63 protein-coding genes and 3 tRNA genes (2 of these 66 only partly in view) are annotated in these 57,481 nt (G+C 32.7%); 37 read left to right on the plus strand and 29 right to left on the minus strand.

All coding sequences use genetic code 11. From position 1 onward, the window contains the following. A protein-coding gene (locus tag H277_RS0114815) for a stage II sporulation protein M (RefSeq protein ID WP_019976400.1) crosses the window boundary here: on the minus strand, positions 1-246 show its beginning. Its footprint begins 750 nt before the window's first position; only the first 246 of its 996 coding nucleotides appear in the window; it begins with the start codon at positions 244-246; its stop codon lies off the left edge, out of view. A gap of 29 nt (positions 247-275) precedes the next feature. On the opposite strand from H277_RS0114815, the gene H277_RS0114820 reads away from it, so the two are divergent. Both H277_RS0114820 and H277_RS0114825 read left to right on the plus strand, forming a co-directional pair. After that, positions 276-998 (plus strand): RDD family protein, encoded by a 723-nt coding sequence (locus H277_RS0114820; protein WP_019976401.1) that lies wholly within the window; start codon positions 276-278, stop codon positions 996-998. A 29-nt stretch (positions 999-1,027) separates the two neighbouring features. Beyond that, entirely contained in the window at positions 1,028-1,399 is a 372-nt protein-coding gene (locus tag H277_RS0114825) for a YchJ family protein (protein ID WP_019976402.1), read from the plus strand. Positions 1,400-1,434: 35 nt separating this feature from the next. Here H277_RS0114825 and H277_RS0114830 read toward each other — a convergent pair whose 3' ends face one another. The 4 genes from H277_RS0114830 to H277_RS0114845 all read right to left on the minus strand — a co-directional run bounded on the left by H277_RS0114830 (position 1,435) and on the right by H277_RS0114845 (position 4,155). Then, positions 1,435-1,896 carry a PEGA domain-containing protein gene (locus tag H277_RS0114830; protein ID WP_019976403.1) on the minus strand — a complete coding sequence of 154 codons (462 nt, stop codon included), beginning with the start codon at positions 1,894-1,896 and terminating at the stop codon, positions 1,435-1,437. Between the two features lie 112 nt (positions 1,897-2,008). Further along, positions 2,009-2,722 carry a nucleotidyltransferase family protein gene (locus H277_RS0114835; protein ID WP_019976404.1) on the minus strand — a complete coding sequence of 238 codons (714 nt, stop codon included), beginning with the start codon at positions 2,720-2,722 and terminating at the stop codon, positions 2,009-2,011. Between the two features lies 1 nt (position 2,723). Beyond that, a complete protein-coding gene (locus H277_RS0114840; protein WP_019976405.1) occupies positions 2,724-3,146 on the minus strand; it encodes a RapZ C-terminal domain-containing protein in 423 nt (140 codons plus the stop codon). Continuing rightward, positions 3,139-4,155, minus strand: a complete 1,017-nt coding sequence (locus tag H277_RS0114845) for an aminoglycoside phosphotransferase family protein (RefSeq protein WP_019976406.1) — start codon at positions 4,153-4,155, stop codon at positions 3,139-3,141. The genes H277_RS0114840 and H277_RS0114845 overlap by 8 nt, the downstream gene beginning before the upstream one ends. 103 nt (positions 4,156-4,258) lie before the next feature. On the opposite strand from H277_RS0114845, the gene H277_RS0114850 reads away from it, so the two are divergent. The 3 genes from H277_RS0114850 to H277_RS19500 all read left to right on the plus strand — a co-directional run bounded on the left by H277_RS0114850 (position 4,259) and on the right by H277_RS19500 (position 5,436). Further along, entirely contained in the window at positions 4,259-4,723 is a 465-nt protein-coding gene (locus H277_RS0114850; protein WP_019976407.1) for a hypothetical protein, read from the plus strand. Positions 4,724-4,799: 76 nt separating this feature from the next. Next, on the plus strand, positions 4,800-4,997 hold the full coding sequence (locus H277_RS20605) for a nitroreductase family protein (RefSeq protein ID WP_307724003.1): 198 nt from the start codon (positions 4,800-4,802) through the stop codon (positions 4,995-4,997). A gap of 28 nt (positions 4,998-5,025) precedes the next feature. Continuing rightward, positions 5,026-5,436, plus strand: a complete 411-nt coding sequence (locus tag H277_RS19500; protein ID WP_307724002.1) for a nitroreductase family protein — start codon at positions 5,026-5,028, stop codon at positions 5,434-5,436. A 52-nt stretch (positions 5,437-5,488) separates the two neighbouring features. On the opposite strand, the gene H277_RS0114860 is transcribed toward H277_RS19500, so the two are convergent. Beyond that, the gene (locus H277_RS0114860; RefSeq protein ID WP_019976408.1) at positions 5,489-6,847 is read right to left on the minus strand and encodes an acyl-CoA dehydrogenase family protein; all 1,359 of its coding nucleotides are present in this window, start codon (positions 6,845-6,847) and stop codon (positions 5,489-5,491) included. 65 nt (positions 6,848-6,912) lie between these two features. Then, positions 6,913-7,869 carry an NAD-dependent epimerase/dehydratase family protein gene (locus tag H277_RS0114865; protein WP_033422745.1) on the minus strand — a complete coding sequence of 319 codons (957 nt, stop codon included), beginning with the start codon at positions 7,867-7,869 and terminating at the stop codon, positions 6,913-6,915. 131 nt (positions 7,870-8,000) lie between these two features. On the opposite strand from H277_RS0114865, the gene H277_RS0114870 reads away from it, so the two are divergent. The 7 genes from H277_RS0114870 to H277_RS0114900 all read left to right on the plus strand — a co-directional run bounded on the left by H277_RS0114870 (position 8,001) and on the right by H277_RS0114900 (position 15,054). Continuing rightward, positions 8,001-10,022 (plus strand): M13 family metallopeptidase, encoded by a 2,022-nt coding sequence (locus H277_RS0114870; RefSeq protein ID WP_019976410.1) that lies wholly within the window; start codon positions 8,001-8,003, stop codon positions 10,020-10,022. Between the two features lie 52 nt (positions 10,023-10,074). After that, positions 10,075-10,359 carry a rhodanese-like domain-containing protein gene (locus H277_RS0114875; RefSeq protein ID WP_026357634.1) on the plus strand — a complete coding sequence of 95 codons (285 nt, stop codon included), beginning with the start codon at positions 10,075-10,077 and terminating at the stop codon, positions 10,357-10,359. A gap of 177 nt (positions 10,360-10,536) precedes the next feature. Beyond that, entirely contained in the window at positions 10,537-11,103 is a 567-nt protein-coding gene (locus tag H277_RS0114880; protein ID WP_019976412.1) for an RNA polymerase sigma factor, read from the plus strand. 2 nt (positions 11,104-11,105) lie between these two features. Further along, positions 11,106-11,315, plus strand: coding sequence for a hypothetical protein (locus tag H277_RS0114885; RefSeq protein WP_019976413.1), 210 nt, complete (start codon positions 11,106-11,108; stop codon positions 11,313-11,315). A gap of 183 nt (positions 11,316-11,498) precedes the next feature. Beyond that, on the plus strand, positions 11,499-12,149 hold the full coding sequence (locus H277_RS0114890) for a mechanosensitive ion channel family protein (RefSeq protein WP_169337524.1): 651 nt from the start codon (positions 11,499-11,501) through the stop codon (positions 12,147-12,149). Positions 12,150-12,457: 308 nt separating this feature from the next. Then, the gene (rpsO, locus tag H277_RS0114895; protein ID WP_019976415.1) at positions 12,458-12,727 is read left to right on the plus strand and encodes a 30S ribosomal protein S15; all 270 of its coding nucleotides are present in this window, start codon (positions 12,458-12,460) and stop codon (positions 12,725-12,727) included. A 140-nt stretch (positions 12,728-12,867) separates the two neighbouring features. After that, on the plus strand, positions 12,868-15,054 hold the full coding sequence (locus tag H277_RS0114900) for a polyribonucleotide nucleotidyltransferase (RefSeq protein ID WP_019976416.1): 2,187 nt from the start codon (positions 12,868-12,870) through the stop codon (positions 15,052-15,054). 60 nt (positions 15,055-15,114) lie between these two features. Here the strand turns inward: H277_RS0114900 and H277_RS0114905 are convergent, their stop codons facing one another. From H277_RS0114905 to H277_RS0114925, 5 genes are all read right to left on the minus strand, one after another. Beyond that, entirely contained in the window at positions 15,115-16,161 is a 1,047-nt protein-coding gene (locus tag H277_RS0114905; protein ID WP_019976417.1) for a T9SS type A sorting domain-containing protein, read from the minus strand. A 100-nt stretch (positions 16,162-16,261) separates the two neighbouring features. Continuing rightward, a complete protein-coding gene (locus H277_RS0114910; protein WP_019976418.1) occupies positions 16,262-16,834 on the minus strand; it encodes a pentapeptide repeat-containing protein in 573 nt (190 codons plus the stop codon). Positions 16,835-16,837: 3 nt separating this feature from the next. Then, on the minus strand, positions 16,838-17,083 hold the full coding sequence (locus H277_RS20225; RefSeq protein WP_146810738.1) for a hypothetical protein: 246 nt from the start codon (positions 17,081-17,083) through the stop codon (positions 16,838-16,840). Positions 17,084-17,087: 4 nt separating this feature from the next. Then, positions 17,088-17,462 (minus strand): VOC family protein, encoded by a 375-nt coding sequence (locus tag H277_RS0114920; protein WP_019976420.1) that lies wholly within the window; start codon positions 17,460-17,462, stop codon positions 17,088-17,090. A gap of 164 nt (positions 17,463-17,626) precedes the next feature. Next, a complete protein-coding gene (locus H277_RS0114925; protein ID WP_019976421.1) occupies positions 17,627-18,541 on the minus strand; it encodes an N-acetylmuramoyl-L-alanine amidase in 915 nt (304 codons plus the stop codon). A 145-nt stretch (positions 18,542-18,686) separates the two neighbouring features. Between H277_RS0114925 and H277_RS0114930 the strand changes: the two genes are divergently transcribed. The 3 genes from H277_RS0114930 to H277_RS0114940 all read left to right on the plus strand — a co-directional run bounded on the left by H277_RS0114930 (position 18,687) and on the right by H277_RS0114940 (position 18,979). Further along, positions 18,687-18,770: transfer RNA gene (locus H277_RS0114930), tRNA-Ser, on the plus strand. A gap of 33 nt (positions 18,771-18,803) precedes the next feature. Continuing rightward, a tRNA-Pro gene (locus tag H277_RS0114935) sits at positions 18,804-18,878 on the plus strand. Between the two features lie 27 nt (positions 18,879-18,905). Next, positions 18,906-18,979, plus strand: a tRNA-Arg gene (locus H277_RS0114940). 438 nt (positions 18,980-19,417) lie between these two features. On the opposite strand, the gene H277_RS0114945 is transcribed toward H277_RS0114940, so the two are convergent. Further along, positions 19,418-19,669 carry a hypothetical protein gene (locus H277_RS0114945; protein ID WP_019976422.1) on the minus strand — a complete coding sequence of 84 codons (252 nt, stop codon included), beginning with the start codon at positions 19,667-19,669 and terminating at the stop codon, positions 19,418-19,420. 102 nt (positions 19,670-19,771) lie between these two features. Here H277_RS0114945 and H277_RS0114950 point away from each other — a divergent pair, with 102 nt between their 5' ends. From H277_RS0114950 to H277_RS0114975, 6 genes are all read left to right on the plus strand, one after another. Continuing rightward, positions 19,772-20,173, plus strand: coding sequence for an META domain-containing protein (locus tag H277_RS0114950; protein WP_019976423.1), 402 nt, complete (start codon positions 19,772-19,774; stop codon positions 20,171-20,173). A gap of 65 nt (positions 20,174-20,238) precedes the next feature. Next, positions 20,239-20,973, plus strand: a complete 735-nt coding sequence (locus H277_RS0114955; RefSeq protein ID WP_019976424.1) for a lysophospholipid acyltransferase family protein — start codon at positions 20,239-20,241, stop codon at positions 20,971-20,973. A 9-nt stretch (positions 20,974-20,982) separates the two neighbouring features. Beyond that, the gene (locus H277_RS0114960; protein WP_019976425.1) at positions 20,983-21,984 is read left to right on the plus strand and encodes an acyl-ACP desaturase; all 1,002 of its coding nucleotides are present in this window, start codon (positions 20,983-20,985) and stop codon (positions 21,982-21,984) included. A gap of 104 nt (positions 21,985-22,088) precedes the next feature. Next, positions 22,089-23,426 carry a cytochrome ubiquinol oxidase subunit I gene (locus H277_RS0114965; protein ID WP_019976426.1) on the plus strand — a complete coding sequence of 446 codons (1,338 nt, stop codon included), beginning with the start codon at positions 22,089-22,091 and terminating at the stop codon, positions 23,424-23,426. Between the two features lie 2 nt (positions 23,427-23,428). Continuing rightward, the gene (locus H277_RS0114970; protein WP_019976427.1) at positions 23,429-24,436 is read left to right on the plus strand and encodes a cytochrome d ubiquinol oxidase subunit II; all 1,008 of its coding nucleotides are present in this window, start codon (positions 23,429-23,431) and stop codon (positions 24,434-24,436) included. Between the two features lie 147 nt (positions 24,437-24,583). Continuing rightward, positions 24,584-25,606, plus strand: a complete 1,023-nt coding sequence (locus H277_RS0114975) for an alpha/beta fold hydrolase (protein WP_019976428.1) — start codon at positions 24,584-24,586, stop codon at positions 25,604-25,606. Between the two features lie 389 nt (positions 25,607-25,995). Here H277_RS0114975 and H277_RS0114980 read toward each other — a convergent pair whose 3' ends face one another. After that, positions 25,996-26,832 (minus strand): AraC family transcriptional regulator, encoded by an 837-nt coding sequence (locus H277_RS0114980; RefSeq protein ID WP_019976430.1) that lies wholly within the window; start codon positions 26,830-26,832, stop codon positions 25,996-25,998. Positions 26,833-26,919: 87 nt separating this feature from the next. On the opposite strand from H277_RS0114980, the gene H277_RS0114985 reads away from it, so the two are divergent. Genes H277_RS0114985 through H277_RS0114995 form a run of 3 tightly spaced genes read left to right on the plus strand, consistent with a single transcriptional unit; the run spans position 26,920 to position 29,422 of the window. Beyond that, complete coding sequence (locus H277_RS0114985) at positions 26,920-27,867, plus strand: NADP-dependent oxidoreductase (protein ID WP_026357635.1); 948 nt, start codon at positions 26,920-26,922, stop codon at positions 27,865-27,867. Positions 27,868-27,878: 11 nt separating this feature from the next. Continuing rightward, on the plus strand, positions 27,879-28,844 hold the full coding sequence (locus H277_RS0114990; RefSeq protein WP_019976432.1) for an alpha/beta hydrolase: 966 nt from the start codon (positions 27,879-27,881) through the stop codon (positions 28,842-28,844). After that, complete coding sequence (locus H277_RS0114995; protein WP_019976433.1) at positions 28,841-29,422, plus strand: NAD(P)H-dependent oxidoreductase; 582 nt, start codon at positions 28,841-28,843, stop codon at positions 29,420-29,422. The genes H277_RS0114990 and H277_RS0114995 overlap by 4 nt, the downstream gene beginning before the upstream one ends. 114 nt (positions 29,423-29,536) lie before the next feature. On the opposite strand, the gene H277_RS0115000 is transcribed toward H277_RS0114995, so the two are convergent. After that, positions 29,537-30,772 (minus strand): GTP-binding protein, encoded by a 1,236-nt coding sequence (locus H277_RS0115000; protein ID WP_019976434.1) that lies wholly within the window; start codon positions 30,770-30,772, stop codon positions 29,537-29,539. Positions 30,773-30,926: 154 nt separating this feature from the next. On the opposite strand from H277_RS0115000, the gene H277_RS0115005 reads away from it, so the two are divergent. Next, positions 30,927-32,159, plus strand: coding sequence for a metallophosphoesterase (locus tag H277_RS0115005; protein ID WP_019976435.1), 1,233 nt, complete (start codon positions 30,927-30,929; stop codon positions 32,157-32,159). Between the two features lie 110 nt (positions 32,160-32,269). Next, positions 32,270-32,587, plus strand: a complete 318-nt coding sequence (locus tag H277_RS0115010) for a GNAT family N-acetyltransferase (RefSeq protein ID WP_019976436.1) — start codon at positions 32,270-32,272, stop codon at positions 32,585-32,587. A 45-nt stretch (positions 32,588-32,632) separates the two neighbouring features. Here the strand turns inward: H277_RS0115010 and H277_RS0115015 are convergent, their stop codons facing one another. The 3 genes from H277_RS0115015 to kbl all read right to left on the minus strand — a co-directional run bounded on the left by H277_RS0115015 (position 32,633) and on the right by kbl (position 38,395). Continuing rightward, positions 32,633-33,898: a dicarboxylate/amino acid:cation symporter gene (locus tag H277_RS0115015; protein ID WP_019976437.1), complete on the minus strand. Its 1,266-nt coding sequence runs from the start codon at positions 33,896-33,898 to the stop codon at positions 32,633-32,635. A gap of 137 nt (positions 33,899-34,035) precedes the next feature. Beyond that, positions 34,036-36,723 (minus strand): PD-(D/E)XK nuclease family protein, encoded by a 2,688-nt coding sequence (locus H277_RS0115020; RefSeq protein ID WP_019976438.1) that lies wholly within the window; start codon positions 36,721-36,723, stop codon positions 34,036-34,038. A gap of 472 nt (positions 36,724-37,195) precedes the next feature. After that, positions 37,196-38,395 carry a glycine C-acetyltransferase gene (kbl, locus tag H277_RS0115030; RefSeq protein ID WP_019976440.1) on the minus strand — a complete coding sequence of 400 codons (1,200 nt, stop codon included), beginning with the start codon at positions 38,393-38,395 and terminating at the stop codon, positions 37,196-37,198. A gap of 93 nt (positions 38,396-38,488) precedes the next feature. On the opposite strand from kbl, the gene H277_RS0115035 reads away from it, so the two are divergent. Next, entirely contained in the window at positions 38,489-39,346 is an 858-nt protein-coding gene (locus H277_RS0115035; RefSeq protein ID WP_019976441.1) for a GNAT family N-acetyltransferase, read from the plus strand. Positions 39,347-39,401: 55 nt separating this feature from the next. On the opposite strand, the gene H277_RS0115040 is transcribed toward H277_RS0115035, so the two are convergent. The 4 genes from H277_RS0115040 to queA are packed head-to-tail and all read right to left on the minus strand — an operon-like array spanning position 39,402 to position 43,462. Beyond that, positions 39,402-40,334: a polyprenyl synthetase family protein gene (locus tag H277_RS0115040; protein ID WP_051094550.1), complete on the minus strand. Its 933-nt coding sequence runs from the start codon at positions 40,332-40,334 to the stop codon at positions 39,402-39,404. Positions 40,335-40,390: 56 nt separating this feature from the next. Beyond that, a complete protein-coding gene (locus tag H277_RS0115045; protein WP_019976443.1) occupies positions 40,391-41,344 on the minus strand; it encodes a hypothetical protein in 954 nt (317 codons plus the stop codon). Between the two features lie 11 nt (positions 41,345-41,355). Next, on the minus strand, positions 41,356-42,405 hold the full coding sequence (gene rlmN / locus H277_RS0115050) for a dual-specificity RNA methyltransferase RlmN (RefSeq protein ID WP_019976444.1): 1,050 nt from the start codon (positions 42,403-42,405) through the stop codon (positions 41,356-41,358). Positions 42,406-42,412: 7 nt separating this feature from the next. Next, positions 42,413-43,462 (minus strand): tRNA preQ1(34) S-adenosylmethionine ribosyltransferase-isomerase QueA, encoded by a 1,050-nt coding sequence (queA, locus tag H277_RS0115055; RefSeq protein ID WP_026357637.1) that lies wholly within the window; start codon positions 43,460-43,462, stop codon positions 42,413-42,415. Between the two features lie 129 nt (positions 43,463-43,591). On the opposite strand from queA, the gene H277_RS0115060 reads away from it, so the two are divergent. Continuing rightward, entirely contained in the window at positions 43,592-43,966 is a 375-nt protein-coding gene (locus H277_RS0115060; RefSeq protein WP_019976446.1) for a DUF2255 family protein, read from the plus strand. Further along, positions 43,963-44,547 carry a TlpA family protein disulfide reductase gene (locus tag H277_RS19235; protein WP_019976447.1) on the plus strand — a complete coding sequence of 195 codons (585 nt, stop codon included), beginning with the start codon at positions 43,963-43,965 and terminating at the stop codon, positions 44,545-44,547. The genes H277_RS0115060 and H277_RS19235 overlap by 4 nt, the downstream gene beginning before the upstream one ends. Positions 44,548-44,591: 44 nt before the next feature. Here the strand turns inward: H277_RS19235 and H277_RS0115070 are convergent, their stop codons facing one another. Genes H277_RS0115070 through H277_RS0115080 form a run of 3 tightly spaced genes read right to left on the minus strand, consistent with a single transcriptional unit; the run spans position 44,592 to position 46,915 of the window. Beyond that, positions 44,592-45,674, minus strand: coding sequence for a glucosaminidase domain-containing protein (locus H277_RS0115070; protein ID WP_019976448.1), 1,083 nt, complete (start codon positions 45,672-45,674; stop codon positions 44,592-44,594). Beyond that, the gene (locus H277_RS0115075) at positions 45,671-46,588 is read right to left on the minus strand and encodes a 1-aminocyclopropane-1-carboxylate deaminase/D-cysteine desulfhydrase (RefSeq protein ID WP_019976449.1); all 918 of its coding nucleotides are present in this window, start codon (positions 46,586-46,588) and stop codon (positions 45,671-45,673) included. The genes H277_RS0115070 and H277_RS0115075 overlap by 4 nt, the downstream gene beginning before the upstream one ends. Beyond that, positions 46,589-46,915, minus strand: a complete 327-nt coding sequence (locus tag H277_RS0115080) for a hypothetical protein (RefSeq protein ID WP_019976450.1) — start codon at positions 46,913-46,915, stop codon at positions 46,589-46,591. 157 nt (positions 46,916-47,072) lie between these two features. Between H277_RS0115080 and H277_RS20315 the strand changes: the two genes are divergently transcribed. After that, on the plus strand, positions 47,073-47,234 hold the full coding sequence (locus H277_RS20315) for a DUF5522 domain-containing protein (protein ID WP_159155417.1): 162 nt from the start codon (positions 47,073-47,075) through the stop codon (positions 47,232-47,234). A gap of 4 nt (positions 47,235-47,238) precedes the next feature. Further along, on the plus strand, positions 47,239-47,973 hold the full coding sequence (locus H277_RS19240) for a DUF2911 domain-containing protein (RefSeq protein WP_019976451.1): 735 nt from the start codon (positions 47,239-47,241) through the stop codon (positions 47,971-47,973). Between the two features lie 41 nt (positions 47,974-48,014). Here H277_RS19240 and H277_RS19245 read toward each other — a convergent pair whose 3' ends face one another. After that, positions 48,015-48,449 carry a potassium channel family protein gene (locus tag H277_RS19245; protein WP_081623240.1) on the minus strand — a complete coding sequence of 145 codons (435 nt, stop codon included), beginning with the start codon at positions 48,447-48,449 and terminating at the stop codon, positions 48,015-48,017. 188 nt (positions 48,450-48,637) lie between these two features. On the opposite strand from H277_RS19245, the gene H277_RS0115095 reads away from it, so the two are divergent. Next, complete coding sequence (locus tag H277_RS0115095; protein ID WP_019976453.1) at positions 48,638-50,257, plus strand: glycoside hydrolase family 10-like protein; 1,620 nt, start codon at positions 48,638-48,640, stop codon at positions 50,255-50,257. 55 nt (positions 50,258-50,312) lie between these two features. On the opposite strand, the gene H277_RS0115100 is transcribed toward H277_RS0115095, so the two are convergent. From H277_RS0115100 to H277_RS0115110, 3 genes are all read right to left on the minus strand, one after another. Then, positions 50,313-50,666, minus strand: a complete 354-nt coding sequence (locus H277_RS0115100) for a hypothetical protein (RefSeq protein WP_019976454.1) — start codon at positions 50,664-50,666, stop codon at positions 50,313-50,315. Positions 50,667-50,935: 269 nt separating this feature from the next. After that, entirely contained in the window at positions 50,936-51,244 is a 309-nt protein-coding gene (locus H277_RS0115105; protein ID WP_019976455.1) for a hypothetical protein, read from the minus strand. A gap of 140 nt (positions 51,245-51,384) precedes the next feature. Continuing rightward, complete coding sequence (locus tag H277_RS0115110) at positions 51,385-51,696, minus strand: cupin domain-containing protein (RefSeq protein ID WP_019976456.1); 312 nt, start codon at positions 51,694-51,696, stop codon at positions 51,385-51,387. Positions 51,697-51,839: 143 nt separating this feature from the next. Between H277_RS0115110 and priA the strand changes: the two genes are divergently transcribed. The 5 genes from priA to H277_RS0115135 form a co-directional block, all read left to right on the plus strand. Then, positions 51,840-54,299 carry a replication restart helicase PriA gene (priA, locus tag H277_RS0115115; RefSeq protein WP_019976457.1) on the plus strand — a complete coding sequence of 820 codons (2,460 nt, stop codon included), beginning with the start codon at positions 51,840-51,842 and terminating at the stop codon, positions 54,297-54,299. A 119-nt stretch (positions 54,300-54,418) separates the two neighbouring features. Next, on the plus strand, positions 54,419-55,144 hold the full coding sequence (locus tag H277_RS0115120) for a DUF3667 domain-containing protein (RefSeq protein WP_019976458.1): 726 nt from the start codon (positions 54,419-54,421) through the stop codon (positions 55,142-55,144). Positions 55,145-55,383: 239 nt separating this feature from the next. Next, on the plus strand, positions 55,384-56,073 hold the full coding sequence (locus H277_RS0115125) for an ABC transporter ATP-binding protein (protein WP_026357638.1): 690 nt from the start codon (positions 55,384-55,386) through the stop codon (positions 56,071-56,073). A gap of 83 nt (positions 56,074-56,156) precedes the next feature. After that, positions 56,157-57,386, plus strand: coding sequence for an ABC transporter permease (locus tag H277_RS0115130; protein ID WP_019976460.1), 1,230 nt, complete (start codon positions 56,157-56,159; stop codon positions 57,384-57,386). Then, positions 57,386-57,481, plus strand: the beginning of a protein-coding gene (locus tag H277_RS0115135; protein WP_019976461.1) for an ABC transporter permease. 1,161 nt of this gene lie beyond the right edge of the window; 96 of the gene's 1,257 nt are visible here — the first part of the coding sequence; its start codon is at positions 57,386-57,388; the stop codon falls past the right edge of the window. Before H277_RS0115130 ends, H277_RS0115135 begins: the two co-directional genes overlap by 1 nt.

Below are 57,481 nucleotides of genomic sequence, written 5' to 3' on the forward strand. Positions count from 1 at the left end.
AACAAATTGATTACTTGAAGTACGTTGGTCTTTATAAACCGACTGATGAGCAAATAAGGCCAATTCGTTCAGATAATCTTTTGTTTTACTTTTTGGGTAATAAGTTTGAGCAAATGCTAAATCATTTGTAATTTCGATGTAATTATTTGCCAAAATATCTGGATGAACATCAATTTTATTTTTCAAATTATGTTCAATATCAGACCATTTAGCTTTATTTTTATCAATAAAATGCGCTTCTCTCATTGTAGAGTAGTTGTTAGTGAACCAAATATATGAATAAACTTTTAGTCAATACACCTCAAAACGTGCAAATTGCTTATAACATTGCACCGCTTGGAAAACGATTGCTGGCCTATATTATCGATATGATTATTCGAATAATATTGGTTTATGCCTTGTCTTATTTTGTGGATTTTATTCCAAATAAAGACGAATGGTTCCGAATGGGAATATATAGCGTGGTTGGTTTTATATTTTTACTTTATCCGGTCATGCTCGAAATTTTGATGAAAGGGCAAACTATAGGAAAATGGATCATGAAAATTCGTGTTATACGGATGGATGGCAATCGTGCCAATAATTTTGATTATTTTTTACGATGGGTAATTGGAATTGTTGAGTTGTTTTTATTTTTTGGTTTTATTGCGCTGATTACAATGATTGTCAATAAAAAAGGACAGCGTTTAGGCGATATTGTGGCCAATACCTGTCTGATTGATTTGAATCCGAAGCTAGACCTTTCACAAACTATATTTGCAGAAGTTTCGGAAACCTATAAAATTCGTTTTCCCGAAGTATATCGGTTATCAGACCGGGATATTAATATTGTAAAAGAGAATTTTACTTCAGCTTTACACAATAATAACTACGATATTCTTTTAAAATTAACGCGAAAATTAGAAGAAATTATGAATGTGAAAAGTGATGGTTTAGGAAATATAGATTTTATACAAATGGTGATTCAAGATCATTATCATTACCACAAAGACAAGTAAACAGTATCTTTGTTTAAAATAAAAATAAGATGAATTGTCCTTGTTGTTCAGGTAAAAATTATGAAAATTGTTGCGAGCCCTTTCATTTAAAAAAAGAAACTCCAAAAACTCCGGAAGAATTAATGCGTTCCCGCTATACAGCGTTTGCTAAAGTTTTGACAGATTATTTGGTAGAAACTACACATTCTTCGGTTCGAAAATTACATTATCCAAACGAAATTGAAGAATGGGCAAAATCGAACAAATGGTTGAAGTTAGAAATTATTTTTGCAAAAGATGATAAAGTTCGTTTTAGGGCATATTATCAGGATAAAAAAGGAGAAATCTACGAACACGATGAGCTTTCTGCATTTGTACAGGAAAATGGAAAATGGTTTTATGTAGATGGAGAATTTTATTAAATATAAAAAGCCTCCAATAAAAGAGGCTTTGTAATTTATTTTTTTAATTGAGCAACTTTTTCCCAAGAAGGATCAATATCTAATTTTACGGCAATGTAAATATGATCTCCTTTTTGTTTGAATGCTGTTCCTTGAGCCATTTCTGCTTCAATTTGTTTTGGTGTAAGTCTAAACATAGCACCTGTAGCAGGGTCTACAATAAAACCAATAACTCCTCCAAACATAATGTTTCCTAAATACCATGCATTAAATTTCTTTGTGATTTTTGTCTCAAAAGGTTGGTAACCATCCAAAACAATTTTTACATCGTAATTGTTTTTACGCGCTAATTTGGTTTCGATAGGTGTTTTTCCCAATTCTGTTTCATTAATGTAAACTGTTGCTTCAGAAGGTGTGCTTGTAAAACTAACTTTCTGTTTAGAACCTGAAATAATTGTTGCACAGCTTGTTAATAATAATAGTCCACCTGCAAATAAAGCAATTGTAAATTTTTTCATGTGTAAAAAAGTAATAATGTATATACGTTAATTATTTCTCGCAAAAGTAAATTATTTTTGTTTCTACACAAATTTTATTTTAGGGATGACGATTACGTTCAGTTTTTTTAATTTATTTAAAATATTGTTCCGCTTCTATCACACTTTCTGGGCGTCCTACATCAATTAAAACTCCACCTGAGTGGTCAAAACCAAGGATCGATTCAGTTTTCATCAGATCCATATAAACTTTCATAATAGAAAATTTACCTTTTTCAGTAATTTTATCAAATAGATTCGGATGAATAACATGAATTCCGCTAAAAGCAAGATTTCGTAAATTATCTAAAGAATTGACAGCTTTTATTTCTTCTTCTGTTTTTAAATTCCGCCAACCTTTCAATTCATTTTGTTCATTAAAATATAATTTTCGGGACGAATTTCTATCTGAAACAGCTAATGTAACCAAAGCGTTGTTTTCTTGATGAGATTTTATTAATTCTGTCAGATTCAAATCAGTTAAAATATCAACATTCATTACCAGAAAATCTTCATCAAAATTTGCTTTAGCTTTAACTAAGCCACCGCCAGTTTCAAGAACTTGATCCGTTTCATCAGAAATAGTAATTTCAATTCCGAAATAATTATTTTCTTCCAGAAATACCATGATTTGATCTGCAAAATGATGTACATTAATCACGATTTCATTAATTCCGGCAGCCCGTAAATATTCAATATTACGTTGTAAAAGGGGTTTTCCATTTACAAGAGCTAGCGCTTTGGGATGGTTTTCTGTAAACGGTTTTAAACGAGTTCCAAGACCCGCTGCAAAAATCATTGCTTTCATCTTAATACGCTTCGTTTACCCAATTCTTTGCTTCCTGAACCACATGATGCAATGTAACTTGTGCTTCAGGAAATTTTTCTTGAATATGTTTTGCAGTAGCATCGGCAGAATAAACTGAACGATGTTGTCCTCCTGTGCAACCAAAATTAATCTCTAAATTTTCGAAATCACGATTCAAGTAATCTTCAATTGAAATGTCAACAAGTTGAAAAACTCCTTCCAGGAAAACGGCAATTTTAGTTTCGGTTTCCAAGTATTTTTTTACTTCTTCATCGCGACCTGTTAAGGTCTTGTATTCTTGTATACGTCCCGGGTTTAAGATGCCACGACAATCAAAAACAAAACCTCCTCCATTTCCGGTCGGATCTGTGGGAATACCTTTTTTGTATGAAAAACTACGAACGTTGATGTTTAATTTAGCCATTTATTTTATGATTTATGCGCTCTAACGTTTCTGGAAGAACAAGTATTTTTATAATATGTTTTAATTCAGGATAATTTTGTAAAATAGGATAATCGATAATCGATTCTAAGTTTTTCAGACCAAATGAAATACTTTCTATAAAATGTTTTTTATGTTCAATCAAACCTCTGAAACCATAAGTTCCCAAAACTTGTAAAAGCCTTGCTACGACACAGTATTCATAGGATTGGCGGAAATCAATTGGCACTAAAGTCGGAATTTGCTTTTTTAGTTCTTCGTAATAAAATTCGTACAGCTCTTTCTTAAAAGTAAAGGGTAAATTTGCTTTTGCCTGCCAAATTAATGAAACCAAATCGTAGACAACAGGTCCGTATAAACCGCCTTGATAGTCGATAAAATAAGGTTTGTTTTCATGAATCATGATATTTCTGGTTTGAAAATCTCGAAAGACAAAACCTTGAGGCGAAAGTTGATCAAATTGAGATGCAAATAAATCAAAGTCTTTAATTAATTTTCCTGCATTGTAATCGATTCCAAGAACATCCAAGAAATAAAAATTGAATTGAAATAAATCTCTTAGAATTAGTGTTTTATCTAGTTTTGGGTAAGAAAATGTATGATTAAAATCGATACTGTTCTTCCCTTGGATTTGAGCTACAGCTAATTTTTCTAACGTCTTGAAGTAATAGGGTTTAGCATTTTCGAAATCATTTAAAACCATATTCATTAAGGTTTCGTTACCTAAATCGGATTGCACGTAGGTTTTGAAATCATCTGAAACCGAAATAATTTCCGGAACGTTGTCAATAACTTTTTTTAAATCAGAGGTAAATTGAATGAAAACTTTGTTTTCTTCAGTATTTGTACTTTCCGCCAGAATATAGGATTGATCTTGATCAAAAAACCTCGAATAAATCCGCGAAGACCCACCACCTGAAAGTTGCTGTAAACTATCAATGGATTTTTGGGTGAAATTTTCCTGTAAAAATTGAATCGTACTTTCAGTCATCAGAATATTTTGCGAAAGTTACGCATATCGAGAATGATTTAAAAATATTTGTTAGATGTAACTTTTTTTTAAAATCTGCATCTATTTATTAAATGAAATTAATATGAAGAAAATAGCACTTATTATCGCAATGATCTCATTGCAATCTTGCATTACTGTAAAAGTGAATGCAGATATAGATTCGACTAGCTTTTATTCGAAAGCAAATAATCCCAACATGAAAGCCCAAGGTACTTTTTTTGAAAAAGGAGTAGGAGATTCCAAGTGGTCAAATTCAAACGGAGATAATTGGACAAAAGCCAAGTTTGAAGATGCTTCAGGAACGAGCTATATTAAACTGAATATAGCAAAGAGTTTAACGGCGAATTTTCATTCAAATATAAAAACGGATGGTGAAATTCATTTCGAAATTATAGATGAAAATGGAAAAGCTTTAGTTACTCGACATTTAGCAAACTCGAAAGAAGAGAATTTTACAGTTGATTTACCTGTTGGTGAGTACCAAGTTCGTTGGAATTCTACCAATGCGACAGGAAGTTATTTTTTGGAATGGAAAGAAGAAAAATAGGATAAAATTTAGCATATTTTTTAGGATTAGAAATTTCTTTTTGATGTAAATTTAGAAAGATTTTAAATAAACAATTATGTCATTAATAGATGATTTGAAATGGCGCTATGCCACTAAAAAATATGATCCGTCATTACTTGTTGAAGAGGAAGACGTTAAAAGAATTGTTGAAGCTGCTCGTTTAGCACCTACTTCATCGGGTTTGCAACAGTTTAGAATTATAGTGATTAAAAAACAAAGCGTTACAACAAAAAATTGTTCCTATAGCTTATGATCAACAAATTATAGCAGATTGTTCTCATTTGTTGGTTTTTGTCGCTTGGGATCGTTATACGGAAGATCGCATTGATGCCATTTATGATTACACAACTGACGAACGAGAGTTACCTAGAGGTCGTTTTGGTTCGTATACAGACAGATTGAAAGGGATGTATTTACCTCAAACCTCTGATGAAAATTTTGCGCATACAGCCAGACAAGCTTACATTGGTTTAGGTTTTGCATTGGCACAAGCTGCAGAATTAAAAATTGATAGTACACCAATGGAGGGTTTTGATAATGCTGAGTTGGATGATTTGCTAGATTTGAAAGAGAAAGGAATGAAGAGTGTTTTGTTACTTCCTTTAGGATACAGAGACAGTGAAGATTGGTTGGCGCCAATGAAAAAAGTTCGAAATCCGATGAAAGATTTCGCGACTAAAGTATATGAATAGTGAAAAAGGATTGAGTATTTCTCAATCCTTTTTTTATTTAATATCATTAATATTAAATAAAAGCGCTGAATCCTGTAATAGATCGTCCGACAATTAAAGAATTAATTTCTTTTGTTCCTTCGTAACTATAAATTGCTTCTGAATCGGCAACGAATCGAGCAACATCATGTTCTAATAAGATTCCATTTCCCCCCATTACTTCTCGAGCTCTTGAAACGATATCTCGTGTTCGCATGGTGCAAAAAACTTTGGCAAGAGAGGCGTGCTCATCCAGCAAAATACCTTCATCTTGCATTTCAGATAATCTGAAAACTAAAGTTTGCATCGCTGTTAGATTAGATAACATTTCAACTAAATGCCCTTGTATCATTTGAAAAGACGCAATTGGCTTTCCAAATTGTTTACGTTTTCTTGTATAATCCAAAGCACTTTCATAAGCTCCTCGAGCACAACCGGTAGCCATCCACGCAACTCCGGCCCGTGTCATTCGAAGAACTTTTGCTGTATCTTTGAAAGAATTTGCGTTTTGCAAGCGATTTTCTTCCGTTATTAAACAATCTTTTAGTGTAATTAATCCATTCTGAACGATTCGTAATGCCATTTTCCCTTTAATTTTTTCAACAGAAAAACCGGGGTTATCTTTTTCAACAATAAAACCTTTTACTTCTCCATCTTCTATATCTCTTGCCCAAATAATTACTAAATCAGCAAATGTTGCATTTCCAATCCATTTTTTTTGACCATTTAAAATCCAACCTTCAGAAGTTTTTTTACAAGTTGTAGTTAAACCTCCTGCTGCGCCGGAACCAACTTCGGGTTCAGTTAATCCGAAAGCTCCTATTTTTTCAAACTTTTGCATTAGTGGTAACCATTTTGCTTTCTGTTCTTCAGAACCACAAATGTAAATAGAGCCCATTGACAAGCCGGATTGTACACCGAAAAATGTTGCAACAGAAGCATCTACACGAGCCATTTCCATCGCTAAAACACCTTCCATGATAAAAGGTAAGTTGGGGCAACCATAACCATTGTATGTTACACCGCAGATGTTTAATTCTTTAAACTTTGGAATTAATTCAAAAGGAAATTGATCGCGAAGCCAATAATCATTTACAATAGGCTTTACTTCTTTTTCCATAAAATCCCTCACTTTTAGCTGTAATTCGCGTTGTTCTGAAGTAAGGGTATGGAAAACATCATAAAAATCTCCATCGATAGGAGGAAGTTCTTTGTGTTTTCTAGTTGGATCTAACATTTTCATCATTCCTTGAAGCTGTTTATCGTCAAGTTTTGAAAATTTTTCCATTAAAAGAGGAAGATCTACTTTCTGAGAAATTTTATTTAGTTGTTCTAAATCGACAGATTTTAGAAGGTGAAAGATATTTTTTAAATTAGAAAATGCTCCTGACATAATTTGTGGTTTTAGCCAAAAAAATATCAAAGAGCATTCCTAAAATATTGTATTGCAAGAAAAAATTAAGCCTTGGCTAATTTTATTTTTAAATTTTCTAACATGGTAGTTGTCATTTTATCGATGTCGAATTTAGGTGCGAATCCCCAATCAGCTTTTGCAACTGTATCATCAATAGAAGAAGGCCAAGAATCAGCAATCGCCTGACGGAAATCGGGTGCATAATCAAGTGTAAAACCTGGAATATGCTTTGTGATTTCAGCAGCCAAATCTTCCGGAGCAAAACTTAAACCACCTAAATTGTATGATTTGAATTCACCTAATTTGTTTGAATCAGTTGACATTAATTCAATAATTGCATCAATTGCATCATCCATATATAACATAGGCAAATATGTCCCTTCCTTTAAGAAGGAAGTATATTTTCCGTCCTCTATGGCTTTGTAATAAATATCAACAGCATAATCTGTTGTTCCGCCTCCTGCAGGAGTTTTCCAAGAAATTAAACCAGGGAAACGAACAGAACGAACGTCTACGTTGTGATTTTGTTGGTACCATTTGCACCAGTATTCGCCTGATAATTTTGAAATTCCGTAAACAGTGGATGGTGTTTGAATTGTATTTTGAGGAGTATTGTTTTTAGGAGTATCCGGACCGAAAACACCAATAGAAGACGGCCAAAAGAGTTTATCGATCACTTTATCTTTCGCTAATTCCAAGAAAGTTAATAAAGTATCCATATTTAATTTCCATCCGAACATTGGATTTTTTTCTGCAGTACCAGAAAGTAGTGCGGCTAAATGATAAACAGTTTTGATATTGTATTTAGCAATGACTTCTTTTATTTTTTCAGCGTTCATCACGTCAATGACTTCATAAATCCCATCGTAATCAACATCTTTAGGATCGCGTATATCAGAGATAATTACATTGTTTTTTCCATGAATGGTTTTTAATTTTTCGGCTAATTCAGAACCAATTTGTCCCAATGCGCCGGTGATCAAAATCGTCTCGGTTTCCATTTTAAAAGTTACTATTGTTTGTTCCATCAAAGGTAAAATAATCTGTTAAATTTTTAAACTTATTTTAGTAGATTTGTAACACACGTCGTAGAAGTTACGACAAATGATATCAAAAAATACTTAGTACAATCATGAAAAAACAATTATTTGTTGCTGCTTTTGCATGTACTTCTATGCTGGCAATGGCACAGGAAGCTTATCAGGCTTTCAATCCAAATTATATGGATAAGACAGTTCGTCCACAGGATGATTTATATAACTATGTCAATGGAAACTGGATGAAAATTACAGAAATTCCATCTGACAGAGCTCGTTGGGGAAGTTTTGATGAGTTACGTGAAAACACAGATAAGGTAACATTACAATTGGTTAAAGATTTAATTAAGCGTAAACATGCAAAAGGAACTAGTGAACAAAAGATCGCTGATTTGTATGATGCTTATATGAATGTGGATGCTCGTAATAAAACTGGTTTAGCACCTATTCAGAAATATTTCAAACAAATTGATGCAATTAAAGATTTAAAAGGATTGCAGGATTATTTAATAGAAGTTGCTTCTATTGGTGAAAATCCTTTTTATGGAGCATATGTGTATACTGATTTAAAAAATAGTAAACAAAATGCAGTTTATCTAGGAGATATAGATTTGACATTAGGAAAAACATATTATCAGAAAGAGGACGCAAAAAATACAGAAACATTAGGTAATTTGACAAAATTTGTTGATCAATTGATGCCTTACACCGGTTCTAAAACAAGAGATTTGAAAGGTCCAAAAATTGTTGCTTTTGAGAAAATGATGTCGAAGTACATCAAAACTGTTGAAGAAGACCGTGATCCGAATAAATCGTATAATCCTGTAAAGTTATCAGAAGTTAAAAACTTAACAAAAAATATTGATATAGAGCGTTATGTGAAAGCTTTAGGGATTAACCCTGAAACAGTAATTATAGGAGAATTAGATTACTATAAAAATTTAGACAAAATCTTAAATCAAGAAAATTTACCATTGATTAAAGATTATTTACGATTCAAATTAATCAATTCTTTTGCAAGCTATTCGACAACTGACTTAGATAAAATAAACTTCGAGTTTTATGGAAAAACATTATCTGGTCAAAAAGAGCAGCGTCCAATGGAGAAAAGAGGATTGGCATTTGTAAATGGAACTACTGGAGAGTTATTAGGGCAAATCTATGTGAAAGATAATTTTCCACCAGAAGCAAAAGCGAATGCAGAGGAGTTAATCAGTTATTTATTCAAATCATTTGACAAACATATCAAAGAATTAGATTGGATGTCGGCTGAAACAAAAACAAAAGCGCTAGAAAAATTAAATAAGTTTACAGTAAAAATCGGTTATCCTGATAAATGGAAAGACTATTCAGGTTTACAAGTGAAGTCTTTAGCAGAAGGAGGAACTTTGATTGATGATGTGATAGCGATTAGTAAATGGCGTTCTCAGGAAAATTTAAAAGATTTTGGTAAACCTGTAGATAAAACGCGTTGGGGAATGGCTCCTCAAACAGTGAATGCATATTTTAATCCAACAAATAACGAAATTGTATTCCCTGCAGCTATTTTACAACCACCTTTTTATGATTACAGAGCAGATGCTGCTGTGAACTTTGGAGGAATTGGTGCTGTAATCGGACACGAAATTTCGCATGGTTTTGATGATTCAGGCGCTAAATTTGATGGAGATGGAAATTTAGTAAACTGGTGGACAGCAGAAGATGAACAGAAATTTGCTGCAGCTACTAAAGCGTTGGCTACACAATATGATGGCTACGAACCGGTAAAAGGAACACATGTAAACGGAACGTTTACTTCAGGAGAAAATATTGGAGATTTAGGGGGAGCTTCAGTGGCATTTGATGGATTACAAATGTATCTGAAAGATAAAGGAACTTATGGAAATATTGACGGATATACGCCTCAACAACGTTTCTTCTTATCTTGGGCAACAATTTGGAGAACGAAAGCAACAGAGGAAGCTTTGGTGAATCAAGTGAAAACAGATCCGCATTCGCCAGGATTCTATCGTTCTTTTGGACCAATCATAAATATAGATGCATTCCATGATGCGTTCAAAACAAAACCAGGAGATAAATTGTACAAGGCGCCAAAAGACCGTATCAGAATTTGGTAATATGCTTGGCAAAATTATTGATTGGATAAAAAACAGAAAAAGAATTATTAAAATGACAACAGTTGAAGCAATAAACAATGCTAATGTAACCTTAGTAGATGTTCGCGAACCTTATGAATTGGATGTGGATGGATTTGTTCCAAATGCAATTAATATTCCATTAGGAGATGTTCCGACAAAAGTGGAAGAATTTAAGGCGATGTCTAGACCGATTGTAGTATTTTGTAGAAGTGGAAACCGCTCAGGTCAAGCTGCACAATACTTGCAATCTCAAGGGGTAGATGAAATTTTTAATGGAGGAGGTTTTCAAGATGTTTTAGACATTTTGGAAAAATAATTCGTAAAATGAACATTATTTTTTATAAAACCGATAAATTTTTATTTGTCGGTTTTTTTTTATATTTCACTGTAAATTAAATAGATAATTACGTGTGGTTAAAATATTACAATAAATTTTAAAAAAATGAGTGACCAAATAGTAGTTGGTGTGTCTTAATAAATGTAAGCAGTTAAAATGTCAAAAGATCTTTTAGAAAATATTGCAGATGACATTTTGGTTTATAAGATTGTTGAAACAAAAAATCAACATTTGTTTGGAATATTGTATGATCGATATGCACATGCAGTTTATAATAAATGTTTGAGTTTTGTAGAAGAACAAGAAGAAGCACAAGATATGACGCATGATATATTTGTTAAGTTATTTGTAAAACTTAAAACATATCAGTCAAAATCAAAATTTTCAACTTGGTTGTATTCTTTTACATATAATTTTTGTGTCAATCATATACAACGCAAAATTAAAGAAGAAAGGAAGAATTATTCAGTTACGGATGATTTGATTGATAACTATAATGATGAACTAATTGATGATAAAGAAATTTTTGAATTAAAAATCGAAAAACTAACGCAATCTTTAAAAGAGCTAGATGTAGAGGATAAATCTATTCTACTGATGAAATATCAAGATGAATTTTCGATTAAAGAAATTTCAGATACTTTGGAGATTGGTGAAAGTGCAACTAAGATGAGATTGAATAGAGCAAAAAATCGTTTACTAAAAATCTATAATGCTTTGTGAAAATGGAAAATCCTTTTAAGACTATGCTAGCCGATGAAAAGCTTCCAGATACAATAAAGCAAAAAGTAATGGATGATGTTGCTTTGATAAAATTATCATTGGAAGTGGCCGATTTGGTGTCAGTAAAATATCCAAGTACAATTGGAAATTTCTTTGGAATTGGTAAAAAAACAACCAATGACAAACCAAATAAGAAAGAAAAAGAAGATTAACGAGAAATAGAATATATGAATATAGGTTTGAATTTTAGCTTGTTAGAGAGTTTATACCAAGAATTGGTACTGATATTTCCTAAAATAGTAGGAGGTATCGTATTTATAATACTGTCTTATATTTTGCTAAAATTGATCTTAATATTAACAAAATACATTTTAAAATTATCAAAAATTGATAAGTTGAAAAATGCATTAAATAATAGTGAGGCGTTGAAAAATTCTTCCATAGAAATTGACCCTTCTAAGATTATTTTACAATTTGTGCGGTTGTTTATTATTCTGCTAATCATTATTATAGGATCTGATATTTTTGGATTAACAGTCGTTTCTAACCAAATAGGAAGAATTGTAGATTATCTGCCACAATTTTTTAGCGCAGTGTTAATATTTGCCGGAGGATTTTATTTGGCAAATTACATTAAAACTTTTTTGAAAAGTTTAATCAAATCAATCGATTTAAATGGAGCGAATATTATAAGCAATATAATTTTTTATATCATCCTTATTTTTACGATAATCACTTCATTAAATCAAGCAGGAGTTAATACAGATCTAATTACAAATAATCTGTCATTAATTTTGGGATCAATATTTTTGACATTGGCAATAGCTTTTGGATTAGGTTCCAAAGATGTTATTTATAGATTGTTATTATCTTTTTACACAAATAGAAATTTTGAAATTGGACAAAAAGTAATTATAGAAGATGAGACAAAAGGTGTGATAATTGCAATTAATAATATATGTATGACGATACAAACTGAAAATGAAAAAATTGTATATCCGATAAAAGTAATCACGAATAAAAAAATACGTATTATAGAAGATTAATCTTGCCTACCCAAACCTATTTTTAAATAATTATTAACCAACCTATTAATTACTTATTGAAAAATAAGCCGACTTTAACCTATCAACCAACAACCGTGAAAGCTAGTCTTTTACAACCAAACAAACCTTTTCGATTTAATAGAAATATGATATCACTTTCTATGTCTATTAGATCAAACTAAACCAAATTTAAAAGAGACCAAACCAACCAAATGGTCTCTTTTTTTATTTTAATAAATAATCAATTAATTATAAAATTAGTTGTACATTTGCACCTCATTACATAATAATTATTAAATAATATTGGCATGTACTTAACATCAGAAGTAAAAAGCGAATTATTCGCAAAGCACGGTAAATCTGCAACAGATACAGGATCTGCAGAAGGACAAATCGCATTATTCACATTTCGTATCAACCATTTAACTGGTCACTTAAGAAAGAATATTCACGATTACAACACAGAAAGATCATTAGTGATGTTAGTAGGTAAGCGTAAAGCGTTATTAAACTACTTAAAGAAAAAAGATATCACAAGATACCGTGCGATTATCGCTGAATTAGGATTACGTAAGTAATTTTAAACACAATATAAAAGGGCAATTACATTTAAATTGCCTTTTTTTTTGTTATAAATTAAAATAAGATATATATCTTTATATAATGCAGTTAAAGCAAACGGCTTTAACTTTAGACGAATTAAATATTAAGAAGACGAATGATTCCACAGGCGATCACAGAAAAAATTACTCTTTCAGACGGAAGAGAAATTACAATCGAGACAGGGAAATTAGCGAAGCAAGCTGATGGATCTGTGGTTGTACGCATGGGTGATACCATGTTATTAGCTACAGTTGTAGCAAACAAAGAAGCCAATCCAGGTGTAGACTTTTTACCTTTAACAGTAGATTACAGAGAAAAATTTTATGCAGGAGGGCGTATCCCGGGGAACTTTTTCAGAAGAGAAGCAAAACCATCAGATGATGAGGTGTTAACAATGCGTTTGGTAGACCGTGTATTGCGTCCAATGTTTCCGGAAGATTTCCATGCTGAAGTTCAAGTGATGATCTCACTTATTTCTTATGACAAAAATGTAATGCCAGAAGCTTTAGCTGGTTTAGCTGCGTCAGCAGCCATTGCAATTACAGATATTCCTTTTACATTAATTTCAGAAGCTCGTGTTATTCGTTTGAATGGTGAGTTAATGATTAATCCTTCATTAGAACAATTAGCTCAAGCAGATATCGATATTATGGTAGGTGCTTCTAAAGATTCTGTTGTAATGGTTGAAGGGGAAATGAGCGAAATTTCTGAGCGTGAAATGTTAGATGCTATTGAGTTTGCTCATGCTGAAATTAAAAAACAAATTGAAGCACAAGAAAGCTTAGCTGTTAAAGTAGGAAAAGCATTACCAAAACGTGAATATAATCATGAAACACATGACGAAGAAATTCGTGAAAAAGTGTGGGCGTTTGGATATGATAAATTCTATGATATTGCTAAAACTCCATCTGATAAACATGAAAGAGGGGAAAAATTTGCTCAAGTTGAAGCAGATTTCTTAGCCCAATACGAAGAAGATGAAGAAGAATTGGCACGTGTAACACCTTTTGCTCATGTCTATTTCCACGATGTACAAAAGGAAGCTGTTCGTCAATTAATCCTAAATGAAGGAATTCGTTTAGACGGACGTGATCCAAAAACAATTCGTCCTATTTGGAGTGAAGTTGATTATTTACCATCAACACACGGTTCTGCAATTTTTACGCGTGGTGAAACTCAAGCATTAGCGACTGTTACTTTAGGTTCTTCTAAAGATGCAAATATGGTAGATGGAGTAGTCACAAACTTTGACGAAAAATTCTTTTTACATTATAATTTCCCTCCATTTTCTACCGGTGAAGCTCGTCCGCTAAGAGGAACTTCTCGTCGTGAAGTTGGTCATGGAAACTTAGCACAGCGTGCATTAGCTCAAATGTTACCAGACGATTGTCCTTACACAGTACGTATCGTTTCAGAAGTATTAGAATCAAATGGTTCTTCTTCTATGGCGACTGTTTGTGCGGGTACATTAGCAATTATGGATTCCGGGTTACAAATGAAGAAACCAGTTTCAGGTATTGCAATGGGATTAATTACAGATACTAAATCTGGGAAATTTACAGTATTATCTGATATCTTAGGAGATGAAGATCACTTAGGAGACATGGACTTTAAAGTCACTGGAACTGCAGATGGTATTACGGCTTGTCAAATGGATATTAAAGTACAAGGTTTATCTATGGAAATCATGGAAACAGCATTGTTACAAGCGAAAGAAGGCCGTGAGCATATCTTAGGTAAATTATTAGAAACTTTACCGGCTCCTCGTCCGGAATTGAAACCAAATGCACCGAAAGTTGTTGTAGTTGAAATTCCGAAAGAATTTATTGGAGCAGTAATTGGTCCTGGAGGAAAAGTAATTCAAGAGTTGCAAAAAGAAACAGAAACAGTTATTGCAATTACAGAATTAGAAACAACAGGTCGTGTAGAAATCAACGGAGTAATTCAAGAAAACATCGACCGTGTTGTAGAAAGAATTAAGCAAATCGCATTTGTACCTACAGTTGGAGAAACATACCATGCAGTGGTAAAATCTATCAAACCATTTGGTGCATTTGTAGAGATTTCTAAAGGGGTAGAAGGGTTAGTTCATATTTCTGAATTAGAACACAGACGTCTTGAGAAAGTTGAAGATTCTGTAAACATTGGTGATAAAATTGATGTTAAATTTTTAGGTTACGATGATAAAAAGAAAATGAAATTATCTCGTAAAGCTTTATTGCCTAAACCTGAGAGAACAGAAAAACCTGTTAAACAAACAGAAAAGAAAGAGGAGAAGCCTCAAGAAAATAAAGAAGCTTAAAAAAGCTAAGCAATCAAAAAAAACCACTCAATATTGAGTGGTTTTTTTTGATTAAAATGATTATTTTTTTACAATTTTCAGGCTTTTTTCTTTTCCATCAATCGTTTTTATCTGAACGAGGTAAACAACACCAGTATTTAAATTCGATAAGCTAACAATGTGTTGTTTAGCAGTTAAGACAAGCTGACCAGCTAAATTGTAGATGCGCACATCTTGTATTTTTTTTGGTGAAAAAAGTTTTAAATTATTTTGATCGACAACTGCTTTTATATTATTTACATCTTTTTCAGTATCGATTGTATTCAATTTGGAAGATTTATTAACGCAACGAATAGAATAACCATGACTTTTGGCATCACCACCAAATCCTGTTGTACTAAAAGTTGAAGTTCCTAGGTAAACATAGCGATAGAAATTAGGATTTGTACTTGGAGATTTTGTCCATATATAAGCACGATTCCCTACAAAACTCCAACTATTGTCTTTTCTTGCTCCAGCCCCGGCAATTTTCAGATTACTGTTAAAAGCTCTTTGCATTCCGACAGTTTCTTTATCTGGAGCAGGAAAAATATTTTCTTTTCTCATGACGTTGTCCCAATCAAGTTCAGATGGTATTTCCCATTCGTTACCAATGGCTTTACAAGGATCAATTCCATTATTTGGAGTTATTTCTGTTTTATCCTTTGCAGTCCAGCTGTCATCTTGTAAAGGATTCGCAAACCATCCTGTATAATTTGCTTGCCAAGGTGATCCTCCATTAATAAAGAATAGCGGACTTCCATCAATAATTCCTTTAGGATTATTAGGAGTAGGATATATTTCGCTTACTTCAGAATCAATCAATTGATGCCCGTCATCCCAACGCCCCCATTGAAAATAATGACCAAAAGCTTTTTCATCTCCGATAGCTTTTGCTACCTGCTCACTTCCTAAATTTTGCTGTAACCATTCATTTCCATCAGCAGCGCGTACAGTAGTATAATTTACTTTTTGGTTTTGATAAATAAATTCTACTTGTCCATTATCTCCAATATTATTGCCTGCTTGTTGCGCATTTAAAGTCATTGAGCTGACTAAACTAATTAATAATAAGTATCTTTTTTTCATATAAAGTATTTGAACAAAGATATTATTTTTAATTAATCTAAATAAAAATAATTTAAATAAAAAAAAGTATTTTTTAGATGAAAAAATGAATCTGTTTTAATTATTCAATCTTTAATCCAAGATGTTGTACCAAACCAATGAGATTTTCTTTTGAAAAAATAGCGCCTTTCAATTGATTTTCATTAGGATTAATTCTAAAATTATAAGATGTTTTCAGGTTTGCTTGTTTTAAAATAGTTTGGTCAAAAGTAGCATCAGAAAAATTACAATGATCGAAGAAGCAGTTGCTTAAATCGGTATATGAGAAATCAACATTTTGTAACGAACATTCGATAAATCTTGATTTTTTTAGTAACAAATGATAAAAAGAGGAATCATTCAGAACACAATGAACAAAATTAACGTTTAATCCAAATGGATTGCATGTCTCCAAATTGAACCCAATCATTTTACAATTTTTGAAATCAACCTGTTGGAAACATGCATTGTTTAGAATAGTATTGCTCAAATTACATTCGATGAATTCACATGCAATAAATTTCAAATCACTCAAATCTAAACCATTTAATTCGCAATTTATAAATTTACAATTTTCATAATCCCCGCTTAAATTTTGAGTTTCAGTAAAATTGAGTTTCAAAAATTCTTCTTCACAGTGATAATTTGTTCCCATAGTTTATCTTTTCACAATTAAATTTTTCAACGCTAACCAAAAAATCATCACAATCATATCGATATAAATAGAAACCTTTAGTTGATCAATTCGCGAGCATAAATTTTTCCCTGTTACAGAAGAAATACAGGTTTCAATACCATCTGTCTCATATTTTATACTGATCATTGTATTAATAATCAGATATAATAAAATAGGGATAAGGAGAATAATGATGACTAAAATAATTGTATAATGTTGTTTTTTCAAGAGACTAATCTTCAAATGTTATGTTTATTTCTTCTCCAAATTGGAGAATATAACCATTGTTGTCATAAATAGCAAATTCGCGCATATCCCACTCAAAAGTTTCAATTTCGTACACAATTTCACAATCACCTTTTACTTGTTTCCATAATTCGTCCACATTGTCCACAACAAAATAAAAGGAGCCTGTAAAGTTAGCTTGTTTAAAATCTGCTCCTTCATTGGGATAAGCAAGCATAATTTCTACATCATCTTTTTGCAAACAAGCCCAAATCCAATCTTCATTCTGATCTGCAATTTTGAATCCTAATTTTTTATAGAATTTTGTCGTTTTTTGTAAATCTTTCGTCCAAATAATTGGGCGCAAACTTTTGAAAGCCATGTTTTATTATTTTCTTAAAAAATACTTTAATTTTTTCAAAATTTCTACTTCGTATTCTCGTGATTTATTTCCTTGACAATCCGTGGTAAATAAGATTTTTTTGAATTTTTAATGCAAAAAAAACTCCTAACAAGTAGGAGTTTAAGTTCAAATATTTTAATTGATTATGGGTTATATTTTTTGTTCAAAGCTTTCAAAATTGCCCATGTTTCAGCATCTACAACACCATCGTATTTTTCCGGACGGAAATGCATCTGAAATGCAATAATGGCATTTTTAGTCTGTGTATCAATAATTCCATTTGTCGGAACATTGTAACCGTACTTTTTAAGGTCAGTCTGTACTTGTGTAATAAAAATAGGACTTGTTGTATCCCACGGGTATTGTAGCATAAAAATATATTTATCCGTTTCGTCGTACCAAGCGCCAACACCATAATCAGTGTACAATTTTTTCCAAGGAAAAAGCGGACCCGGATCTGGTTTTCTACCCGGTGCTATATCTGCGTGCCCAACCACATTGAAAGGGGAAATATTATAACGTTTGATAATATCTTGTGCTAATTCACCTACTTTCTTAATTTGGTAATCAGGATAAGGAGTGTAATTTGGGTAAGCGTCAGTTCCTTTGTTTCCAAGGTTGACGATTTCTATTCCAATCGATGAAAAATTTAAGTTATCTAATCCTTTCCAATTGCTTACCCCTGCATGCCATGCACGTTTTGTTTCGTCAACTAAAAGATTAATTGTTTTATCATCGTAATCATTTACCAAATAATGTGCACTGACATCTTTTTGAGTTAATACTTTTAATGATAATTCTGTGTTGATTGCTGTATAGTGCAAAACTAAAAATCGTACACGTTCATCCTGCGAAATAGATGGATAATAATCTGTTGTCACTTTGTACTTTTCAAGCTTTGCAGCTCGCGTCATTTCCGGTTGGTCTGTTTTTGAATTGATAATGACTGTGTCACGAATTACCTTTGTAATTGTTTTAGGTGGAACTGTTTTAGTTGCACAACTAGCCAAAATAAAAAAACAAGAAATTGTCGAAAATACTAATCCTTTAACATTCATTCTTTTAGTTCTAAATAGTCTTTAAAGTAGCCAAAATTAAGCCAAAAATTTTAATTTTTTTTCAAAAAAGACTTGTTTTGCAATAAAAGTCAGGTTATATTTGCAACCGCTTTATGAGACTAAATTAGTCTTATTTTAAAAGTTAGGAGAGGTGCCAGAGCGGTAATGGAGCAGATTGCTAATCTGTCATCGGGAAACCGATGCCAGGGTTCGAGTCCCTGTCTCTCCGCTTTTTTAAAGCTTGAAAAATAATTACACCAATCGGGGTGTAGCGTAGCCCGGTCATCGCGCCTGCTTTGGGAGCAGGAGGTCGCAGGTTCGAATCCTGCCACCCCGACAAATTTTAGCAATAAAATTTTGGATTGGTCCAGTAGCTCAGCTGGATAGAGCAACTGCCTTCTAAGCAGTAGGTCTCAGGTTCGAATCCTGACTGGATCACAATCAAAAGAAAAACCCATACTGATGATCAGTGTGGGTTTTTTGTTTATTTCTGCTCAATTGCAATCAAATTCTTAAGTAAAATTGTAAAACCCTATTTTTTCAGCACGATTTTTTCAGTAAAGTGTATTTATGTTGATTTAAATAAATTTTATGAGTTAGCCTACCTAAATCAAAATCTCCAGAATATGTTTTAGAATTTATAATTTTATTACTTATATATACATTGTTTTATTTCGGTATTGAAAAGATTAAATTTTTGTAATTCAGTGTATTATTAATTAGTTTATAGCTGTTTTTAGGGGTTTGATTCTTTTATTTTATGTGCAATTGTTTCAATACTATTAATCATTTTGAACTAGGAAATAGTTTTTTATCTCTTGTTTTGGAATGGTAAAACTATTTTGAAGATCCTATTTTGGTAGAAACTTTTAAAGTTTATATTAAACTTTCTCTTCCTTTTTCACTCAATTGCTTAAAATTAATCACAGGAATAGTTGGATTTAAATCAGATTTGAAATCACGAACGTTTGGCGTTTCAAAAAAATCCAAATCGTATAAACCATCTTCAATGAACTGACAATCATCAGTTAAAGTGTATATTTTAGGAAAGCTTGGTTTACGTTCAATCTTTACTTTTTTGATATGATATTGGTCGGTAAAAACTTTACCTTTCTTTGTGTTGGCCATAATTTATTGATTAAAGTAACAAATTTCTGAATAAATAGGAATATTTAAAAAATCAATTTGACTTATTTAAAATATTTTTACCTTCGTTACAAATAAAACCACGTGAAATATACAATACAAGTACTACTTTTGGTCTTTTTTACAGGACTTACAAGTTGTTTACCGACCAAAATAGTTTCAGAGCCTAAAGTAACGACTCTTGAGATAAATGACTTGTCGGGAAAATGGAGTGTTGATCAAGGAACCGATTATATCATGTTTGAAGACACAACAAAAAAAATGGTGTTGAAAACAGCTTGTGGAATAGTGAGTGCAGATTATACGAAAATTAATCAAGCTCTTATTTTTAATCAGTTAAAACAAGTGAATACCGACTGTGAAATCTCACAAAATTTGATTCAAAATTTACAAAAAACCGCTTATTTTAAGATAAAATCATCAAATCAAATCACTTTTTATGATGAAGCTCATCAAGAAAGGTTAACTTTGAATTTACTGAAATAAATCATCCTTTGAAAATATATTATGCTTAGCATAATTTTTTATTAAATTTGTCTAAATTTCTAACATTGAATAAAATTTTAAGTTACCCGTTATCGATCATTTTTTATTTATTATATGGTTTAACGTTATTGGTGATGCATGTGGCACAATGGTTGTGCTACAATTTAGGAGGCTATCAAGCTCATCACAAAAGTGTAAAAATAATGAATGGCCTTTTGGTTTTTTGGACAAAAATACTGGGGACAACTTATCATTATTCTGGTCGTGAAAATTTGGTTAAAAATGTTCCGTTAATCTTTGTAAGTAACCACCAAAGTATGTACGATATCTCGCCTTTAGAATATGATTTGGCAGATTATCATCCGAAATTTATTTCTAAAATAGAATTAGGAAAGGGAATACCAAGTGTTTCTTATAATTTGAGAAAAGGAGGATCGGCTCTTATTGATCGAAAGAATGGAAAACAAGCAATAGAAGAAATAAAAAAATTAGCACAATACATTCAGAAAAACAATTATTCAGCCATTATTTTTCCTGAAGGAACACGTAGTAAAAACGGAACTCCAAAGGCTTTCAAAGAAAATGGATTGAAAGTTTTAACCAAATATGCCAAAGACGCTTATATTGTTCCTGTTACGCTTAATAATACATGGGAATTAACAAAGTATGGGAAATTTCCATTGAATGTAGGTACAAAAGTAACGATACAATATCATCAACCAATAAAGGTGAGTGAGTATAAGTTCGAAGAATTATTTGAACTGACTGAAAAAACTGTTAAAAGTAGTATAACCGCATAAAATAATTATATGTCAATAAAAAATGTTCGCCTGGAAGTGATGCAATTTCTTGAAAAAGATATTGATACTTATATGGATAAATTCTTAGTTCCAGCCGATAAAATTTGGCAACCAACTGATTTTTTACCAAACTCTCAAACTGATTCTTTTTTTGATGAAATAAAAGAATTACAAGAGCTTTCAAAAGATTTACCAGACGATTTCTGGATTACATTGATTGGAGATACAATTACGGAGGAGGCATTGCCAACGTATGAATCTTGGTTGATGCAAATGGAAGGAGTTGTCAATGAAGATGGAGAATACCTGGAAAATGGATGGGCAAAATGGATTCGTCATTGGACAGGAGAAGAAAACCGTCATGGAGACGTTTTGAATAAATTTTTATATTTATCAGGACGTATCAATATGCGTGAAGTTGAGGTAACAACACAACATTTGATTAATGATGGATTTGATATTGGTACAGCTCACGATCCATATAAGAATTTTGTATATACCAGTTTTCAAGAATTGGCCACATATGTTTCACACAATAATGTTTCAGCAATCGCAAAAAAATACGGAGCAAAAAAGTTATCTCGTATGTGTAAGATTATTGCGGGAGACGAAATGCGTCATCATTTAGCTTATACAGAGTTTGTTCGCCGTATTTTTGAAGCTGATCCTTCAGAAATGATGTTAGCAGTTCAACATATGTTCAAGTTAAAAATTGTCATGCCTGCACACTTCTTAAGAGCTTCAGGAGAAGAAAGAGGAACATTGTTCGATGCGTTCTCTGACGCAGCACAGCGTATTGGAGTGTATACAGCGTTTGATTATATCGATATTATGAGAAAATTGATCAGCGCTTGGCAATTAGATAAAATTTCAGGACTGAATGAAGAAGCTGAAAAAGCACGAGATTATATCATGAAATTTCCGGAACGAATGGAAAGAATCTCGCAACGTATTGTAATTCCGGAAAGTGGACCGCAATTCAAATGGTTAATTCCTGCAACAATAAAATAGAGTTTTCTAACCAAAATCATATAAAAAAAGAGGCTATTCAAAATCGAATAGCCTCTTTTTATTTAGTAACTTTAACCAACAAATAAATTATAAAATAATCGCTTATGGACGATTTTATTGCTGCTCGAAGTCAAATGGCAATGTCATTAGCTTTTCACATTGTTTTTTCGTGCGTCGGGATGGTGATGCCTTTTATGATGGCAATTGCTCACTACAAATACCTCACAACAAAGAATGAAATTTATAAGGGATTAACAAAAGCTTGGAGTAAGGGAGTTGCAATTCTTTTCGCGACAGGAGCCGTTTCCGGAACAATGCTTTCATTTGAGTTGGGATTATTATTTCCTAAGTTTATGGAACATGCCGGCCCTATTTTCGGAATGCCGTTTTCATTGGAAGGAACCGCTTTCTTTATAGAAGCGATTGCATTAGGTTTTTTTCTATATGGATGGGATAAATTTAACAAATGGTTTCATTGGATTTGTGGTGTAATTGTAGGGATTAGTGGTTTAGCTTCCGGTATTCTAGTCGTTGCAGCCAATGCTTGGATGAACTCTCCTACAGGTTTTGATTTTGTGAATGGACAATACCTTAATATTGATCCTGTAAAGGCAATGTTCAATGATGCGTGGTTTTCGCAAGCTTTGCATATGACGATTGCCGCTTTTTGCGCAACAGGTTTTGCTGTGGCAGGTTTACATGCTTATCTTATTTTGAAAGGTAAGAATGTAAACTTTCATCGGGAAGCTTTCAAAATTAGTTCTGTTTTAGCAATCTCTGCTGCTATGTTAGCTCCTATAAGTGGAGATATATCTGCGAAAGATGTTGCAAATCGTCAACCAATTAAATTGGCAGCAATGGAAGCACATTTCAAAACAGAAGAAAGTGCGGCATTTGTATTAGGAGGAATTGTAAACGAAGAAAAAGAAGAAATAAAGTATGCAGTTAAAGTTCCTGGTGTTTTAAGTTTCTTGGTTCATTCGGACTTTAAAACACCTGTAAAAGGGTTAGAGGAGTTTCCAAAAGATGAGTGGCCACCAGTAGCGATTGTTCATTATGCTTTTCAAATTATGATTACGTTTGGAATGTTGATGATGGGCATTGCAATTATTTACTTAATTGCTCATTTTTTCAAAAAAGAATGGCGGACAAAACGATGGTTTTATAAATTATTTATGGTAGCAACACCATTTGGATACATCGCTTTAGAAGCAGGTTGGACTGTAACAGAAGTTGGACGTCAACCGTGGATTATTTACGGAATTATGCGAACAGTAGATTCCATTACACCAATGCCTGGAATTCAATACTCTTTTTACATCTTTACATTTGTATTTATTACATTATCTATCATTTTAGTGTTCTTGATGAACCGTCAAATACAAATGGTTGCTAAACTGTATGATCCGGAAGATCCTAATTATAAACCAGAAAAACATTAAATATGATATACGTAGTAATAGCATTTTTATGGGTTGCAATTTGCTTATATTTAATTTTAGGAGGAGCAGATTTTGGTGCCGGAATTGTTGAATTATTTTCTGAAAAGAATTACAAGAAACAAACCCAAAAGATCATGTACAATTCGATTGGCCCGATTTGGGAAGCGAATCATATGTGGTTAATTATTGCAATTGTTATTTTATTTGTAGGCTTTCCAAAAATTTATGCGGATGTTTCCAATTATTTACATATCCCTTTGGTGATTATGTTGTTGGGAATTATTGCGCGTGGAACTTCATTTACATTTAGAAATTATGATGCAATCAATGACAAATGGCACAATTTATATGATGTAATATTTACTTATTCTAGTGTTGTTACACCTTTATTTTTAGGAGTTATTGCAGGTTCTATTGTTTCTGGAAGTATTGATGACAATGCGCTTTCATTTCAAGATGCTTATATTTTTTCGTGGTTGTCCTGGTTCAATTTTTCTGTTGGAATTTTTACAGTGGTAATATGCGCATTTCTTGCATCGGTTTATTCAATTCAAACCGTTAAAAATGATGAAGATAAAGTGAAATTAAGAAAAAGGGCTAAGCTATATACAGCTTCAATTTTTGTTGCCGGAGGTTTGGTTTTCAGCGTTTCAGTTTGGAAAAATATTCCTTTATTTAGTTGGATTACTTCTGAAATATATGGATATATCGCCGTATTATTGGCTTCAATTGCAATTGTTTTATTATTAAAATCTTTAAATCAGGCAAAAGATAAATTTATAAAATTTTATGCCGGATTAATTGTTATGATGATTTTATTTGCAGCATCTTATTCACATTTTCCTCATTTGGTTTTGTTTAAAGATGGTTCCACGTTATCCTTATTAAAAGATTACGGAGCATTAAGTACAATTGAAATGTTGGCTTGGGCATTATTACTTGGCTCAATATTTATTTTACCATTTTTATTTTATCTGATTTATTCATTTAATCAGAAGCAGAAGATATAAAATAAATTCTCATCAAAATACATCAAAGAAATTGCAACGCTAGCCGCAGAATTTGAAAAGAATTATCTGAATAAAGAGTAAGGTTAAAGTCAGTTCCACCTAAATAGGTAGTTGAGAGATATTTGTAAATTTATAAAAATTCAAACTATGGGAAAGATAACATACTGTTTAATTCTGTTTGTATTAATCAATAATATAGTAATGGCACAAACAAACGAATTTTATAAAAAGGAATATTTTATTGCATCGACAAATAACGTTCAACTTCAAATAAAAGAGATATACGATATTAATCATTTGAATACAAGTATTTTGCCTTTGCTTATGGTTCACGGGGGAGGTCCCGATGCGATTACTTCTTTTGATTTAGATACAAAATTTGCAAGTTTAGCAGAGGAACTTGCTTCAAAAGGACTTCATCTTTTTCTTCTCAATATTCGTGGGTGGGGAAAATCATCATTACCAGAATATGACTTCTCCGATAAAAATCTGATTATTGGAAATGTTGATGAAGCCAGTGATGATATTCAATCTGCATTGAGTTGGATAACTTCTAAGTTTAAAGTTAATAAAGTCAATTTATTTGGTTGGGCGACAGGTGGGCATTGGATTAGTTATTCGGCTATAAAAGATCCTGCAAAGATTAACAGTATCATTAGTTTAAATAGTTTATACGGAGTAAATGGCGATTGGTCTTCACACGACTTCTTTGCTTCTTCGGACGATAATTTGAAATTTAATAAATCATCGTTTTTCAGAGAAAGCTCAAAAGAAAGTCTTACAACTTCGTGGACAAAAACAATTCCTGTTGAGGATAAAACACAATGGAGAAATCCTGTTATTGAGGAAGCATATAAAAACCAAGCGTGTAAATATGGAATAGATGCTAATATTTTCAAAGTTCCGGCTGGTTTTCAAGAAGAGAGTTTTTATATGGCATCGGGTAAAAAATATTGGGATGCAAAAAACATTACCGTGCCAACTATGGTTATAAGGTCTGAATATGATTTTTGGTCAAGAAATATAGATTTGATTGCATTCAAAAGTGATTTTCCTAAAAATATCCGTTCAGAATTTAAAACTATAAAAGGAACGCATTATCTATTTCTTGACAAAGATGATAAGGGAAAAAATGAATTGATTGATTTAATTGTAAAATTTATTGAATAACCCAACTTGTGTGCGTATACACTTGTCACAAAAAAGACTAAGCCTTTCAGCAACTAAACTGAAAGGCTTTTTTGATAGGGCTTTTCTTCCGGGAATTACTTTCAAATACAATAAAGAGGGAGGGAAGGATTATTAAAAGGAAAGACAGGCAGAATAATCACAACGGCAGGTGATTTATCCATTAAGAATTATGAAGAGGTATACAAGTCAAGCGGACTTTGTACAGTTAAAAAAAGGTAGCGGGGTATCTTCTATTCAAAGTGATTTTATCGGACCTCTTTGTGAGTTGGATGAAGAAGATAGAAACAGAATAAACATTAGGATATCAGGCTACTGAAAGGATATTCGGTTAAAGGAGTATAAAAAAACAGAAATACAGAGATAATAGATTAAGTAGCAGATAAAGTATATCTATATCCTTTTAGACTTAATCCCTTATGTCTTTTGAAGAATTTGTTTATATGACTTTCATCGGCGAACCCAAACTCATCGGCTATTTCATGAACTCTTTTATCACTGAAACGTAGCCGGTGTTCAATCAATCGAATTCGGTAAGAAGAAATATAGTGCTGTATAGATTCATCGCATTGCTTACGGAAATAACTACCAAGGTAGGTCGGAGACAATCCAAAGTTTTCTGCAATTACAGCAATCCTTAAAAGTTCGGGTCGACGTATATTTTCCTGTATATAATCCAATATTTGCAACAAACGAACGTCTGTATTCGGAGTAATGTTTTGTGGTTTGATGATGGCAATATTTCTGGCTGAAATAACAATGACAGCATTTACCAAATGACGAACCAGATCCTCCGAATACACAGATTCATGTTCAGTTGCCTTTCTTAAATGCACTATCAATGAACCCACCATATTTTTGTCGTCATTATTTACAAGCACAGAACCCGATAAGTGAGATGCATAATACAACAAGCATTCGATATGGTCTATGCTTTTCCATTGATATTCTCGTATATATCTTTCACCGAAGCGTATGACCATAAATTCGCATGTCCCCTCCAAATCGAATTCGTGACAGTCTTTAGGTGTTATAAGAAATAAATCTCCTGCGAGATAAGCAAGCTTATTGCCGTTGACAGTATGATGACCCGTACCAGAAATCACGTAAACTAATTCAAAAAAATTAAATTGCCTATCACGTAAAGGGCATTCGTCTACTTTCTCGTAGAAAACTTCAAGTGATTGATAAATATTTTCTCTTGCCATAGAGTAAAGATACCTAAATAAGCTCTAAATGTACCTGTTTATAGCTTATTTTTCGGTCTATTTTTACTAAATCAAATGGATGACAAAATGAAAGCAATTGTATTGAAAAATTTTGGAGGTGTCGAAAACCTTCTTTACAAAGAAATTGAAAAGCCTGTAATAAAAATAAATGAAGTACTGATTAAGGTGAAAGCCATCGGTATTAATCCTGTTGATATAAAAGTTCGCAATCGACAAGCTCCATTAGCAGAAGATTTAGCAAACTATAATCCGTTGATTTTAGGTTGGGATATTTCGGGAACAATAACAGAAATCGGAAAAGAAGTTAAACAATTTAATATCGGAGATGAAGTATTTGGGATGATTAATTTTGTGGGACACGGAAGAGCCTATGCCGAATATGTAGCTGCTCCGATAGAACATCTTACTTTAAAACCTAAAAATATCAGTCATGTGGAAGCAGCAGCCAGCACATTGGCTGCGCTAACTGCTTGGCAGGCTTTCGATAGTTATGGTAAGTTAAGATTTAAGGATAAAGTTCTTATTCATGCTGCTTCAGGAGGTGTTGGGCATTTTGCTGTACAGATAGCTAAGCATATAGGAGCTTATGTTATTGCTACTTCATCAAGCTCTAATAGAGCGTTTGTGATGGGATTAGGAGCAGACGAATTCATTGATTACAGAAATGTTTACTTTGAAAAAACCGTACAAGATATTGATTTTGTATTGGAAACGATAGGAGGCATTAATTTCCGGAAATCAGTACAGGCACTAAAACCTTTCGGAACTATTGTCACATTGCCATCCGGACACACCAAAGAGGATGAATTAAAGGCTCAGGAGAAACACCTGCACGCTTGTTATTTTATGTCTGTTTATTCCAGTGGACGAGATATGCAGCATATCGCATCTCTATTGGAAAAGGGAGTGTTAAAACCACATGTATCCCATGTATTTGATTTTGATGAAATGGCACATGCTCATTTGCAAATTGAGACAGGACATACAGTAGGAAAAATAGTGGTCAAACTGTAAAATATTTAGCGATGCAAAGAATAATTAAAAATATAGATTCAGCACTTTGGGAGGCTGTCTCGAATAGCCCGTTTAATGTTATAGATTACGAAAACCTGTTAAAAAATAATCCTGCAAAAATTAGAGAAGAGGAAAGGAGGGTATCCTTAAATGAAGTACCTGCTGGTATTCCGAAACAGCTTGATGTTAAAAATATCGAAATTTCTTCTTCTGAAAAATCAAGAAAAATAAGGTTGAGAATATACAGACCTAAAGGGGGGAAAAACCTACCCATATTGTTATATTTTCATGGAGGGGCTTTTATATATGGCACACCTGAACAATACGATTTTATATTCTTCAAGTTGGCTCTGGATATTGGTATGTTGATTGTTTCGGTGGATTATCGACTGGCTCCTGAACATCCATTTCCGGCTGGGATAGAAGATGGTTATGAAGTGTTATTGTGGCTATCTAAATATGGCAATCAAATCGGTGGGAGTAAAAACAATATCCTTATAGGAGGAAGCAGCGCCGGAGCTACAATTGCTGCATCTATCACCCATTTGACGAGAGACAGAAAGCAAGCTGTAATTCGACATCAGTATTTACTGTACCCTCCTGTAAGCCACCTTTTGACAACTCTGTCTATGGATCAATTAGCGAACGCTCCTATGCAGACAAAAACATCAGCAAAATGGATGTGGAAGTATTACCTACAGGAAAAAATAAGTAATCCTCCAAAATATGGCGTTCCATTACTGGAAGACAATTTCAAAAAATTACCGGATGCAACTATTATTGTGTGTGAATTTGATCCGTTAAAAGATGAAGGAAAATTGTATGCTCAAAAATTAAAGGATGCGAATGTATCGGTCAACCTACTGGAAATAAAGAGAGCTGTACATGCTTTTGATTTTTTCCCCTGTCAGTTATCAGACACTTTTTATGAAAAACAAGTAAAACTATTTAAACAAATTTTAAATCAAGGGAAATGAAAAAGATAGTCGTTATTAATGGACATCCCAACAAAGAAAGTTTTAACAGTGCTATTGCACACTCTTATATAAACTCGGCTTTAAGTCTCGGTTCGCAAGTACGATACATTGCTATCGGAGAGCTGGATTTTAACCCAAACCTACAATTTGGTTATCAACAGAGAATGGAGCTTGAACCGGAACTGGTAAAGGCATTGGAAGACATACAATGGAGTGAACATCAGGTTTGGATACATCCTGTCTGGTGGCTTGGTATGCCTGCAATTATGAAAGGATTTTTTGATAGGGCTTTTCTTCCGGGAATTACTTTCAAACACAATAAAGAGGGAGAGAGTGAAGGATTATTAAAAGGAAAGACAGGCAGAATAATCACAACGGCAGGTGATTTATCCATTGAGGAGTATGAAGAGATATACAAGTCAAGCGGACTTGTACAGTTAAAAAAGGGGATTTTGGAATACTGCGGGGTATCTTCTATTCAAAGTGATTTTATCGGACCTCTTTGTGAGTTGGATGAAGAAGATAGAAAAGAATGGATTGAAGAAATGAAGAACCTGGCTTCGTTGGATGTGATATAAGAAAGTGTATGGTAAAAAATTGCTGACATGTTTGAAAAGCAAAAGTAGTAGACATCTTTTCTTGAAAATTTTAAAATGAAAAAACCACTTCATAATTGAAGTGGTTTTTTCATTTTAATTATATTTCGTTTGCCATTCAGCAATCTCCTGTTCATTTAACAAGCAGGAATTTAACTCTTGTGTGATTTTTTCTTTCTCCAAACCTTGTCCTATGAAAACAAGTTCGATAATTCGATCTCCCCATTCTTTCGACCACTTTGCATCTATTTGTTTTTGGTTAAATTGATAAGCCGCAAACTGAATACGTTCGTCATACGGCATCGAGCACCACCATGCTCCTGCAGGATCAATGCGGATACTTCCACCGGCTTGACTCAAGAAAATAGCTTCATCCGGACGGTTGGCTAACCAAAATAAACCTTTAGAACGGTAAATAGTTGCTGGAAAATGATCATTCAAATACGTTAAAAAACGTTCTGCGTGAAATGGAATTTTTTGACGATACACAAAAGAAGTCATTCCATATTTTTCTTCTAAATGATCGTGATGTTCATGAGTACAATGCTCTCCACATTCGTGATCATGATGGTGGTGATGTTCTTCATTTTCTTGCTCTTCCAGTAATTTTACCCAAGCATCCATATCCTGAATTTTTTCGAAATCGAACAGATTTGTATTTAAAATTTCGGATAATTCAATATGGGCAAAACTTGTCGGGATAATTTTAGCCGTAGGATTTAATTTTGAGACAAAGGCTTCAATATTTAGTAGAGTTTCTTCCTCCACCAAATCCATTTTATTTAAAATAATCACATTCGAAAACTCGATTTGATCAATTAAAAGATTTACGATAGGGCGATTATCTTCTCTGTTAGCGGTAAACCCACGATCAAAAACATCTTCGTCAGTTCCTAAATTTTTAAAGAAATTGTAGGCATCAACAACTGTCGCTAAAGTATCTAAACGAGCAACTTTTGGCAAATCGATAGTTCCATCAGGAGAAACAAAATCTAAGGATTGAGCAATAGGCCCGGGATCAGAAATACCGGAACTTTCAATGACTAAATAATCGTATTTTCCAGATTGAGCTAATTTTTCAATTTCAACAATCAAATCTTCACGCAATTCACAGCAAACGCAACCATTACTCAATTCGACTAACTTTTCATCAGTTTGAATTAAATCATTTTCACGTGCAATCATTTGAGCATCGATATTTACAGCGCCCATATCGTTTACGATAACGGCTACTTTTAGGCCTTTTTTATTGTGTAATATATGATTGAGAAGTGTTGTTTTTCCGCTTCCAAGAAACCCGGAAAGTACCGTTACAGGTAGTCTGTTTTCCATAATTTATGCTTAAAAATGTTTGACAAAGTTACATCTTTCTCCTACAAAGTTTCGCGCTGAATCATTTATAATTTTTATAATGTTCTGTTAAGAATCTGATGAAAAACTATTTATCTTGGGAATTGTTTTATTTTTGTTCAAAATCACTCAAAAAATGTTCATAAATAGTGTCATAACGCTAATTATCATTTCAATCATACTTGAAATTTATTTGTTTTTTAACTTCAGAAAATTTATCAAGAATAAATTTTTTATTTGGTCCAATGTTTTAGCTTGGATTGCTGTTTTGTGTAATTTTGGATATAATTTGGTCTTTTTTGATCGAAATGTTGGACAGACTCAAACGACGATGTGGGCAACTGGCTTGTTTATGCTGTTCGGATTTCCACGTTTAATTCAATTTATATTCTTTTTAATCCAAGATATTTTCAGAGGTTTAGGATGGTTTGTAAATCGAATTGCAAACCGCCAATCGGAAGAAGATTCTTATTTACCGTCTCGACGAAAATTTGTCATGATTTCTGGATTGACAGTAGCTTCTATCCCGTTTTTTAGTTTGATTTATGGAATGACATTAGGAAAATATAATTTCAAAGTCATCAAAAAAAAACTGGTTTACCAACGTTTACCCAAATCTTTTGATGGTTTTAAGGTGTTGCATATTACCGATATACATTCGGGAAGTTTGGATAATCGTGAAAAAATTGAATATGCTGTTGATTTAATTAACCAGCAAGAATTTGATATCTTATTGTTTACGGGAGATATTGTGAATAATTTTCATTGGGAAATGGAGAAATGGTATGATGTTTTTTCAAAAATAAAGCAAGCGCCATATGGAAATTTTGCAGTGTTAGGAAATCATGATTATGGTGAATATTCGGATTGGAAAACAGAAGAAGAGAAACAAGAAAACTTTGAGAAAATAAAAGCCATTTTTCCAAAAATTGGAATGAAATTACTTCTGAACGAAAGTAGATTTATTACAAAGAATAATGAAAAAATAGCACTGATTGGTGTTCAGAACTGGGGAACACGATTCAAAAAATTAGGAGATATTGATTTGGCATCTCGTCAGGTTAATTTTGATGATTTTAAAATAGTCATGTCGCATGATCCTTCGCATTGGAATGAAATTATAAAAAATCATCCCAAACATTACGATTTAACTTTATCAGGGCATACACACGGCATGCAATTAGGAATTGAAGTACCGAAGATTGGTTTACGCTGGAGCCCGGCACAGTATATTTATCCTCAATGGGCAGGTTTTTATGATTTTGAAGGAAAAATTATTAACGTAAACAGAGGATTCGGCTATCATTTTTATCCTGGTAGAGTAGGAGTTTGGCCGGAAATCACACTAATTGAATTAAAATCTGTGTAAAGTTTAAAAAGTAGAAGTAAAAGCAATCAATTTTTTGGTTGCTTTTTTGATGTATGTCAATCATCTTATGAGGTATTTTACGGATTATTGTACTATAAAATTTTAAAACTATGAATGAAGAATTAATTCCTTTACAAGTTATAAAAAATGAATCGACATCACGATTTGAATTAGATGTTGACGGATTTATAGCTTTTATTGATTATAAGCAAGATGCAGATATCATCAAGTTAATTCACACTGAAGTTCCTGAAGAGTTAGGAGGAAGAGGTGTCGCATCAGCTTTAGTAGAGAAAACATTGGTTTACCTGGAAGAGCACCATAATTCGTTATTTCCTTATTGTCCTTATGTTTTTGCTTACATTAAGAAGCATCCGGAATTGAAAAGAATTGTAGATCCAAAATTTCCGAAGTACAACGAATTGTAACATAAAAAAAACGACTTAAAGAAGTCGTTTTTTTTATGTTATATTCTAGATGTGTTTATCTTCATTATGAATGTATTCTTGCTCAACAGCAATATGTCCTTCCCATTTATCAACAGCTACTGTAGATAAAGCATTTCCAAGAACATTTGTCATCGAACGAGCCATATCACAAAAATGGTCGATAGGTAAGATTAAAGCAATACCCTCAGGTGGAATTCCGAACATTGAACAAGTTGCAACCACCACAATTAAGGAAGCTCTTGGAACACCTGCAACCCCCTTAGAAGTTAACATTAATACAAGTAACATCAAGACTTGCTTTTCTATTGGCATATGGATGCCATAAACTTGCGCAATGAACAAAGACGCAAATGTCATGTACATCATAGAGCCATCTAAATTGAAAGAATAACCAAGAGGTAATGTAAATGAAATGATTTTCTTTTGGGCACCGAATTTTTCTAATTCTTCCACTAGTTTAGGGAATACAGCTTCTGATGAAGTTGTAGAAAAAGCAATTAATAAAGGAGCTTTAATATGTCTTAACAAATCGAACAAACGATTTCCTAAAATAAAGTACCCCACGATACATAATACCAACCATAAAAGAGCAATACCTATGACGAAAGCAATTAAATATTTTACATATAATGCAAAAATTCCAAATCCGTAAGTTGCAATAGCAGCAGCAATTGTTCCTAAAACACCTAAAGGTGCCGTCCACATAACATAACCAACCATGATTAAAACGATATGTGAAATTTTATCCAATGCTTTCGTAATCATTTCTCCTTCTTTACCATATGCAGCCATAGCTACACCAAAGAAAATTGAGAAAACGACAATTTGTAAGATTTCATTTGTAGCAAAAGATTCAAAAACAGATTTAGGAATCATATGTGTAATGAAATGTTCTAATGTAAGAGAGGCCTGACCTTTTAGTAAGTCTTGAGCAGAACTTGCATCCATTTCGATGTTGATTCCTTCTCCGGGTTTCATAACATTTACAACAATACACCCGATGACCAAAGATGTTAATGAAGCAGTTATAAACCATCCTAAAGCGCGTCCTCCAACGCGTCCTACCATTTTCATATCCCCCATTTTAGCAATTCCTACAACCAATGTTGAGAAGACTAAAGGAGCAATAATCATTTGGATTAAACGAATAAATACAGTACCAAGAAGTTTGATATTAGTTGAAAATGTTTTAATAAATTCCGGAGATGTATTATAATGTACATATCCACCAACAGCAACACCAATTAGTAAGGCAATAATAATAGCTATAAAAAGTTTATTGTTTTTCATTATGCGATTTTAAACTTTTCCAAAACTACTGTTTTTTAATAAAATATTAAGAATATAAATGAATTTATACGCCAATTAAATTATAAAACCCTTTATATCTAGCCTTTACAAAGGGTAGTAATATGGTGTATTGAGTACTATTCCGGTTGTTTGAATGGAATTTCTTGGTTTAGAATTTCTTCAATTAATTTTGACATTGGCTCGGTTGAGTTTTCTACAATCGAATAATCAATGGTAGTATTTTTATCAACAGCAAGCTTTATCAGTTCTTTGTTCGGAAATTTTATGGGATAAATGCACAATTCAATTTCTTTATCCAGATTTTTTTTATCGGCATAAAACAAATGAGCATAAAAGATCAATTGCAATTGTTTAGCTTTCTCTTCTTTTTGATACACTGTTTCAATTTCTTCTGTTTTAACAGAAATTTCTTTTGCATACCCTGTTTTATAATCTATAATCCGCAATTGATCATTCACCGAATCAATTCGATCAATAACTCCTTTTAATTTTACAAGTTGACCATTTGTTAGCGTAAAATCGACATCGTGTTTGCTTTCCAAAGCCCGAATGATGAATTCATTTTCTTTTGCTGTTTTAACATCTTTGGATAACACACCGTCAACAATTCGCTCAGCTATTTTGTAAATCAAATAATTGGGACCTTTATCCAGATGACCGTCTTTGTATTCTTTTCGGAAATGCTCTTGAAGCGTTTTGTTTTTTTCTTTTTCAATCGATTTAAAATCATTTTCATGTAGAATACGATTCAAATAAGGTAAGTACAGCTCTTCTAATGCTCCATGCACTATATTTCCCAAGGTTTTTGCACTAACAGTTTCCTCTGCTTCTTCCACTTCATTTACATTGAAAATTCGTTGTTCATAAAAATCCAACGGATTTCGTAAATAAGTAGAAAGTGAAGAAGGTGAGATTCCGTAATTTGCCCAATCCCAAAGTTTTTTCATTGTTTCGTCTGTTTTAGGAACAATGATATCTTTCAATGGTTTTGTAATGAAACTTGGTGCGGCAAATGATTCTTTTATAGGATGTTTACTTTCAAATTTTATTTGGGCCAAAAAACGCGATTTTTCTCCGGAACCCATTCCGTCAGCTTCTGTATCATAAACAAAATAAGCATTTTTAGCGCGTTGAATTAAACGATAAAAGTGATACGCATAAATTGAATCATTCTCTGTAAAGGTATTCAATTTCATTTGTTTGCGAATGTCATAAGGAATAAACGTATTATTTTGCCTTCCCAAAGGTAATATTTCATCATTCACAGAAGTCATGATGATGTGATCAAAATTTAACAAACGTGTTTCCAACAGCCCCATTAATTGTAAACCTTTCAAAGGTTCACCAATGAAGGAAATAGATTCTGAAGAAACGATTTTGTTGTACAATAAAAACAATGTTCTATAGTCTTTGATATCATTTACCTGCAGGAGGTTTTCATGCAGTTGATTGAATACTTTCTTAAAAAAGAATAAATATTCTTTGGTCAACAAATCATTCATTGTAGGATGATGCAATAACTCATCAGTCCAATTTTTTAAATGATGAATAAACGCAGTTATACTTGCAGGGATATGGAACAGGCTTTTAAAAATAGATTCGTCTAATGAATTTTGAACAGAGTTTGGAGAATTGAAAATACGATTCTGTGTGCGAATATCGTGTGCTAAATCCCTGCTTTTATCGGAGCTGTATTGAGATAAGGTTTTATTTTCGAGAATTTGTAAAACATTTTTAAAATAAAATAATGTTCCCTTTCCTAATTTCTCACTGTTCATCTGTAATTCGAAAATAGATTTAAAGAATTGTGCCAAAGGAACTGAACGTAATGGAATTCCCATTGAAATATTCAGGTGTGTAATATTTTCGGGTAAAGAATTAAGAATAGCAGGAAGAATAGACTCATCAGCTAAAATTAAAGCAGTATTTTTAATTTCCTCTTCATTTAAATGACGGATTAAATCAGCAACATATTTCGCTTGCCCAACTTGTTTTGCAACTCCAATGGTATGTAGATTCTTCGGTTTTGAAAATTCATCTACAATCCAGTTAATTGGTTTTATTTTTTCTTTATATTTTCTCAGAAAAGATCCGGCTTCTTGATTTGGATTTTCGTAATAATAGGCATCAACGTCCCAATACAATGTTGCTAAATTTTCTTTTTCTAATTTGAAAATAAGCGCTTGTTCGGCTTTTGTCAAGGCATTGAAACCGGCAAAAATATAATGAGAAGTACTGTTTTCGATAATTTCATTTACTTTTTCGCTTGCGATTCTAAAAACCATTCCGGCATATCCTTCTTTCGAATCAAGTAAATCTTGTTGCAGTTGGAAATATAACTTAGAAACGATTCCCCAAAAAGTTAAATGATTTTGAATGATTTCATTTTTACCAATTTCAATTTTTCCATCTCCCCATTGGTTAATTCGTTCAACTGAAATCAAATAATCCAAAACTTTGTGAGCAGGCTGTAAAGAAGCATCAATGTCGTCAAAATCTTTCAGGACAGTTGGTCCCCATTTGATGAAGTCTTCAAAAGAATCAGGCTTTTGGACTACTTTTTTGTAAGCTTGATATGCCTTGAACCAAAGGTTAATCCCCGAAATAATTTCTAAACCGGAAAGCTCACTCATCAGTTCCTCAATACTTTTCATTTTAGGAAGGATAATATTTTGCGATTGACGCTGAAATGCTTCTCTAAAAAATAACATCGGACGTTTGCCCGGTAAAACTAAAGTGGTTTGAATAAAATTGGTCTGATTCTGTATTAAATCCCTTACAACATTTTCGATGAATTGAGCCATTTTGAAATTTTCTTTCGTTGAGTTGTTGTAAAAATAAGGATTTTGAAAGACAATTCGTGGCGCTGCTATTTAATTTGATGTATTTTCGTTTGAAATAGTTTTTCAAGAAAATTGATTGATTCATTCTTGCTATCAGAAGTGTTAACTTGGTAAATAAGTACACCAAAAAATAAAATAGGAAAAGGAATCAGAATAATTGCTTTAGGATGAAGATTGTCATTTACAATCATAATTGAGGCAAAGATTAGAAAAATACTCGTTACAAAAATATAAAGGCTTATGAAAAATGTCTTCGGTTTTGTAAAACGCATTAATTGTTCCTCTGTTGTATTATATCTTAGAATTCTAAAAACCTCTTGTTCAGAAAGATTTGTCGTTAATTGATATGTTTTGTTTTTGAAAAGCATAGATTAAGTATATAAAAAAAGCGACTAAAAATAGTCGCTAATATAATATTGAATAAAAGAGATTCTTATTTAATCACTCCTAATTCTTTACCAACTTTTGTAAAAGCAGTAATCGTATGATCCAATTGTTCTTTTGTATGTGCAGCAGATAATTGAACACGAATACGTGCCTTATCACGAGGAACAACAGGGAAAAAGAATCCGATGACATATACACCTTCATCCAATAATTTATCTGCCATTACTTGAGATAATTTTGCATCGTACAACATAACTGGTACAATTGCAGCATCACCTTCCGGAATATCAAAACCAGCAGCAACCATTCCTTTACGGAAATAGTCGGCGTTCCACATAACTTTATCACGTAAAGAAGTGTCTTTTTCTAACATTTCTAACACTTGTAAAGCAGCACCAACAATTCCAGGAGCCAAAGAGTTCGAGAATAAATAAGGACGAGATTTTTGGCGTAACATTTCGATTACTTCTTTTTTACCGGAAGTAAATCCTCCCATGGCTCCACCTAAAGCTTTACCTAAAGTAGATGTAATGATATCTACACGTCCAATTACTTCATTATGTTCGTGGGTTCCACGACCTGTTTTTCCAATGAAACCTGTTGCGTGAGAATCATCTACCATGACCAAAGCGTCATATTTATCAGCTAAATCACAAACTCCTTTTAAGTCAGCAACAATACCGTCCATAGAGAAAACGCCGTCTGTTACAATAATTTTGAAACGATGATTTTTTTCAGAAGCCGCAATTAACTGAGCTTCTAAATCGGCCATATTGTTGTTTTTGTAGCGGTAGCGGGCAGCTTTACATAAACGAACTCCGTCAATAATGGAAGCATGGTTTAATTCGTCAGAAATAATTGCATCTTCTTCTGTAAACAACGGCTCGAAAACACCTCCATTTGCATCGAAAGCAGCAGCATAAAGAATAGTATCTTCCATTCCTAAGAAGTCGGCAATTTTCTTTTCCAATTGTTTGTGAATATCTTGAGTACCACAGATAAAACGAACCGATGACATTCCGTATCCACGGTCATCTAACATTTTTTGAGATGCTGTAATTACTTCTTTGTTATCAGATAGTCCTAAATAGTTGTTGGCACAAAAATTTAATAACGTTTTACCGTTTTCTAATGTAATTTCGGCACTTTGTGGAGAAGCAATGATGCGCTCTTTTTTGAACAACCCTTGCTCTGCCAAGTCATTCAATTGTGTTTGTAAATAGTCCTGAAATTTATTGCTATACATAATAAATCACTTTTTGTTTCGATATGTTTCATACAAATATAAAGGATTCGCTTATATTTTTTGTATTTTTGTAAGACATAAAAATTAAATAGAGTGATTACTATACTTATCTTAATCTTTCAGTATTATTTTTTAGGAAAACTATTCAATAAAGATAAACTACAGTTGATTTTAAAAGTGATTGGATTGTACTTCTTAGGAGTGTTTGTTATTGCAATTAATATAGCTTTGTTAATGAGTTTTGGCGTGATAAAATCTACACTTCCAGAGCTGATGGAATCAAAATGGATGATGGTTCCTGATTTGGTGCTATTTATTCTTTTATCCTTTGTCTATTATAATTATTTGAAACGTAAGTGGACAATGGAAATGTTTTCAGCTGATCTTGAAAAGCGAAAAGAAGAACTTCTTGAAAATATTGCAGTTAATCAAAAAATAAACCCCGTTAAACTGGACGTATATTGTCATTTTCATACGGTAAATGAAAAGAATATTCATTTGGTTCAGCCCTTGGCAAAAGAGATTTGGGACGAATGTTACAAAGATTTATTATCGCAGGATCAAATCGATTATATGATTGATATGATGTACAATAACGATAAAGTAAACGAAGGAATCAGCAATGGAGAAATCTGGGAAATCTTAAAAATTGATAATGTTCCTTCTGGTTATTTGCATTATAAATTGGATGAAAATAATACGGTTTTCTTGTCAAAAATTTATTTGAAAGAATCTAATCAAACCAAAGGAATTGGACAATTGATGCTGAATAGAGTAGTAGATTTTGCAAAAGAAAAAGAGGCAAAAGCGGTTCATTTAACAGTGAATAAACACAATGCGAAAGCCATTCGTTTCTATGAAAAAAATGGTTTCAAAAATATAGAATCGAAAACATTTGATATCGGAAACGGCTACATCATGGACGATTACATTTATCAGAAATCAGTTTAAAGTGATTGTAAAAAGAGAAAAATAAAAAAGGTGGATTTTTTAAAATCCACCTTTTTTATTTTTCTCTTTCGATAACATATTTCACCATTGTTTCCAATGAATTTCGATATTCATTTTCCGGAAATTCGTAAAGTATATCCAAAGCCTCCTGGCTATATTGTTTCATCATTTTTTGAGTGTATTCAATTCCGCCATGGTCTTTCACATATTGAATAATCTCACGAACACGCTTTTTATCGTTGTTGTAACGTTTGACAGAATTGATCAACCATTTTTTGTCTTTTTCAGTTGCATTGTTAATGGAATAAATCAAAGGCAATGTCATTTTTTGTTCTTTGATATCAATTCCAACAGGTTTCCCAATCGCATTAGAAGTGGTATAATCAAATAAATCATCTTTGATTTGAAAAGCAATCCCCACCAATTCACCAAAACGATGCATTTTTTTTGCAATTTCTTCCGAACAACCAACTGAACGGGCTCCGGCTTCACAGCAAGCAGCGATAAGCGTAGCTGTTTTCATTCGAATAATTTCGAAATAAACATCCTCTGTAATATCCAGTTTTCGGGCTTTCTCAATTTGTAATAATTCTCCTTCTGAAATTTCTTGGATTGCCACAGAAACAACTTCTAATAAATCGAAATCTTTATTTTTAGTTGAAATAATCAATGTTTTAGATAAGAAATAATCGCCTACTAGAACAGCGACCTTGTTTTTCCAAATTGCATTCAAAGAAAAGAATCCGCGTCGTAAGGTACTGTCGTCCACAACATCGTCATGTACTAAAGTTGCTGTATGAATAAGCTCGATAAAAGAAGCCGCACGATATGTACGTTCTTGTACTTCTCCATTCAATTTTGCAGTTAAAAAAACAAACATTGGGCGCATTTGTTTTCCTTTTCTGCGCACAATATAATTGGTGATACGGTCAAGAAGAGAAACATTACTCTTCATTGATTCGAAGAATTTCTGTTCAAACAATTTCATTTCCTCCGCAATAGGAGCTTTAATCAAATCTACCGTGTTACCCAAAATTTAGTTTTTTAATTTGTAAAATTATTGATGCAATGTACAACCTGTTTAGCATAGAAATCTTTGTATTTAAATTCTTCTCCGCTAAAACAAACTTTATTTTCTGTTGGTAAAACCGAAATTCCTTCCAGTTGTCCCAATTGTGTCGTGAAGCCCAAAGGTAAACTTATTTTTTTAACTTGAGAAGTGAAGAATAACTGATTGTTATCTTCCGGTAAATCGAACCAGCTGATAAAAGCTAACGCTTCTTTTGTATACCCCAATAAATAAATTCCTTTTGTCGGACTATTCTTATCCGTATCTATAAAAGCAGCTGTTACAGCATAATTAGTTTTGAAAGTTTCTACTTTTTTAGCAGCGTGCTTTTTAGCAGTGTCAATTGGAATAATATAATGTGTTGTCGCCAAATTGGACCATTCTTTTGTAAAAATATGCAATTGGTTATCGCAAACAAAAAATGCTTCTGCATCCCAATTTGTCGTCATATTCTTGAATTGAAAAGTTTCTTGCTCAGGATAATAAAATTCTATTTTTTCAGCTTTTAGTTGTTGATAAGATTTTGAATAATCGATGTTCGTTTTCTCGATGAAATAGATAGCCAAGTCTTTTCGTTTACCTAAATTATTTCCGAAATCAGCAAAATAAATTCGATGATCGTCTGAAGAAATTTCTTCCCAATCTATATTTGGAGCATTTGAAATGAAAATGGTATTGATAATTTCTCCTGTTTTTGCATTGAAACGATAGATTTCCGGTTTGGAATCAGAATCGTTTAAGCCCCAAAAAGAAGCCATACTTTGATCTTCTTTTTCATATTCTAAAGTCGAAATTTCGTTTAAAACAGGAGGTAAGTAAATACTTTCCATTTTATACTCATCAATAGAAATTGTATCGATGTTTTGTACCTGTTGAGCGAAAGTGAATTTAGTCAGAATCAAAAATAAAAATATGGCTAAATATTTCATTTGATTATTGTTTAATCATTTCCTGTCTTATTGGCTAATTGTCCACAAGCAGCATCAATATCTTTTCCACGGCTGCGGCGTACATTCACGACAATATTATTCGACTCCAATGCTTTGATATAGTGATCAATTGCTTGCTCTGATGCTTGTTTGTAGATTCCGTCATCAATTGAATTATATTCGATGATATTCACTTTAGAAGGAATTTTTTTACAGAATTTGATCAACGCATCAATGTCTTCTTTCTTATCATTAACACCACCCCAAACAATGTATTCGAATGTAATTCGTAACCCTGTTTTTTGGTACCAATACTGAAGACTATCCATTAAATCTGTTAAAGGGAATTTAACCGAAAAAGGCATAATTACATTACGAACTTCTTCACGAGCGGAATGTAAAGATACCGCAAGATTAACGCGTAAATCTTCGTCAGCCAGTTTTTCGATCATCTTAGGAATACCTGAAGTGGAAACTGTAATCCGTCTTGGAGCCATCCCTAATCCTTCTGGTAATGTAATTTTTTTGATGGCAGAAATCACTTCATTATAATTCAACAAAGGTTCTCCCATTCCCATGAATACGATGTTGCTTAAAGGGCGATTAAAATAACGTTTACTTTCGTCATCAATAATTACCACTTGATCTACTATTTCGGCAGCCGTAAGGTTACGCATACGTTTTAATTGCGCTGTTGCACAAAAAGTACAATCCAAGCTACACCCAACTTGCGAAGAAACGCAGGCTGTTGTGCGAGAATCAGTTGGAATTAAAACAGATTCCACAACGTTACCATCATGAAGCTTAACAGCATTCTTGATGGTTCCGTCATTAGATTTTTGTAGAAGGTCTACTTCAACAGGTTGAATTTGGAAAGATTCTCCTAATTGTTCACGAAGAGCTTTAGAAATATTTGTCATGTCATCAAATTGATGCGCATTCTTTTTCCATAACCATTCGTACACTTGTTTTGCGCGGAATGATTTTTCTCCAATCTCTTTGAAATAATCTTCAATCTCAGCCTGTGAAAGCTTTCGTATGTCTTTTTTTGTTGTATTCAAACTTTTCTTATAGAATTAGCATTGCATCTCCGTAAGAGTAGAATTTGTATCCTTCTTTTACAGCTTCGTTGTACGCTTTCATTGTTAAATCATGTCCGGCAAACGCAGAAATCATCATAATTAATGTCGATTTTGGCGTGTGGAAGTTTGTAATCATACAATTTGCGATAGAGAAATCGTAAGGTGGGTGAATAAATTTATTCGTCCAGCCGTCAAATGCATTTAAATGTCCATCAGCAGAAACTGAAGACTCGATAGAACGCATAGAAGTTGTCCCAATTGCACAGACTTTTTTCTTTTCGTCAATTGCTCTGTTTACTAAATCTGCTGTAGCTTGAGGAATAATTACTTGTTCAGACTCCATTTTGTGTTTAGATAAATCTTCTACTTCAACAGCCTGAAAAGTTCCTAAACCAATATGTAAAGTTAATTCTGCAAAATCAACACCTTTTATCTCTAAACGTTTCAGTAAATGTTTCGAAAAGTGTAAACCAGCTGTAGGCGCAGCAACAGCCCCTTCGTGTTTTGCATAAATTGTCTGGTAGCGCTCAGCATCTTCTGGCTCTACGTCACGTAAAATATATTTTGGAAGCGGAGTTTCTCCTAATTCTTTCAATTTTGCACGAAACTCTTCGTAAGATCCATCGAATAAGAAACGTAAAGTACGTCCACGAGAAGTCGTGTTATCTACAACTTCTGCTACTAATGTATCATCATTGTCAAAAAATAATTTATTTCCGATACGAATTTTACGAGCTGGATCAACCAAAACATCCCATAAACGAGTTTCAGCATCTAATTCTCTTAATAAGAAAACTTCGATCTGAGCACCGGTCTTTTCTTTATTTCCCATTAAACGAGCTGGAAAGACTTTCGTATTGTTACGAATCATCACATCTCCTTCATCAAAATAATCGATAAGATCCTTAAATTGTCTATGTTCAATTTCTCCGGTGTCACGATGAACAACCATTAAGCGTGCTTCGTCTCTGTTTTCTGAAGGACGATCTGCTAAAAGTTCTTCTGGTAAAGTAAAGTCGAAATCGGAGGTTTTCATTTTCATAATTGTACAATTTTTTGCAAATATACGATGTCAGAACCCCCTTTGTCAAGTGAATTGAACTATTTTATGAAATTGATAACTTTTAAATGGTTAATTTTGATTTAATTCGAATAAAATTTAAGGATGAATAATTTTGAAAAAGTAAAAAATTATATAAGTACACATAATTTAATAGGGTTAAAAGCTGGATTATCCAGGGAAAGTTTTTTAGATATCTGGATGGTTATTGTGGACAATAGAATATTTGCTCGGTCTTGGGGATTTGCGGAGAAAAGCTGGTATAACACTTTTTTAGTTGAGAATGAAGGAGAATTAAGATGCGGAGATTTGATAGTGAAGATTAAGGCTCAAATTCCAAATGACCTGAATCAGATTTCAGCTGAAATAAATAAAGCCTATTTAGATAAATATAATTATGGAGATAATTCGGTATATGCGAAAGGCATTACTGAACAAGAACATGTAGACAAAACGATGGAATTTATAGTTGCCGAATGAAAAAAGAGTTAATTATATTGTCAATGATTTTTACACTTTTTAGTTGTAATAAATCCGAACAAAAAATTGAAGAATCTACTGAAATAGAAAAGAGTGATTCTTTTGTAAAAAAAGATTCTCTAACAACAGTTACATCGAAAGAATTGGTGAAAGCGCCGGATTTTTCGTTAGCTGATATTAATGGAAAACGATTTAACTTAGCTGATTTTAAAGGAAAATATGTTTACATCGATATTTGGGCGACTTGGTGTGGTCCTTGCAAAGTTCAAATTCCTTTTATGAAAGAATTAGAAAAACAATTTCATGATGCCCCAATTCATTTTGTAAGTATTTCTTTGGATAAAGAGGAGGATAAACCTATCTGGAAGAAAATGATAAGAGAGAACCAGATGTCTGGTGTACAATTATTTGCCGGGAAGGAAAATAATTTCGGGTATGATTATCAAATTCAATACATCCCGACTTTTCTGATTTTGGATAAGGAAGGTAACATTATGATTGATCGTGCACCCGCGCCAATGGATTATCAAACCGGGGAAATTAATCAGCAACTGGTCGATATTTTAAAGATGATGAAATAAAAAAAGCTTCCAAATGGAAGCTTTTTTCAATAATATTAAAAATTTTATGCTCTGACTTTTGTCTTTAAGTTGATTCGTTGCCCTACTTTTGGTTGATCACCAGGTTCCATGCGATTGAGTTTGTACAAATTGTTTACTTTTACACCAAATCGTTGAGAAATGGTGTACATATCATCTCCTTCCTGTACTTTATAAGAATAATCAGACCCCTTGGTTTTCTTTTTTCCAAAAAATACAATTTGTCCATCTTTTAATTTAGACCCCATTTGAATTTCATTGAAATTTGCAATTTCAGAAGGAACTTTATTATAAGTTTTCGAAATTGTGGCAATAGTTTCGCCAGCTTGTGCAACGATATAAGGAATATTATTTTTGTGTTTTTTGATACGCATTGATGGATTTTGCGGGCGAGTTTCATAAACAATTGTTTTGCTATTTACTGCTTGCTCATTTTTTTCCACCTTATCACTTTGGGGTTGATAAGAAGCTAAAATAACTTCTTCTTTGTTTATTTTTTGTTCATTTTTCGATTTCTTTTTCGAAAAATTATTCGCCATTAACATGTCATCTTGATTGTTGTATAATGTATACAATTTAGCATAAACCTCTTCGGTTGAAATTTTATCAAATTGGTCTAAATTATATTTTTCGATTCGCGAAATGAGTTTGTAGGCATATTTAGGATCTGTTGCATATCCAGATTTTTTTAATCCATGTGCCCATGCGTTATAATCAGTCGGATCTAAGACAAATAAGGCTTTGTAATAAGGTCTTAATGCTAAAAATTTTGAGTGATCTCTGTAACTTTCTTCAACAGACGTATATTTTCTAAAACATTCGCCCTTTGCATCATCATCATGATAAATTCTTGGTTTGTCCAAAGACCATTCTTCAGGGCCTTTACATTTTATACCAAAATGATTATTTGCTTGATCAGCTAATTTACTCTGTCCTCCTCCGGTTTCTAATAAACCTTGTGCCAAAGTAATACTTGCAGGAACTTTGTAAAGTTGCATTTCTTCAACAGCTAAAGCAGCATGTTTTCGAATGTAAGTAATGTCTCTGCTTTCTTGTGCCTGGGTTGAAATTGACAACACAAAACTAAAAACGTATAACAATTTTTTCATTCTATAATATTTTTGTTCTTCTTCTTTAAATGTTTGTTCATTCCCTCAATTCCTTGCAATCCGCCTGTATGAACTAAAAGAATTTTAGAATTATCACTAAAATAATGATTTTTAATTAATTGAAAAATTCCAAAAACCATTTTCCCGGTGTAAATAGGATCCAATTGAATTTGGTTAATTCGTTTGAAATCATTTACAAAAGTAATTAATTCATCCGAAACTTTTCCATAACCGCCAAAATGATACTCATTAAAAATAGTAAAGTTTGTTTTTTCTGTCAGTTTTTCAACTTCGTTTTGGATAAAATCTCCCTTCAAACTAGGGAAACCTAAAATTCTCTGATGAGGTTGAGCACTTTCAATCAAACCGGCAATCGTTCCTCCTGTTCCAATAGCCGAAACAATAAAATCATAGTTGAAACAGTCGTCGTACAAAATTTCTTTACATCCTTTTATTGCAAAATCATTTGTACCTCCTTCCGGTATAACGTAAGTATCTGGATATTTAGTGTTTAAATCGGTTAAAAAATTGAGATCATCTTTTTTACGATAAGTTTCTCGCGAAATAAAATGAAGTTCCATTCCGCATTGTTGAGCGAAACGTAAAGTTGGGTTTTCATCTATTTTATGAATCAATTCTTCACCGCGGATAATTCCGATTGTTTTGAAATGATATATTTTTCCGGCAGCAGCAGTCGCCGCAATATGATTGGAAAAAGCGCCTCCAAAAGTCAAAAGTTTTTTGAACCCGAGTTTTTGCGCTTCTAAGAAATTATATTTTAGTTTTCTGAATTTATTTCCTGAAATTTCCGGGTGAATCAAATCTTCTCTTAAAATGGAGAGTTGAATATTTTGAGAAGTTAACTGTTTAATTTCAATATGTTGTATTTGAGCTTTATAATCGTTCCAAATCATTTAGATGTAGTTTAAAAAACTATAGAATTTCCGTTCTTTCAGATAATGTAGATTGTGTTCGTTTGCATAAGCTTCACGTTCAAAACTAATGTTGCGATAAGCTTTGTGCTGATCACGGTACTGAATCAATCGAATTCCATATTCTATCAAATACCAAGGATAAAAGAAGGCGACAAAAAGTTCAAGTTGTTGTATAAGATGAATGGTTTCATGATTGATTAAAACCTCATTGTTTTTCAATTTTTTGTCTTTCAAAAAAATGAAAGGAAAAATGGTAATTCCAATAAAATTTTTACGAAATAGATGGCTTAAAACAACAATAAACATTAATTTAGATAATTCTATTTTGTTACAAAATTAATCATTAATATCAAGAAGTTGATTTAAAAAGCATTAAAAATCATAATTTTATATAAACGAATGTTTATCATGGATTAATAAATGACTATGTAACAATAAAAGTTGTAATTTCACCACATTAGAAATGAAAAAGTTTGAGGAAGGAGATTATTATTTATCTCCGGAAGGATTCCGGATTTTTACGGCTCAATACCTAAAAAAAAGAGGATATTGCTGTAAAAGCGGTTGTAAACATTGTCCATATGGATACGATAAAAAAACAGATAAAATAAAGAATAAGAAATAATTTTATGAAAATAACATCAACAATTTTAGCTTTATTAATAGGAAGCTGTGCTTTTGCTCAGATGAAATTTCCTGCAGTAAGTTCGCATGCAGAAATAGAACAAAAAGTTGGATTAACAGAATTTGAAGTTGAATACAATCGTCCAAATGTTAACGACCGAAAAATTTTTGGAAAATTAGTTCCCTATGGAGAAGTTTGGCGTACAGGTGCCAATGAGAATACAATTATTAAGTTCAATCAGCCCATAAAAGTGAATGGACAGGATTTGGCGGCTGGTGAATATGCATTGTATAGTATTCCAAACAAAGAAGGTTGGGATGTGATTTTCTACAAAGACACAAAGAATTGGGGAAATCCCAAAGAATGGAAAGAATCGAATATCGCATTGAAAGTGAAAGCTAAATCAATGAAATTAACAGGAAACAAAACAGAAACGTTTGAAATCCGTTTTACAAATGTGACGCAAAAATCAGCAAATTTAGTATTGGCGTGGGAGGATGTAAATGTTGCTTTAGCTATCGAAACGAATACAATCAATACAGTGATTAAAATGATTGAAGAACACTTGAATGATACTTCCTCTGCAAGAGATTTTTATAATTCAGCTAATTTCTATTATTCAAATAAATTGGATAGAAACCAAGCATTGAAATGGGTGAATATTGCATTAGAAAAAGATCCAAATGCCCCGGATTATTATAAAGAATTGAAAAGTAACATCGAAAAAAGTAAATACTAAATAAAAGAATCCCTTTCTTATCTGATAAGAAAGGGATTCTTTTATTGGGCAATATTTTTCTTTAAGATGATTTGAAGATAAGAGAACATTAATGCAGTGGACCAACCAACCATCATAATGCCATTTATAGCTTCTAAGCCAGCCAATATTTTCCATTCACTATCAATCACAACATCTCCATAACCAACAGTTGTAAAAGTAATTAATGAAAAGTAAATAGCTTCTTCGAAACTGTATAAATTATCAATGTTTGGATTGAAATAAAAAGTAGCCGCCCAAATAGTACATTGCGCACCATGTAATAAGGTAAGCAAAGAAACAGATAATGCCATTTGCCACAAGACTTGGCTAATGGTTAACCGGTGTTTTTTGAGATTGAATTTATGCAGATACCGTAGAGAGAATACAGTAACCGTTGACTGTAAGATCACATTCACACAAATTATCAATACTCCAAAACATATAATTAGAAACATATTAATATTATCTTTTATTGATTACGATTAAATGGAAATAAATTGAGCTTTTTAAGATTGTTTTTTACCTGAAAATTTAGTAAATTTAGGAACAAAGCGTAAAATGAATATGCTAAATGTTTGCAAAATTCCAGATTGATGCAGCTTTATTACTAATTTTGTAACGCTAAAAATACATATTTCAACTGATGAAAATTAATTTTAAATACATTTTGATGTGTGTTGGGGTAGCTGCTCTCAGCCTAACTTCTTGTGCAACAAATAAAAGCTCAAAAAAAATAGTGTACAAAAAAGTGGAGACGAAACAGCCTGTAAAACCTGTAGAATCTACTAAGCCTACTATTCTTACTACACCAAAAACTGAAATTTCAACGAAAAAAGAAGAACTTTTTACTGTGAAATTGCCAGAAGTAAGTCGTGAATTTCGTGCGGCTTGGGTTGCTTCTGTAGCAAATATTAACTGGCCTTCCAAAAAAGAATTGACGACTGCTCAACAAAAAGACGAAGCAATAAAATTGTTAGATATGTTAGAAGCTAATAATTTTAATGCTGTTATTTTTCAGGCTCGCCCAGCTGCAGATGCATTGTATAAAAGTAATTTTGAACCTTGGTCTTACTTTTTGACAGGACAAGAGGGAAAAGCACCTTACCCTTATTATGATCCATTAGAGTTTTGGGTAGAGGAAGCACACAAGCGCGGAATTGAACTTCATGTTTGGTTGAATCCTTATAGAGCCCATCACAGTAGCGGAGGACCTGTAACCAGTGAATCGATGGTGAAAAAATCGCCGGGTAATGTGGTGAAATTAAAAAACGGGATGTATTGGTTTGATCCTGCTGATAAGAGAACGCAAGATCATGTTTCGGAAGTTGTTCGCGATATTGTTTCACGTTATGATATTGATGGAATTCATTTTGATGATTATTTCTATCCATATGCGTCATATAACGGAGGAGCCGATTTTCCTGATAACGCTACATGGAATGTGTACAGAAATAATGGAGGAACATTAGCAAGAGCCGATTGGCGTCGTCACAATGTCAATACAATTATTGAACGTATTTATAAAGAAATCAAAGCTGAAAAACCATTTGTTAAATTTGGAATCAGTCCATTCGGAATTTGGAAACCTGGTTATCCTTCAGGAATTACAGGTTCTTCTCAGTATGATGAATTGTATGCTGATGCTAAATTATGGCTAAACAAAGGGTGGGTCGATTATTTTTCACCTCAATTGTATTGGCCGATTAATTCAACAGGACAAAGTTTCCCTAAATTATTAGAATGGTGGAAATCTGAAAATACACATAACCGTCATCTATGGCCGGGGTTGAATACTGTTGAGGTAAAAGTTTCTGACAGGACAACTGAAATTACAAATCAAGTAAAGATGGCGGGTGAAATTTTACAAAATAATGTAGGTGTTATTCACTGGAGTATTGCCGGTTTAACAAAAAATCCATCAATGTTAAGCTATTTGAAAGAAGGACCTTACAAAACGAAAGCTTTGGTTCCGACAATGAATTGGATAAAAGCGGATCATTTAGCTAAACCAAGTTTAGCTGTAAATGCTAAATCATCAGAAGTTGTCATGAGTTGGAACGAGAATAAAATGTCTTCTAATATTTCGAAATGGATTTTATATACGCGTTACAACAACGATTGGGAAACAGCTATTTTAGATAGAACGAAAACGAATCAAACGGTTTCTAAATATAAAAATGGTAAAAACCTGACAGCTGTAGCATTAAAAGCAGTAGACCGTTTAGGAAACGAAAGTGAGTATGTTGCTCAAAGAATCAATTAAAAATCAACCTATTTTAAAATATAAATCCTCAACTAAAGTTAGTTGGGGATTTTTTTTATTCTCGTCTTTTCAAAATATAATAAAGTGCGTCATCATCATTTTCCTTTGACGTGTAGGCAAACTGAAATTCATAGCCATTTGCAGACATAAAATTTAGAGCATCAATCATCGAATTGAATTTTACCGTATTTCCTTTCTCGTCTTTTATTTTCAAACCATTCTTAAAAGAAATAGATTTTGTTTCTTGTCCAAAATCTAGCCGAACATTCATTTTCGTACTTAAACCTCTTCCGGTTCCTATAATTTGGACATAATCAACATCAATATCTTTTATAGGAACATCATTCACAGTCTGTGCAAATGAAATAGAACTGATAAAAGTTCCAAGAATTACCATTATTTTTTTCATAGGTTTTAATACTTACAATATTTAAATTAAATTTAAATAAAAAATACTTGAAATACAATCTTATCAAATGGTTTACAGTTCTTGTGTAGTTTACAAATGGTTTATTTTGTAAAATTTTAGGTTTTGTTCCTAGACATGAACAGATTGTTGGTGAAATCTTAGGAAATCAGCACGCCCATGTTTTCACTATATTGATTGAAGATCGTAAACAAATCAACCTAATTAAGTTTGCTTCAAAAACAGAAAAAAACACTCAATTAGAGTGTTTTTTATAGTTGATTCTTTTTAATTCTTATTTTTCCTTTATGTTCATGGTACATCATACAGGTTACTTTGTCATCAAGTTCTTTGCACGTTTTTTCAAAATCATAAATAACACTTACTGTTTCACCTTCTTTCTTTTCCTGAAGCATTTCAGCATTACAAACCAAATAATCTTCTTTGTCATCAATGCGAATGTAAGTTCCTGTGCAATCTCTAACAACTGTTCCGGTAAATAAACGGTCATGTTTGATTGTTGTGCTGCAAGATGATAAAATTAAGGTAAAGAGAGTTGTTAAGACGAATGCTATTCTCATATTGTATGATTAATTAAATAAGTCTAAATATAAAGCTATTTTATTTATATCAACAGAATTTAAATCCTTTTTTAGAGTTCTTTTAATTTTTTTATATTTTTAACTAGAGTAGATCAGTGATATGATTTTTGGAAATGCAACTAAATTTTTTTCTCACTAAAATTTAGAATGACCAACATCATTGCATCTTGTTTTGACGTAACTTGATGAATCACTTTTCGTGGAATTTCGTACTCATCATAGGTTTTCAAGTTTACAACTTCAATTTTCGAGTCGATTTCGATTTCGCCTTTGAGCATCATAATTTTTGCATCAACAGGCAATTGATGATCAATTAATTTTAATCCTTCTTTTAATCCAAAAGCAACAACACGAGTATTGTCATTTCTGAAAATAATTTTGATAATGGGTTTTTCTAATTTCGAGATCTGATCTACTATGGCATGCAACATAACTTTATGATTTGATTTGCTTAAATTTACGACCAATTCTGTTGTCTTTTCTATTTTTAAGATTAAATTAATTCAATTTATGATATTCTTAAAACTTGATTTCGCAAAATCCTTTTCTTAACTTGCCGGCATAATTCTATAAAATGGTCACAACTTATTTTGCCGAAGTTATTTTGCCTCTTTCATTAAATGGAACGTTTACGTATCACCTTTCCGAATCAGATTTACAGCAAATAAAAGTTGGACAACGTGTGGCCGTTCCATTCGGAACACAGAAATTGTACACAGGGATTGTACATTCAGTTCATGAAAATGCACCGGAACTTTACAAAACCAAAGCAATTCATGCGTTTTTGGATAATGAACCTTTGGTGACCCAAGTACAGATTGAATTTTGGGAATGGATGGCAAATTATTACATGTGTTCGCTGGGAGATGTATTTCGTAATGCCTTTCCTTCTGCATTAAAATTAGAATCACAAACATTTGTCCGGTTGATTAACCCAAATTATGAAACAGTTGAAGAATTAAATGATTACGAATTTTTAGTTTTTGAAGCACTTAAATTACGGGAGATAATTTCGGTGGAAGAAGCTGCTTTAATTGTCGATGAGAAATCTGCAATTCCGACTTTAAAACTATTGATTGATAAAGGAATTATTCGTTTGGATGAAAAGCTGAATGAAAAATATACACCAAAAATAGATAATTATGTTCGGTTGCATCCGAATTTAAAAGGAAATGAGATCGCGTTTATCGAAGTTTTAAATCAATTAAATAAAGCGCCAAAACAGCGCGAAACCTTATTGCAATTGATTACTTTAGAAACACAATTGCAAGATAAACCTTTAAAAGTGGCTGATTTTGTGAAACAAGGCGCTACGAATGTGGTAATAAAATCTTTAGCAGAAAAAGGGGCGGTAGAAATTTATCAAAATCAAACATCTCGTGTCGATGAGGATGAAAAAGATGTAATAGAGATAGCAGAGTTGACAGTGAAACAAACGGTTGCTTTCAATCAGATCAAAGAAGATTTTAAAGAAAAATCAACCGTTCTTTTGCATGGAGTAACATCAAGCGGTAAAACGGAAATTTACCTAAAATTGATACAGCAAGTGATTGCGAAAGGCAATAAGGTGTTGTATTTATTACCTGAAATTTCAGTAACAACACAGCTTGTTCATCGAATCAAAAAACATTTTGGCGAAAGAGTAGGTGTTTATCATTCTAAATTTAACCAAAATGAGCGTGTAGAATTGTGGCAAAAAACGTTGAAAGGTGATTTTGATGTGATCATTGGTCCGCGAACAGCTTTGTATTTACCTTTTGATAATTTGGGAATGATAATCGTTGATGAAGAACATGAATCGTCTTATAAGCAAATGGATGTAAAACCATTTTTCCATGCCCGTGATATGGCAATGTTACTTGGAGGTATGATGAATGCAAAAGTTTTACTGGGATCAGCGACACCTTCGGCGGAAAGTTATTACAACGCTAAAAATAAAAAATACGGTTATGTTGAGCTAAATGAGCGTTTTGGAAATATTAAGTTACCGGAGATTAGTCTGGTCGATTTAAAAAAAGCACAGAAAGAGAAAGAAGTGACAGAAGATATTTCGCACACGCTTCGTGACGAAATATTTGAACAATTGAATCGTAAAAAACAAGTGATTTTGTTCCAGAATCGTAGAGGTTATGCGCCAATTATGGAATGTAATACGTGTGGTCATACGCCCGAATGTCCAAATTGCGATGTAAGTTTAACCTATCATAAATTCTCGAATCAACTAAAATGTCATTACTGTGGTTATGCACAAGCAAAACCTTTGCGTTGCCCAAGTTGTGGCTCGCATGAATTGAATACAAAAGGAATTGGAACAGAGCAGATTGAGCAACAAATCCAAGCTATTTTTCCGGAAGCGAAAGTCAGAAGAATGGATGTGGATGCAATGAGAGGAAAATTTGCTTATGAAAAATTGATTGAAGATTTTGAAAACAATGAAATAGATATTTTAATCGGAACCCAAATGATTACGAAAGGGTTTGATTTTGGAAATGTTAATTTTGTAGGTGTCATTCGGGCGGACTCTTTGTTGAATTTTCCTGATTTCAGAGCACATGAAAAAGCTTTTCAGTTGTTAACACAAGTGGCAGGACGAGCTGGTCGTAGACAAGAACAAGGAAAAGTATTGATTCAGTCCTTTCAGCCGGAACATCAAATTTTACAGCATGTAACGACTTATAGTTATGCCCCGACGATGAAAGATATTTTGTATGAACGCAAGGAGTTTTTGTATCCGCCTTATTCGCGTTTAATAAAATTGCGTTTCAAGCATAAAAATAAAGAACGTTTGGATAAAACCGCTGCTCAATTAGTTGTTTTGCTTCAACCAAGTTTTGATACTCGTTGTTTACTTGGTCCGGAAGCTCCATCAATTGGTCGAATCAATAATTTGTATATCACAGATGTGATGATAAAAATAAGACCAAACCAATCTCCACAAAAAGTAAAAGAATTAATTCAGGCAAAAATAGATCAACTGCATACAATAGCTGCTTTTCGCTCGGTGCGAATAGATATAGATGTAGATCCTGTTTAAAAAAGTAATTAATATATTGGAAGATTTTTTGTAAAAAAAGTTTGCTTTTTTAGGATGTATACTTAGTTTTACAAGACTAATCGTATGAATGATATTTTAACTTATAGATTTATTTGAAAATGCAAAACAAATGTTTGAATTGCGAACAATCAATTCAAGAAAATTATTGTTCGAATTGTGGACAAGCCACGTCTACTCATAGGTTTTCATTGAAACATTTTTTCTTGCATGATTTTATCCATGGAATTTTCCATTTTGATAAAGGATTTATTTTTACAATTAAAGAATTATTTACACGACCGGGACATAGTATAAGAGAATATATTCAAGGTAAAAGAGTCAAACATTTTAATTGTTTTACAGCGATACTTTTAATTTTAACAATAGAGTATTTTTTCACAAAAGCTTTTCCAGTTGACAAATCAGTTTTTTATTCTAGTTTCGAAGGATTTTATAAGGTTTATAGAGATTATTCTAAGTTCGTAGTCTTTTTAGCGATTCCATTTTTTTCTTTTTTCAGTTACCTTATTTTTCGAAAAAGTAACCAGAATTATACTGAAAATTTAGTCTTAAATACGTATTTAGTTTGTGGCTGGTTGGTGATTAATTTATTGCAAAAAATAACATTAACATTTGTGTCAGAAGCTTATTATGAATTGGTGAAAATAGTCACAATATTTATGACGATTATTTATGTTTATCTGTTTTATTATCAATACTTTTCAGTCTTTAAATTTAAAGTGCCATTATTTTTAAAGGTTTTAATCATAACCTCTATAATCTTAATACTGAAACAAATCATAAATTCAGGCTTGAATGATGCAGGACAATATTTTTTACATTAATCTTTATAGTCAAAAAAGATAGTTCTCAAAAACTATCTCTTTTGACTTTTTCTGTTGTATTAAGTTCTAAATATTGTTCGTTTGATGAGTGTCTGAAAAGATTTTATTTAATGAGAATAAGAGAATAAAAGACTTACATCCTATTTTTCTAATGTCATTAAAGGATCTTGTCTTCTTCTGTAACATTTTTCAGATAATTTCGACTTATCTGTTATCTTTATTGAAATTTACAACAATCTATGATATCTATTCGAGATCTAAATAAATCCTATATAATGGGAAAAAATAAACTTCATGTATTGAAAGGAATCAACCTTGAAATTGCAGAAGGTGAATTTGTCGCAATTATGGGGTCTTCGGGGTCTGGTAAATCAACTTTATTGAATATCATTGGGATGTTAGATGAACATGATACTGGTATTTATGAATTAGATGGTGTCAGAATAGAAAAATTGAACGAAACAAAAGCAGCTAATTACCGTAATAAATTTTTAGGATTTATTTTTCAATCATATAATTTGATCAGTTTCAAAAATGTATTGGAAAATGTAGCCTTGCCTTTATATTATCAAAAAGTAAAACGCTCTGATCGAAATAAAATAGCACTGAGCTACCTCGAAAGAGTAGGATTAGAGCCTTGGGCCTCTCATATGCCGAATGAACTTTCAGGAGGACAAAAACAGCGTGTTGCCATTGCGCGCGCGTTGGCGGCGAAGCCAAAACTATTGCTAGCAGATGAACCGACCGGAGCTTTGGATACGAAAACTTCCCAAGAAGTGATGCATTTGATACAGGAGATTAACGATGAAGGAAAAACAATTGTTATGGTAACCCATGAAGATGATATTGCCAATATGTGTAAACGTATTGTTCGTTTGAAAGATGGTGTGATTGTGAGTGATGAAAAAGTAGAACAGGTAAGAGTTTAAAAAAGAATAATCGATTTTAATTGTGAGTTATTTTTGAAGAAATCATCTCATAGATCATATAATTTATAATTAACAAAATAAATATGTTTGACACAGACCGTTGGCGGGAAATATGGTCGTCTATTACGAGTAATAAATTGCGTACAGCATTGTCCGGATTGACAATTGCTTTGGCGCTTTTTGTATTTATTACATTGTATGGATTAGGGAATGGATTGCAGAATGGCTTTCAACAAGAGTTTTTTCAAGCAAATTCATTGAATATTACTGTAAGCGGGGGAACAACAACAGTGCCTTATAACGGATTCAAACAAGGGAGAACAATTGAATTGGATATAAAGGATTTTAATTTTATTAAAAACTCATTTCCAAATGAAGTCAAATACATTGTAAGTACAATTGCAAAAACAGATACAATCCGAAATGAGGCAAATTCAGGAAGTTACTCCATTACCGGAGTTTATCCGGAGTATGAGGGGATGATAAATGAAAAAGTGACGTTAGGTCGATTTATCAATCAAAAAGATATGGACAGCCAATCTAAATCGATTGTAATCGGGCGTTTAGTAGCAAAAGATTTTTACCCGAACCAGATTGTAATTGGAAAATATTTGCAGATAGGTTCCGGTATGTATCAGATTGTTGGTGTTTTTGAAAGTAAAGATGGGGGAGATAATGCCGAACGTGCTTTATATACTCCTTTCACAACATTCAGAACAATTTATGCAACAGATAAAGTTTCTTCAATCATCGTAACACCAAAGCAAGGAATGGAATTGGCAGACATTACAAAACTGGCCAATGCAATTGAATATAATATGAAAGGTCGGCATAATATTGCGCCTTCAGATTATGGAGGGATTTGGGTTAGAAATGCAGCAGATGCGATGGAAGACACAAATCAATTTTTTTTAATTTTAACAATTATTGTATTCGTGATCGGAGGAGGGAGTTTGATTGCGGGAATTGTAAGTATTGGAAATATAATGGTGTTTAGTGTGAAAGAACGGACAAAAGAAATTGGTATTCGTAAAGCTTTAGGTGCCACACCTGCCAATGTTTTAAGTTTAATTTTACAAGAGGCTATTTTGATTACACTTATTTTTGGAGCAATAGGAATTGCATTAGCAGCACTTTTGGTCGAGAATATTGGAGATAGTTTAGAAGAGTATTTTATTTATAATCCGGGTGTAGAAACCAATTCGTTGGTAATGGCTTGTATTATTTTGTTTGTTGCAGGAACTGTTTCGGGGTTAATTCCGGCACTGAATGCGGCACGTATTAAACCTATTGATGCTTTAAGAGACGAATAATGAACTTTATTAAATTTGTTTTTGATCCAGATGCTTGGAGCGAAGTTTATGCAGCAATTCGCAAAAATAAACTGCGCACAATTTTGACGATGATT

The sequence above is a fragment of the Empedobacter brevis NBRC 14943 = ATCC 43319 genome (assembly GCF_000382425.1).
Lineage (GTDB): Bacteria > Bacteroidota > Bacteroidia > Flavobacteriales > Weeksellaceae > Empedobacter > Empedobacter brevis.

Bases quoted from the DNA above. Each gene is read 5' to 3' on its own strand.
- H277_RS0114820 (WP_019976401.1), top strand. From the start codon at position 276: ATGAATAAACTTTTAGTCAATACACCTCAAAACGTGCAAATTGCTTAT.
- H277_RS0114825 (WP_019976402.1), top strand. From the start codon at position 1,028: ATGAATTGTCCTTGTTGTTCAGGTAAAAATTATGAAAATTGTTGCGAG.
- H277_RS0114830 (WP_019976403.1), bottom strand. From the start codon at position 1,896: ATGAAAAAATTTACAATTGCTTTATTTGCAGGTGGACTATTATTATTA.
- H277_RS0114835 (WP_019976404.1), bottom strand. From the start codon at position 2,722: ATGAAAGCAATGATTTTTGCAGCGGGTCTTGGAACTCGTTTAAAACCG.
- H277_RS0114840 (WP_019976405.1), bottom strand. From the start codon at position 3,146: ATGGCTAAATTAAACATCAACGTTCGTAGTTTTTCATACAAAAAAGGT.
- H277_RS0114845 (WP_019976406.1), bottom strand. From the start codon at position 4,155: ATGACTGAAAGTACGATTCAATTTTTACAGGAAAATTTCACCCAAAAA.
- H277_RS0114850 (WP_019976407.1), top strand. From the start codon at position 4,259: ATGAAGAAAATAGCACTTATTATCGCAATGATCTCATTGCAATCTTGC.
- H277_RS20605 (WP_307724003.1), top strand. From the start codon at position 4,800: ATGTCATTAATAGATGATTTGAAATGGCGCTATGCCACTAAAAAATAT.
- H277_RS0114860 (WP_019976408.1), bottom strand. From the start codon at position 6,847: ATGTCAGGAGCATTTTCTAATTTAAAAAATATCTTTCACCTTCTAAAA.
- H277_RS0114865 (WP_033422745.1), bottom strand. From the start codon at position 7,869: ATGGAAACCGAGACGATTTTGATCACCGGCGCATTGGGACAAATTGGT.
- H277_RS0114870 (WP_019976410.1), top strand. From the start codon at position 8,001: ATGAAAAAACAATTATTTGTTGCTGCTTTTGCATGTACTTCTATGCTG.
- H277_RS0114875 (WP_026357634.1), top strand. From the start codon at position 10,075: ATGACAACAGTTGAAGCAATAAACAATGCTAATGTAACCTTAGTAGAT.
- H277_RS0114880 (WP_019976412.1), top strand. From the start codon at position 10,537: ATGTCAAAAGATCTTTTAGAAAATATTGCAGATGACATTTTGGTTTAT.
- H277_RS0114885 (WP_019976413.1), top strand. From the start codon at position 11,106: ATGGAAAATCCTTTTAAGACTATGCTAGCCGATGAAAAGCTTCCAGAT.
- rpsO (WP_019976415.1), top strand. From the start codon at position 12,458: ATGTACTTAACATCAGAAGTAAAAAGCGAATTATTCGCAAAGCACGGT.
- H277_RS0114900 (WP_019976416.1), top strand. From the start codon at position 12,868: ATGATTCCACAGGCGATCACAGAAAAAATTACTCTTTCAGACGGAAGA.
- H277_RS0114905 (WP_019976417.1), bottom strand. From the start codon at position 16,161: ATGAAAAAAAGATACTTATTATTAATTAGTTTAGTCAGCTCAATGACT.
- H277_RS0114910 (WP_019976418.1), bottom strand. From the start codon at position 16,834: ATGGGAACAAATTATCACTGTGAAGAAGAATTTTTGAAACTCAATTTT.
- H277_RS0114920 (WP_019976420.1), bottom strand. From the start codon at position 17,462: ATGGCTTTCAAAAGTTTGCGCCCAATTATTTGGACGAAAGATTTACAA.
- H277_RS0114925 (WP_019976421.1), bottom strand. From the start codon at position 18,541: ATGAATGTTAAAGGATTAGTATTTTCGACAATTTCTTGTTTTTTTATT.
- H277_RS0114945 (WP_019976422.1), bottom strand. From the start codon at position 19,669: ATGGCCAACACAAAGAAAGGTAAAGTTTTTACCGACCAATATCATATC.
- H277_RS0114960 (WP_019976425.1), top strand. From the start codon at position 20,983: ATGTCAATAAAAAATGTTCGCCTGGAAGTGATGCAATTTCTTGAAAAA.
- H277_RS0114965 (WP_019976426.1), top strand. From the start codon at position 22,089: ATGGACGATTTTATTGCTGCTCGAAGTCAAATGGCAATGTCATTAGCT.
- H277_RS0114970 (WP_019976427.1), top strand. From the start codon at position 23,429: ATGATATACGTAGTAATAGCATTTTTATGGGTTGCAATTTGCTTATAT.
- H277_RS0114975 (WP_019976428.1), top strand. From the start codon at position 24,584: ATGGGAAAGATAACATACTGTTTAATTCTGTTTGTATTAATCAATAAT.
- H277_RS0114980 (WP_019976430.1), bottom strand. From the start codon at position 26,832: ATGGCAAGAGAAAATATTTATCAATCACTTGAAGTTTTCTACGAGAAA.
- H277_RS0114985 (WP_026357635.1), top strand. From the start codon at position 26,920: ATGAAAGCAATTGTATTGAAAAATTTTGGAGGTGTCGAAAACCTTCTT.
- H277_RS0114990 (WP_019976432.1), top strand. From the start codon at position 27,879: ATGCAAAGAATAATTAAAAATATAGATTCAGCACTTTGGGAGGCTGTC.
- H277_RS0114995 (WP_019976433.1), top strand. From the start codon at position 28,841: ATGAAAAAGATAGTCGTTATTAATGGACATCCCAACAAAGAAAGTTTT.
- H277_RS0115000 (WP_019976434.1), bottom strand. From the start codon at position 30,772: ATGGAAAACAGACTACCTGTAACGGTACTTTCCGGGTTTCTTGGAAGC.
- H277_RS0115005 (WP_019976435.1), top strand. From the start codon at position 30,927: ATGTTCATAAATAGTGTCATAACGCTAATTATCATTTCAATCATACTT.
- H277_RS0115010 (WP_019976436.1), top strand. From the start codon at position 32,270: ATGAATGAAGAATTAATTCCTTTACAAGTTATAAAAAATGAATCGACA.
- H277_RS0115015 (WP_019976437.1), bottom strand. From the start codon at position 33,898: ATGAAAAACAATAAACTTTTTATAGCTATTATTATTGCCTTACTAATT.
- H277_RS0115020 (WP_019976438.1), bottom strand. From the start codon at position 36,723: ATGGCTCAATTCATCGAAAATGTTGTAAGGGATTTAATACAGAATCAG.
- kbl (WP_019976440.1), bottom strand. From the start codon at position 38,395: ATGTATAGCAATAAATTTCAGGACTATTTACAAACACAATTGAATGAC.
- H277_RS0115040 (WP_051094550.1), bottom strand. From the start codon at position 40,334: ATGAAATTGTTTGAACAGAAATTCTTCGAATCAATGAAGAGTAATGTT.
- H277_RS0115045 (WP_019976443.1), bottom strand. From the start codon at position 41,344: ATGAAATATTTAGCCATATTTTTATTTTTGATTCTGACTAAATTCACT.
- queA (WP_026357637.1), bottom strand. From the start codon at position 43,462: ATGAAAACCTCCGATTTCGACTTTACTTTACCAGAAGAACTTTTAGCA.
- H277_RS0115060 (WP_019976446.1), top strand. From the start codon at position 43,592: ATGAATAATTTTGAAAAAGTAAAAAATTATATAAGTACACATAATTTA.
- H277_RS19235 (WP_019976447.1), top strand. From the start codon at position 43,963: ATGAAAAAAGAGTTAATTATATTGTCAATGATTTTTACACTTTTTAGT.
- H277_RS0115070 (WP_019976448.1), bottom strand. From the start codon at position 45,674: ATGAAAAAATTGTTATACGTTTTTAGTTTTGTGTTGTCAATTTCAACC.
- H277_RS0115075 (WP_019976449.1), bottom strand. From the start codon at position 46,588: ATGATTTGGAACGATTATAAAGCTCAAATACAACATATTGAAATTAAA.
- H277_RS0115080 (WP_019976450.1), bottom strand. From the start codon at position 46,915: ATGTTTATTGTTGTTTTAAGCCATCTATTTCGTAAAAATTTTATTGGA.
- H277_RS20315 (WP_159155417.1), top strand. From the start codon at position 47,073: ATGAAAAAGTTTGAGGAAGGAGATTATTATTTATCTCCGGAAGGATTC.
- H277_RS19240 (WP_019976451.1), top strand. From the start codon at position 47,239: ATGAAAATAACATCAACAATTTTAGCTTTATTAATAGGAAGCTGTGCT.
- H277_RS19245 (WP_081623240.1), bottom strand. From the start codon at position 48,449: ATGTTTCTAATTATATGTTTTGGAGTATTGATAATTTGTGTGAATGTG.
- H277_RS0115095 (WP_019976453.1), top strand. From the start codon at position 48,638: ATGAAAATTAATTTTAAATACATTTTGATGTGTGTTGGGGTAGCTGCT.
- H277_RS0115100 (WP_019976454.1), bottom strand. From the start codon at position 50,666: ATGAAAAAAATAATGGTAATTCTTGGAACTTTTATCAGTTCTATTTCA.
- H277_RS0115105 (WP_019976455.1), bottom strand. From the start codon at position 51,244: ATGAGAATAGCATTCGTCTTAACAACTCTCTTTACCTTAATTTTATCA.
- H277_RS0115110 (WP_019976456.1), bottom strand. From the start codon at position 51,696: ATGTTGCATGCCATAGTAGATCAGATCTCGAAATTAGAAAAACCCATT.
- priA (WP_019976457.1), top strand. From the start codon at position 51,840: ATGGTCACAACTTATTTTGCCGAAGTTATTTTGCCTCTTTCATTAAAT.
- H277_RS0115120 (WP_019976458.1), top strand. From the start codon at position 54,419: ATGCAAAACAAATGTTTGAATTGCGAACAATCAATTCAAGAAAATTAT.
- H277_RS0115125 (WP_026357638.1), top strand. From the start codon at position 55,384: ATGATATCTATTCGAGATCTAAATAAATCCTATATAATGGGAAAAAAT.
- H277_RS0115130 (WP_019976460.1), top strand. From the start codon at position 56,157: ATGTTTGACACAGACCGTTGGCGGGAAATATGGTCGTCTATTACGAGT.